Below are 55,595 nucleotides of genomic sequence, written 5' to 3'. Positions count from 1 at the left end.
GTTTCTAGAACAGCCCCCATTGCCGAACGCCGAAACCTGCCTCCCCATGAATTCATCGGGAGAGTAGCCGATGATTTTTTGCGTCAGTGTCAAAAATCATAATCGTCGGGAGAAAAACGCCATGGAAAAGGGAATCATTACGCGTCAATAAACACAACGAGGGGGTTACTAATGACTCGGCGTTTTAAACCTGCCCTGCTGGCGGGTATTTCCGCGCTATCTGTTACTTTGGGATACTCTGCACAAGCGTTCGCCGCCGCACCGGATACGGCGCCGGATCAGAACGAAATCGACGTCGTCATCGTCACCGGCACGCGCCAGACTGGCCTGCGCGTCATCGACAGCCCCGCCCCCGTCCAAGTCGTCGACACCAGCACGCTGGAACGCACCGGCACGGTCGACCTGCGTCTCGGCCTGGCCAATCTGGTCCCGTCGTTCAACGCTCAGGCCTTCGGCGGCGACACCGCCAACCTGACCCTTTCGGCCCGCCTGCGCGGCCTCTCGCCCAACCAGGCCCTGGTGCTGGTCAACGGCAAGCGCCGCCACACCACCGGCAACCTCGCCGTGCTGTCGGGCGTCTATCAAGGCGCCGCCGCGGCCGACCTGGGCTTCATTCCGATGGCCGGCATCGGCCGCATCGAAGTGCTGACCGACGGCGCCGCCGCCCAGTACGGCACCGACGCCATCGCCGGCGTCGTCAACATCATCCTGAAGAAGAACGTCTCGGGCGGCTCGATCTCGGCCACCGGCGGCGAATATTTCGACGGCGGCGGCAAGACGGCCGGCGGCTCGGTCAACATCGGCATGGCGCCGACCGAGAACAGCTATCTGAACCTGACCGTCGAGAGCAAATACCACGGCTTCAGCAACCGTGGCCTGCCCGACCAGCGCGTCGTCAACCCGGCCAGCTCGGGCTATTCGGCCGCCAACAACGCCGTCGAAAGCCTGATCCCCGGCTATCCGAACCTGAACCTGATCTCGGGCGACGCCGAATACCGGATCAACAATTTCGCCTTCAACGCCGGCGTCGAGCTGCCGGCCGACTTCGAGGCCTATTCGTTCGGCACCCTGGGCCACAAGGACGCCTCGGCCTACGAAAACTACCGCCGCTATAACCGCATCCAAGGCAAGATGGGCGCGGCCGACCGGCCCTTCCCGCTGGGCTTCTCGCCCCGCGAGCGCATCATCGAGGACGACTACGCCCTGACCCTGGGCCTGTCGGGCAAGGTGGCCGGCTGGGACATGGACCTGTCGTCGACCTACGGCAAGGACGACATCGAGGTGCGCGTCGAGGACTCGGCCAACGCCAGCCTCTACACCGACACCTCGACCACGACGACCAAGGGCTTCACCCCGACCTCGTTCCACGCTGGCAGCTGGCGCACCACCCAGTGGACCAACAACCTGGACCTGCGCCGCGGCTTCGACGTCGGTCTGGCCACCCCGCTGGACGTCGCCCTGGGCTACGAGCAGCGTCGTGACACCTACCGCATCGGCCAAGGCGACGCGGCGTCGACCTACAAGGAAGGCTCGCAGTCGTATCCGGGCTTCCAGAAGACCGACGCCGGCGGCCACAGCCGCACCAGCTGGGCCCTGTACGGCGACTTCGCCGCCAGCCCGATCGAGGCCTGGAAGATCGACGCGGCCATCCGCTACGAGAAGTTCAGCGACTTTGGCGACACCACCGTCGCCAAGCTGACCAGCCGCTATGACTTCAACGAGATGTTCGCCGTTCGCGGCACGGTCTCGACCGGCTTCCGCGCTCCGACCCTGGCGGAATCGTTCTACTCGGCCACCAACGTCTCGCCGACCAGCGCCTTCGTGCAGCTGGCCCCGAACTCCAGCGCCGCGCGCCTCCTGGGCATCGACACGCTGAAGCCGGAAAAGTCGAAGAACTACAGCCTGGGCGTCGTGGCCCACCCGATCCCGAAGATGACGGCCACGATCGACGTCTATCAGATCAATCTGAAGGACCGGATCTTCGGCTCCAGCTCGGTCTACGGCATCCGCAACGGCGTCGTGGTCAACAGCAACGTCAACGCCGCGATCGCCGCCAACGGCAACGTGCTGGACAGCACGGTGGCCAGCACCGGCATCAACATCTTCTCGAACGGCCTGGACACCCGCACGCGCGGCCTGGACTTCGTGGTCTCGTACCCGACCGACCTGGGCGACGCGGGCCGCATCGACTGGACGCTGTCGGGCAATTTCAACAAGACCAAGATCACCAAGGTCAAGGCCGCTCCGACGGCGCTCGCCACCCCCAGCGCCGCCTTCCCGACCGGTCAGGTCCTGTTCGCCGGCAACGCCGCCTCGCTGCTCGAGAAGGCCGCGCCGAAGTACAAGATCGGCCTGAACGGTCTCTACAGCTTCCGCAAGGTGACGCTGTCGGTGACCGAGACCTTCTACGGCAAGGCCGAGGCCCTGTCGGATCCGGGCACCGGTCCGCTGCTGAACACCGTGGCCAGCGCCACGGCGATCACCGATGTCGAGCTGTCCTACAAGTTCCTGAAGGGCGTCACCGCCGCGATCGGGGCCAACAACGCGTTCAACAAGTATCCGGACAAGTTCTCGGCCGCGTTCCAGACCGCCTGTATCGCTTCGGGCGGCGGCTGCGTCACCCAGTATCCCTCGTTCTCGCCCTACGGCATCAACGGCGGCTACTACTACGGTCGCCTGACCTACGCCTTCTAAGGCCTAGGCACGGACTGAAAAGCGAAGGGGCGGGCCGCGGGGTCCGCCCCTTTTGCTTTGGGCTACGCGGTCCAGCCCCCGTCGATGGTCAGGCTGGCGCCGGTCATGTAGCCCGCGCCCGGACCGGCCAGCCAGGCGACCAGGTCGGCGATCTCGTCGGCCTTGCCGATGCGGCCCAGGGGCAGTTTGGGGGTGATGTACTCCATCAGGTCCGCCGTCATGTCGGTCTCGATCGGGCCAGGCTGGACGTTGTTGACCGTGATGGCGCGCGGCGCGAAGTCCAGAGAGGCGCCTCGCACCAGCTGGGCCACGGCGGCCTTGGTCATGGCGTAGACGCTGGAGCCCGGGCTGCCGATCCGCTCGGCGGTGTTGCTGCCGATGGTGACGATGCGGCCCCCGTCCAGCAGGTGCGGCGCGGCGTAGTGGATGGCGGTGAACACACCCCGCACATTGACCGCCAGCATGCGGTCGAAGTCCTCGACGGCGAACTGGTCGATGGTCCCGGCGAGCAGCACGCCGGCATTGGCCACCAGCACGCCCAGCTTGCCGAAGCGTCCGACGGCGGTCTCGACCGCGGCGCGCACAGCCTGGGCGTCGGCGCTATCGGCCTGGATCGGCAGAGCGGTCCCGCCGGCGGCTTCGATCTCGGCGGCCAGGGCGGCCGCCTTGTCGGGCGAGCTGACATAGGTGAAGGCGACGGGGCGCCCCTCGGCGGCGAGCCGGCGGACGATGGCGGCGCCCATGCCGCGCGAGCCGCCGAACACCAGGGCAGGGGCGGTAGAGGAGAAGGTCGTGGACATCGGAATTTCCATTCTTGACTGATTGGTCCGGAACCAATGCGCCATTCCGGATCGATCGGTCAAGAACATTCTGGACTCATCGGTCCGGAATGGTAGGATGCGACCATGGCCAGACCTTCCGAGTTCGATCGAGACGAGGCGATCGCCAGCGCGATCAAGGTGTTCGCGCGCCACGGCTACGAGGCCGCCTCGACCAGCGACCTGCTGGACGGCATGGGCATCGCCCGCCAGAGCCTGTACGGCGCGTTCGGCGACAAGCGCCGGCTGTTCCTGGAAGCCTTGCGTCGCTACGCGGCCGACTCGCTGACCCAGATGCGCGACGCCCTGGCCGGCGGGACGGCGGCGGAAGGGATCGAGGCGGCGCTGCTGGTCGGACTGGGCTCCAGCGCCGATGTCGAGACCGGCTGCCTAGGCGTGGGCTCCATCGTCGAGTTCAGCCGCACCGATCCCGACATCAACGCTCAGAACGACGCCGCTGGCTTGGCGGTGATCGCGGCCTTCGCCGAGCGCGTGCGCGACGGCATGGCGGCTGGAGAATTCGACCCCGGCCTAGACCCGGAGGCGGCGGCCGGGATGTTGCTAGCTCTGCGCTCGGGCCTGAAGGTCTCGGCGCGCGGCGGGGCCGGCGAAGCCGAACTGCGCGAGGCCGCCCGCCTGGCCCTGCGCGGCCTGCGCGCCTAGAGCCCCTTGCCCATCCGCACCAGCGGCACGCGGTAGCCGGTCGAGGTCACCGCCTCGAACGGCTCGATGTCGTGGTAGCCGCAGGCGCGGTACAGCGGCACGCCGCCCATGGTGGCCGCCATCTCGACACGGGCGAAGCCTTCAGCGCGGGCGGCGGCCTCGCAAGCGTCCAGGACCATCCGGCCGACGCCTTTCCGCGTGTGGTCGGGGTGGGTGTACATCGCCCGCACGCGCGCCGCGTCGACCTTGGGGTCCAACAAGGCCGCGTCGCGTCCGGCCGAGTGGTCGCCGCCGAACAAGGTAGCGCGCCGACTCCAGCCGCCGCAGCCGGCGATCTCGCCCGCGTCCTCGACCACGAAATAGGTGCCGTCGGCGATCAGTTGGGTGTCCAGACCCATGATCTCGAACGAAGCCTTTACGCCCTCGGGCGGCAGGAAGTCCTGCAGCAGCTCGCCGATCGCGCGGTCCATCAGGGCCGACAGCACGGGCATGTCGTCGGCGTGGGCCAGGCGCAGGGTCAGGGCGGGTTCGGACGAATTCATAAGGGCTCCATGACGGCGTGCCGGGCGATGAGCAAAATAAGGATTCGGTGAGTCGACGGCTATATTTCAGCCCCGCCCACCGATCGCTCAAAGCCGCCCCCAGGCGCCCAATGGTCAGGCGTCCGTCGGGTCATGCTGCGTCTTCACTGAAAACGGATTGCGCGCGCAAGGCCCAGATTTCGAGATACCGCCCAACCGGCGCGACGTGATCCGCTGGCAATAACGGGCGGGGATGTAATGAGCGGATTGGACGCGTCTTCGGCGGGTGGCGTACTCACACGCCGTCGGTTCTTCGAGAGTTTGGCCGCGGTCGGCGGCATGTCGTTGGTTCTGTCGGGCATGGAGGCCCTGGGCTTTTCGCAGGCCTCAGCCACCGAGCTGCCGCCCGAGCTGACCGGCGGCGCCAAGAACACCAAGGTGGTGATCCTGGGCGCGGGCCTGGCGGGCATGACCGCCGCCTACGAACTGTCCAAGGCCGGCTACCAGGTGCAGGTGCTGGAGGCCCGCTCGTACGCCGGCGGCCGCTGCCAGACCGCCCGCAAGGGCTTCAAGCACACCGACCTGATCGGCCACGAGCAGACCTGCGAGTTCGACGACGGCCACTACATCAACCACGGCCCGTGGCGGATCCCGTACCACCACCGCTCGACCCTGCATTACACCAAGCTGTTCGGCGTGCCGCTGGAGAGCTTCGTCAACGACAACGACGCCGCCTACATCTATTTCGAGAAGGGCAAGGGCCCGCTGAACGGCAAGCCGGTCCGCAAGGGCGAGATCGCCGCCGACATCCGAGGCTACACCGCCGAGCTGGTCGCCAAGGCCGCCAGCCAGGGCCAGCTCGACGCCCCGCTGTCGGGCCTGGATAAGGAACGTTTCGTCGCCTACGTCGTCAACGAAGGCCGCCTGTCCAAGGACCTGGCCTACAAGGGCACCGAGGGGCGCGGCTTCTCGATCCACCCCGGCGCGGGCGTCGATCCCGGCCCCGGCAAGGAACTGGCGCCCTACGCCTTCAAGGACGTGCTGGACAGCAACGCCTGGCGGGTCCTGAGCTCGGTCACCGGCTACGAGCAGCAGCGCACCATGCTGCAGCCGATCGGCGGCATGGACCAGATCGCCAAGGCCTTCGAAAAGCAGGTCGGGCCGATGATCCGCTACGGCGCGGTGGTCGAGAAGATCAAGCAGTCGCCCACCGGCGTGACGGTCGCCTACAAGGGCGCCGACGGCAAACCGGCCGAGGTCACGGCCGACTACTGCCTGTGCACCATCCCGCTCAGCGTGCTGAAGCAGATCGATGTCGACGCCTCGGCCCCGTTCAAGGCGGCGATGGAGGGCGTGGCCTACGCGCCGGTCAACAAGATCGGCCTGCAGATGAAGAACCGCTTCTGGGAAGAGAAGCACCACATCTATGGCGGCCACATCTATACCGACCTGGCCGGCATCAACTCGATCACCCTGCCCTCGTATGGCTGGCAGGGTCAGAAGGGCGTGCTGCTGGGCTATTACGCGTTCGGCGGCGAGGCGGCCCGGATCAGCGCCAAAAGCCCGGCCGAACGCGCTGCCTTCGCCGTGGCGGCGGGTCAGAAGATCTTCCCCGAATACGCCGACGCCTACGAGAACGCCTTCTCGTTCAGCTGGCACCTGGCTGAGTACAATCTGGGCGGCTGGGCCGAGTGGGGCGAGACCGGCCGCAAGGACAGCTATCCCGTCCTGTGCCAGCCCGACGGCCGTCTCTATCTGGCCGGCGAACACTTGAGCTACCTAGGCGGGTGGCAGGCCGGCGCCATCGAGTCGGCCTGGCAGCAGATCGCCAGAATCCACGCCCGCGTGCAGCAGGCCTAAGAGCAGACTTCGGGGATACAGAATGACCTTCGCCTATCGTCTCGCCGCCCTGTCACTCGTCGCCGGCCTCGCCGCTCCGGCGATCGCCTCCGCCGACGGCAAGTCGCTGTTCAACGACAACTGCTCGGCCTGCCACCAGGTGACCGGCAAGGGCGTCAAGGGCGCCTTCCCGGCCCTGGCCGGCTCGCCCTTCGTGCAAGGCCCGCCGCAGGTGCTGACCACCACCGTGCTGAACGGCCGCGCCGGCATGCCCGCCTTCAAGGACGACCTGAACGACGCCGACCTGTCGGCCATCCTGACCTATGTCCGCACGTCGTGGGGCAACAAGGGCGCGGCCGTCCAGCCCGCCGATGTCGCCAAGGCCCGCGTCGCCGCCAAGGCCGCCGCCAAGGCGCGCGGCCTGCAGGCTCACTGATCTTTCGCACCGCTCAAAGGGAGAAGACCATGAAACGCCTCATCGCTCTGGCCGCTGGCGTCGCCGCCCTCGCCGGCTTCGACGCCGCCGCCCACGCCCAGGACATCGTCCGCGGCGGCGACCCCAAGTCGCCGATCGCCAGCGTCGTCACCGTGCCGGCCGGCTACGACACCATCTACGTCTCGGGCATGACCCCGCCGGTCATCGACGAGAAGGCCACGGGCGTCGCCAAGTTCGGCGACACCAAGACCCAGACCCTGGGCGTCATCGGCCGCATCGAGGCCGCGCTGAAGAGCCAGGGCGCCACCCTCGCCGACGTCGTCATGATGCGCGTGCTGCTGGTCGGCGACCCGGCCAAGGGCGGCAAGATGGACTTCGCCGGCATGATGGAAGGCTACAAGACCTTCTTCGGCACCGAAGCCCAGCCCAACAAGCCGGCTCGCATCACCAGCCAGATCACCGCCCTGGTCCAGGACGGCATGCTGGTCGAGATCGAGGCCCAGGCGGCGCGGAAGAAGTAAGACCCCTCTCCTCGTCATCCCGGGCGGCGTAGCCGACCCGGGACCCAGGGGCCGGCGCAGTGCCGTGGCCCCTGGGTCCCGGCTCTCCGCTTCGCTGCGGCCGGGATGACGCGCTTGGGTTAGCCCCAAACTCAGCCTCAAAATCGATTTCACCGTTACACGAAATTATTTCCGTGACAACGTTGTCAGATCGATTTCAAACGTCTATATGGAACTCAGCCCTTTCGGGCGTTTCCTCCCAATGACTCGGCCGCCTTCTTCTCCTGGAAGGCGGCCGTTCTTTTGTCTGGGACGGAGAAAACCCTCTCTCATGGAGAGAGGGAGGGGCCCGCGCCGCAGGCGTGGGAGGGTGAGAGGGTTCACCGCTGGCCGGTCGGTCCGCTACCCCAATGTCGACGCATCGGCTGCACGTCGATGACAACTTTCGACCCATACTTGCCCCCCCCGCGCTGACGCGCTCCTCCCCCTTAGGGGGAAGAAGGAGCGCGATCACCTTCCGCCCCCTCTGGGGGCGGACGACCGCGTAGCGGTCAGGTGGGGGCCTGCGGCGGTGGCCGCTCTCCACCCATTGTCGACCTAAGCGGATGCCGCCTACGCAAACACCTTCGCCAGGATCGCCGCGAAGATCGCGCCTCCCAACACGAGCCCGACGATAGGCGCGCGGGGGTGCGACACGTTAATCGTCCACCCCATCACGGGAATACGTTTGGGAACGAGAAGCCGAGGGTCGTCAGGCCCATGGTAAAAGCCGAAACCGTCGTACCAACCGTTCATCTCGACATCTCCGAACCGCCGGATTTTGCCAGACCTAGCGTCAGCTTCCCATCCCGAGCTGACAGTTAATCGCGGCGCTCGGCGCCAGCCGCATAGCGATTCATATCGCTCAGGGCGGCTTCGAAAGCTCGCGCCCCGCCCCCTATCATCACCAGATGGTCCGGCGGCGTTTAATCCCGAAAGATCGTAACCTCTCACCCTCCCACCGCTTCGCGGCGGGCCCCTCCCTCTCTCTATGAGAGAGGGTTTTCAGGCTTCTGACGACGGCGGATTTTCCGGATCCGCCTTCTTCTTCCCGCCGAACTTGATCAGGCCGAAGCCGACGGCGAAGCCCAGGATCAGGCCGATGGCCATGTTGTCGATCAGCGCGCCGAAGATGATGCCGCCGCTGACGCCCAGGACGAAGCCCACGCCACCCTTCTTGTCCATCGGACGCCTCCCTCACGGCTTGGTTGACGGCACAGCTTCTGGGTGGGTCGGGGTGGCGGTGTCAAGCGGCGCACACCACCTCCCAGACACGGGAACGCAGCAAACACGACCAAAACCAAGACATACTTCGATACGAACTAGCAATTCTTTGAAATCATTCAATTTTCTGATGTATAAATGTTCAACCAATGAGCTTCCAAGCGCTCATTATTTAATCTGAGACCAGCATATAGGCGCACCACGGCGCCGCTATGCTTCGCTGAAGGCAGTTCACGTCTCAGCCTTTGGACATTCGACACGTCCTTCCGCTCGACCGGAAGACCACGGTGTCGTCGTCTAAAGGGGATAGCCTGATGAACTACGCCAAGACCGCCGCCCTCGCCGGCGCCGCCATGATGCTCGCCCTGGCCGCGGCCGGGTCGGCTTCCGCCCAAGCCATGACCACGCCCTCGATGAGCTGGCCGCTGGCCGCCAATCCCAAGCCCAGCTCGATCGACGCCGGGCCGTTCGAGAATGTCTATGTCACCGGCGCCATCAGCGGCATCGGCTATACGCAGGACCGCGCGGCCGGCAGCGACAAGAAGTCTCGCGTCGACTTCTCGAACGCTCAGGTGATGGTCCAGACCACCGAGGGTCCGATCCAGTTCTTCGCCCAGTTCGGCGCCTATTCGTTCCCGACCGTGGGCGTGCCCTATGGCAAGGCCATCGACAACACTAAGAACACCTTCGGCGTCATGCCGCAGGCGTTCGTGAAGTTCGTCCCCAATGAGAACGTCTCGATCATGGTCGGCAAGCTGCCCACCCTGATCGGCGCCGAGTACAGCTTCACCTTCCAGAACGCCAACATCACTCGCGGCCAGCTGTGGAACCAGGAGAACCTGATCAACCGCGGCGTCCAGGTGAACTACGCCTCGGGTCCGCTCAGCATCTCGGCCTCGCTGAACGACGGCTTCTATTCCGACAAGTACAGCTGGGGGTCGGCCCTGGTGTCCTACGCCGTCAACGACAAGAACGTGATCGCCTTCGCCGGCGGCGGCAATTTCGACAAGGCGACGGACAAGGCGACCTCGGCCACGCCGCTGCTGCAGAACAATTCCGAGATCTACAACCTGATCTGGACCCACACCAACGGCCCGCTGACCATCATGCCGTACGTCCAGTACACCAAGGTCCCCAAGATGCCGGCGCTGGGCGTCACCGAAAAGGCCTCGACCACGGGCGTGGCGGTGCTGGGCAAGTACAGCTTCAACGAAAACGTCTCGCTGGCCGCCCGCGCCGAACACATCTCGACCGATGGAAACGGCGTGACCAACCTGCTGTACGGTCCCGACAGCAAGGCCACGACCCTGACCCTGACGCCCACCTACCAGAAGGGCGCCTTCTTCATCCGGGGTGAGGTCGCCTACATCAAGCTGAACGACTACGACGTCGGCTCGGGCCTGGGCGCCAATGGCGACAAGAAGTCCCAGACCCGCGCGCTGATCGAAACCGGGATCCTGTTCTAAGGATCCAAGGCTTGCCCCGTCTCTCGCTAGGGAGGCGGGGCGGCCGTCACGACCCGCCCGTCCAGCGCCTCCACCGGCCACGGCGACAGCCGCGCGCCGACGCAGGGGCCGCCGACGCAGGTCCCCTCCTCCACCGTGAACACCGCGCCGTGCCAGGAGCACATGATCAAGTCGCCGTCCGGGGTCAGGTAGCGGTCAAGCTCCTGGGCCAGCGGCAGGCCGGCGTGCGGGCAGCGGTCGACATAGCCGAACACCGCCTCGCCCTTGCGCACCACGAAGCCGTGGAACCGCGCCTCGCCGATCTGCAGCACGTAGTTCCGCGCCTTGCCGTCGGGGATCAGGTCCAGCGGGCCGAGATTGATCCCGGCCCGGGTCGACCAGATGCGGGCAACGGCAGAGGCTTCTTCGCTCAAACCCGCTCGACCGTCTGTTCGATGGCGCCGAAGATCGAGTGGCCCTTGGCGTCCTTCATCTCGATGCGGATGGTGTCGTCGCCCAGCAGGAACGGCGTCTTGGCCGCGCCCGTCAGGATGGTCTCGACCGTGCGCAGCTCGGCCAGGCACGAATAGCCGACGCCGCCGTCGCTGATCGGCTTGCCGGGGCCGCCGTCCTCGCCACGGTTGCTCACCGTGCCCGAGCCGACGATGGTGCCGGCGCTCAAGGATCGGGTCTTGGCGGCGTGGGCCACCAGGGTCCCGAAGTCGAAGGTCATGTCGACCCCGGCGTCGGCGCGGCCGAAGTCCTTGCCGTCCAGCTCGACCAGCAGCGCGCCGTGCAGCTTGCCGTCCTTCCAGGCGTCGCCCAGCGTGTCGGGCGACACCGCCACCGGCGAGAAGGCGCTGTGCGGCTTGGACTGCACGAAACCGAAGCCCTTGCCCAGCTCGGCCGGGATCAGGTTGCGCAAGCTGACGTCATTGCACAGCATGACCAGGCGGATGGCCTCCAGGGCCTCCTCGCGCGTCGCGCCCTGCGGCACGTCGTCGACGATCACGGCGACCTCGCCCTCCAGGTCGCAGCCCCACGAGGCGTCGCCCAGCGGGATCGGATCGCGGGGGGCCAGGAAGCCGTCCGACGCGCCCTGGTACATCAGCGGATCGGTCCAGAAGCTCTCTGGCATCTCGGCGCCGCGCGCCTGGCGCACCAGCTGCACGTGATTGACGTAGGCCGAGCCATCGACCCACTGGAAGGCGCGCGGCAGCGGGCTTGCGGCGTCGTGCTCGTGGAAGCGCTCCTTGGGCACGCCGCCATGCTCGAGGCTCTCGGCCAGGCCCGCCAGCATCACCCCGCAGCGCTGCCAGTCGTCCAGCGCGGCCTGCAGGGTCGGCGCGATGGTCCCGGCGTCGGTGAACCAGGCCAGGTCGTTGGAGACCACCACCAGCCGGCCGTCACGACCGCCCTTGAGAGACGCGAGCTTCATCAGCGCTTCCTCTTACTTCTGTTCTGGTTACGGCAGGCGGGCTTTGGGAAAGCCCGTCCAGCACGCGTCATAGTCACCCTGAAGCGCGGAAGTCTCCAGCGCGAACTTGGTGGGCCGGATCACCCAGCGGCTTTCGAACATGAAGGCCATGGTCCCGTCGATCTTGTGCGGGGCCAGCTGGGCCTCGGTGGCCTTGTGGTGGCTGGCGACGTCGGGGCCGTGGTCGCTCATGCAGTTGTGCAAGCTGGCGCCGCCGGGGACGAAGCCGCCTTCCTTGGCGTCATAGGCGCCGTGGATCAGGCCCATGAACTCGCTCATCACGTTGCGGTGGAACCACGGCGGGCGGAACGTGTGCTCGGCCACCATCCAGCGCGGCGGGAAGATCACGAAGTCGCAATTGGCCGTGCCCGGGATCTCGCTGGGCGAGGTCAGGACCGTGAAGATCGACGGATCGGGATGGTCGAAGCTGACCGTGTTGATCGTGTTGAAGCGCGACAGGTCGTAGCGGTAGGGCGCGAGGTTGCCGTGCCAGGCCACCACGTCCAGCGGGCTGTGGTCCCACGCGGCGGCCCACAGCTGGCCCTGGAACTTCTGAATCACCAGGGTCGGCGTATCCACGTCCTCGAAGGCCGCCACAGGGGTCTCGAAGTCACGCGGATTGGCCAGGCCGTTGGAGCCGATGGGCCCCAGGTCCGGCAGCTTGAACGCCGCGCCGTAGTTCTCGCAGACATAGCCGCGCGACGGGCCGTCCAGCTCGACGCGGAAGCGCACGCCGCGCGGGATCACCGCGATGTGACCGGGACCGGCCTTCAGCACGCCCAGCTCGGTGACCAGGGTCAGCACGCCCTGCTGCGGCACGATCAGCAACTCGCCGTCGGCGTCGTAGAACACCCGGTTCACCATCGAGGCGTTGGCGACATAGACGTGCACGCCCAGGCCGTTCTGGGTCGCCACGTCGCCGTTGCCGGCCAGAGTGACCAGGCCGTCGACGAAGTCGGTCGGCTCGGCGGGAATGGCGATCGGGTCCCAGCGCAGGCGGTTGGGGGTCACGGGCCCTTCGAACGGACCACTGGCCAGCTTGGCTTGCGCGTAGGGCTGGTAGGCCCCGTGCCCGGCGCTGGGCCGCAGGCGGTAGAGCCAGCTGCGCTTGTTTTCATGGCGCGGGGCGGTGAAGGCCGTGCCGGACAGTTGCTCGGCATACAGCCCGAACGGAACCCGCTGCGGCGAGTTCTGGCCGATCGGCAAAGCGCCGGCCACGGCCTCGGTGGCGAAGTGGGCGCCGAAGCCGGTTTGGTATTTGAGCGCGTCGGTCATGCGGTTCGGAATCTCTCGTTTCCTCCCCACGCCGTTTCCCCGGCGAAAGCCGGGGCCCAGATCCATCCTGGGCGGTTCGTGGGTTTCACCTGGGTCCCGGGTGGAGTTTACGCTCGGGCGCGTGAAACGCGACCCGTGGCGCCGGGAAGACGGGAGAGAGGTAAGCATCCTCCCTCCCCGATCGAAAGGCCTACGCCTCGACCGTGATCACCCCACGGCGGATCTGGTCCAGCTCGATGCTCTCGAACAGGGCCTGGAAGTTGCCGTTGCCGAAGCCCTGATTGCCCTTGCGCTGGATGATCTCGAAGAAGATCGGACCGAACAGGTTCTCGGTGAAGATCTGCAGCAGCAGGCCTTCCTCGCCGACATTGCCGTCCAGCAGGATGCGGTTCTTCTTCAGGCGCTCCAGGTCCTCGCCGTGGCCCGGGACGCGCTTGTCGACCAGCTCGTAATAGGTCTCGATGGTGTCCTGCAGCTTCACGCCGCGAGCGCGCAGCTTCTCGACCGTGCCGTAGATGTCGTCCGTGGTCAGGGCCAGGTGCTGGATGCCCTCGCCGTTGTACTGGCGGATGAACTCCTCGATCTGGCTCTTGTCGTCCTGGCTCTCGTTCAGCGGGATGCGGATGGCCTTGTCGGGCGCGATCATCGCCTGGCTGAACAGGCCCGTGGCCTGGCCCTTGATGTCGAAGTACTTCTGCTCCTCGAAGCCGAAGACCTGGTTGTAGAAGGTCGACCAGGTGCGCATCTGGCCGCGCTTGACGTTGTGGGTCAGGTGGTCGAGCAGGTCCAGACCGACATTGTTCTTGGCCTCGTCCAGGGCCGCGCCCGGAACCTGTTCCCAGCTGTCATAGATGGTGCCGCCGTCGCCATAGCGGTCGACGAGGTACAGCAAGCTGCCGCCGATGCCTTCCAGCACCTTGGCGTCCGAACCCAGCAGCGAGCGCGAGGCGTCGGCGGCCTTGGCGCCGCGCGCCAGGGCGTCGGCATAGGCCTGCTCGACGTTCTCGACGCGGAAGGCCATGCCGTTGGCCGACGGACCGTGGGCCTCGCGGAAGTCGGCGACCTGGCCGGCCGTCTCCTGATTGACGATCAGGTTGATGCGGCCCTGCTTGTAGCGGGTCGCGGCCTTGGTCGGGTGCTTGCTGGCGGCGACGAAGCCCAGCTGCTCGATCAGGCCGATCATGGCCGCCGGATCGGGGCTGGTGAACTCGACGAACTCGAAGCCGTCGAGGCCCAGCGGGTTCTGTTCAGTCACGAGAGTCATGCGGGTTCTCCCTGCAGGCAGGCGTTCAACGCCCGCGCGAATGTGTCGATGTTCTGGGCGGTCAGACCGGCCAGGTTGATGCGGCCGGAACCCGCCATGTAGATGCCGTGGTCCTCGCGCAGCTGGATCACCTGGGCCGGCGACAGCGGCAGCAGGGCGAACAGGCCGTGCTGGCCGGCCAGCGGGGCCAGCAGCGGGACCGCCGTCGCCAGGCGCTGGCGCAGGTCGGCCACGCGCGTGCGCATGGCGTCCAGCTCGGACTTCCAGAGCGTCGTGAGGGCTTCGCTTTCCAGGATAACACGAACCGTGGCGGCGCCGTGATCCGGCGGCATCGACCAGTTGGTGCGGGCCAGGGCGCGGATGTTGCTGGCGGCCAGGTCCAGGGTCGCCGCATCGCGGGTCAGGGTGTACAGCGCGCCGACCCGCTCGCGGTACAGGCCAAAGTTCTTGTCGCAGGAATAGGCCAGCAGGCCGTCCTCGGCGGCGGCCAGAACCAGGCGCATGCCGGCGGCGTCTTCCTCGAGACCCAGGCCCAGGCCCTGATAGGCCAGGTCGATCAGCGGCGTGATCCCCTTGCGGCCAACCACCTCGGCGATCGCGGCCCATTGCTCCAGGCTGTAGTCGGCGCCCGACGGGTTGTGGCAGCAGGCGTGCAGCAGCACCGCATCGCCGGCCCGCGCCGTCTCCAGCGTGGCCATCATGTCGTCGAAACCCAGCTTCTGGGCGCGCTGGTCGTAGTGGCGGAACGTGACCGTCTCGATGCCCAGCTGGTCCAGGATCTGGGTGTGGTTCGGCCAGGTCGGGGCGCCGATGAACATGCGGATGTCGGGCTTGGCCGCTTGCAACAGCTCGCAGGCCAGACGCACCGCGCCGGTGCCGCCCGGGGTCTGAACGCCGAACACCTCGTGGCTGACGTCGTCGCCGAAGATGATCGGCTTGAGCAGGTCCAGATAGCCGATGTCGCCTTCCGGACCGAGGTACGACTTGGTCGTCTGGGTGTTCAGCAGGATCTGCTCGGCGGCCTTCACGCATTCGAGCACCGGCGTCGCGCCGGCGTCGTCGCGGAACACGCCCACGCCCAGGTCGATCTTCTCCGCGCGCGGATCGCGGCGATACATGCCGATCAGCGACAGCAAGGAGTCCGGCGCCTGCGGCGTCAGGCCAGTGAACACGGAGGAGGTCATGCGGCGCTTCCCGTCGATCTAGGGGAAGCAGCTTATCGCGAGCTCGAAGTCAGAACGTGGCGATCATGACCGTTATACACACAGACTTGGTCACATTATACCAACGTCACGCGCCAACCTATCTCAAAATTGTCATCCCGGCCGCAGCGAAGCGGAGAGCCGGGACCCAGGGGCGACCGCACTGCGCCGGCCCCTGGGTCCCGGATAGCCTCTACGAGGCTTCCGGGATGACAAGCGTTGGAGCTAGTCGAGATAATCCAGCGGCAAGGCCGTGGAATCCTTGATCGTGTCCATCACGAACGCCGACCGCACGTCCTTGACCGCCGGCATCTTCAAGAGGCGCTTCATCATCAGCTCGCCATAGGCGTCGAGATCCGGCGCCACCACGCGCAGCAGGTAGTCGAAGTTGCCGGTCATCACGTAGCAGCCCACCACCTCGGGCTCGCGCAGCACCGCCGCCCGGAAGGCCTCGGCCGCGCCCTCGGTGTGGTCGACCTGCACCTCGACATAGGCCAGCACGCCCAGCTGCGCCTTGCGTCGGTCCACCAGCGCCACATAGCCGCTGATCAGGCCCGAGGCCTCCAGCTGCTTGACCCGGCGCAGGCACGGACTGGGCGACAGCCCCACCCGCTCGGCCAGGTCGACATTCGAGATCTTGCCGTCCTCCTGCAGGATCTGGAGGATCTTCCGATCGGCGCGGGTGAGCTTCATCGTGACCGGTTTTGGCTAGGGACTGGCAGATCATGACCGTCTAGCGCATTTCGTGGTCCGGGTGGAGACGAGCCTTGCGCATGGCGCCGCTTGAGGCTCTACCATCGGGCGAGACGAGCCACGCCAGGATCCCGCATGACCGACGGCCCCTTCGCCTCCAGCGCGCCCAAGACGCTGAAGTCTCCGTTCCAGAAGCAGGGCCAGAAGGTCCTGGCGGGCACGGCGCTCGTTCTGGTGCTGATGCTGGGTTCGTGCAGCGTGCTGAGCCACAGCACCACGGTCGAGCCGGGCAATGTCGGCGTGAAGATCCGCACCCTGGGCGCCTCGGCCGGCGTCGCGCCCGAGCCCTTGCCCGCCCGCTGGTACTTCCGGGGGATCGGCGAGCGGATCATCCAGTATCCGGTGATCCAGCGCACCTACAGCTACACCCGCGAGAAGGACGAGCGCGGCAACGAGAACGAGGAGATCACCTTCTCGGACAACACCGGCCTGCCGATGACGGCCGACATCTCGGTGACCCTGCAGGTCAATCCGGCCTCGGCCCCGAACCTCTACCAGACCTATCGCCTGTCGTTCGACCAGCTGCTGGACGGCCCGATCCGCAACGACGTCCGCTCGGCCGTCGCCGCCGAGGCCGAGAAGGTCGGGGTCGAGACCCTGTACAGCGGCGGCCGCCAGCAGGTGATCCAGCGCGCCTATGCCCGCGTGGCCAACAAGTGGGCGCGGCACGGGGTGACGGTCTCGCAGCTCGACTGGATCGGCTCGATCCGCTACCCGGCCGCGATCATCCAGCAGATGCAGGCCAAGACCCAGCTGGAGCAGGAAGCCCTGGCCGCCAAGGCCCTGGAAGCCAAGGAAACCGCCCTCGCCAACGCCGCCATCGCCAAGGCGCGCGGCGAAGCCGAGTCCATCCGCATCAAGGGCGAGGCCCTGCGCGCCAACCCGCAGGTCCTGCAACAGCTGGCCATCGAGAAGTGGAACGGCGAGCTGCCCAAGGTGACGGGCGGGTCTACGCCGTTCGTGAAGATCGACTAGGGGATGCTCCCGCCCGGAGACACGGGCCCCGGCCGTGTCTGCTGAGGGTGGAGAGCGGCCACCGCCGCAGGCCCCCACCTGACCGCTACGCGGTCGTCCACCCCCAGAGGGGGCGGAAGGTGATCGCGCTCCTTCTTCCCCCTAAGGGGGAGGAGCGCGTCAGCGCGGAGGGGGCAAGTATGGGTCGGATCGAGCCATTGGGACCCGGTCGCAGAGTTGCCGTTCAATCCAATTGCCCGACCGCTCTAAGGCGCCGTCGGCAGCACCAGCGTCGCCGCCTCCAGGCCCGGCGCGGTCGCCTTCACCGTCAACTTCCCCGCCCCCGCCCCACGCACCAGGACCGTCGCCGTGCCGCGATAGGCCGCGTGGACCGGCGAGGCGAACGGCGTGTGGTCGGCCGGCGCGGCGTTGTCGGCGGCGACGAACTTGCCGGCGCCCGACACCGCGAAGGTAATGGCCACCTCGGACGACGGCACGACCACGCCCTTGGCGTCGACCACCTTGGCGCGGACGAAGGCCAGGTCGTCGAAGCTCGCCCCGACCACCTTGTCGTCGCTGAACAGCACGATGCGCTTGGCCGCGCCGGCGGTGCGCAACACGTCCTTGGGACCGCCGCCGACGCAGCTGGCCACCACCTCGCCCGGTGCGAAGGTCACGCTCCACTGGCGGGGCGCGCCGTCGGCGGGCAGCGGCTTGGCGCCCAGGGCGCGGCCGTTCAGCGTCACGTCGACCGAGGGGCAGTTGCTGTAGACCTCGATGGTCTCGGGATGCGGCGACAGGTCCTCGGGCGTCCAGTCGTCGGAGATCCGAGGCTTGGCCGCCGGTGTGGCGACCGCGATCATGGTCGGCAGGGCCGGCGCGGGTCCGGCCCCGTCATTGGAAGGCGGCGGCGCGGCCGGGGCGGCGTTGCGCACCACGTGGATCACCGGCGTCTCGGACCACCAGCCCGCGCGCTGCATGCCCGTGACCTTCACCTGGCCGGTGCGGTCCAAGAGGCCCGCCGGATTGCCGATATTGGGCCAGCCGCTGCGGTCGGACTCGCCCAGATAGTCGACGCCGGTCCACAGGAACATGCCGGCATAGGGGGCGAAGTCGCGGACAGCGGTCCATGAGCCGCGCGCATGGCTGTTCTCGGTCCCGACGATCTTGCGCGTGGGCTTGTCGCTATGGGCCTTGGTCAGCTCGCCTTCGCGATAGTTCTGGCCGACGACGTCCAGCATGTCGGCCAGGCCGTTGCTGTAGTCGCCCGTCACGTTGGGCCGGAACAGGCCCATGGTCACCGGCCGGGTCGGATCGGCAGCGTGCATGACGGTCAGCAGGCTGCCCAGCGCCGCCTTGGCCTGGACCGGATAAGCCGTGTCGTGGATCTCGTTGCCGGCGCTCCAGATGACCACGCTGGGGTGGTTGCGGTCGCGGCGCAGCATGTCGCGGGCGTCGCGCTTGTGCCAGTCGCTGAAGAACAGGTGGTAGTCGCCGGGCGTCTTGGCGACGTTCCACTGGTCGAACAGCTCGTCCATGACGACGAAGCCCATGCGGTCGGCCAGGTCCAGGAACGCCGGCGACGGCGGATTGTGGGCGGTGCGGATGGCGTTGACGCCCAGGGCCTTCAGCACCGTGAAGCGCTGGCGCCAGACCGCCAGAGGGACGGCCGCTCCGACCGCGCCGCCGTCGGCGTGCAGGGCCACGCCCTTGAGCTTGAAATTCTTGCCGTTCAGCCAGAAGCCGCTCTCGGCCTTGAACTCGGCGGTGCGGATGCCGAAGGGCACGACTTCCGTATCACTCGCCTGGCCGTCCGCGCCGATCACCCGGATCGTGGCCTGGTAGAGGTTGGGCGTCTCCAGGTCCCATAGCTTGGGCGTCGCGATCGAAAGCTCGGCGGTCAGGGTCTCGGTGCGGCTCGCGTCGATGGCCACGGGCGCGACGGACTGGCGGGCGACGACCTTGCCGTCGGGGCCGGTGACGACGATCTCCAGCCCCGCCTTGGCCGTCTTCGCGCTGCCGTTGGTGACATCGACCTGGACCTTGGCGGTCGCCTGGTCAGCGGTGATCACCGGCGTGCTGACGAAGGCCCCGCCCTGCTCGACATGCAGGTCGCCGGTCTCGATCAGCCGGACCTTGCCGTAGATCCCCGAGCCCGCGTACCAGCGCGACGAGGGCGCAAACGCGGTGTCGGCGCGCACGGCCAGCACGTTGCGGCCGTCGGCCCGCAGGAAGTCGGTGACGTCGTAGCGTAGCCCGACATAGCCGCTGGGCCGGTGGCCCAGATGGTGGCCGTTGATCCAGACGCCGCTGCGCTCCATCACCCCGTCCAGTTCGACGAAGACCCGGCGACCCGGGGTCGGCTTGGCGTCCAGCCCCCGGCGGTACCAGGCGATCCCCGTCGGCAGGAAGCCCCCGGCACCGCCGGCCCGCGCCTTGACGTCGAACGGTCCGGCGATGGCCCAGTCGTGGGGGACGGAGACCTTGGTCCAGCCGCTGTCGTCGAGGGCGACGGTCTCGGCCCCTTCGGGATCACCGACAAAGACCTTCCAGTCCTCGGCCAGCGGCGTGACCTGGCGATCGGCCGCGCTCGCAGACGAAGTCAGCAGCAGCGCCAGCGCCGCGCCGGCGAACAACAGGCCCGTTTTTGACAAGCCGTCCTCCCTGATGTCGCCGAACGCGGCAACTCTCATTATTCGGGACGATATCCCATTAAATGAAAGGCTAACGTCAAAGCGGGAGGATGGTCAATCGCCGGTAGCGCCCAAAGCAAAACGCCCCGGGTTTCCCCGGGGCGCTCTGTCATGTCTTAGATCCAGGCCCCTTGTCGGGGTCGCCCTTTCAGTTCGCCAGGCGGCGCAGGAAGGACGGGATTTCCAGGTCTTCGCCGTCGTCGGTCTGCGGCGTCTCGATCGGCTGCAGCTGCGGGCGCACGCTCTGGGTCGTGCGGGCCTGCTGTTGCGGAGCCTGGGCGGTTTGTTGTTCGTAGCGCTGGCGACCGCCGCCGAACATCGAGAAGAAACCACCGCCCTGCTTCTGGGGACGACGCTCTTCGTAATAGTTCTGCTCGGGGAACAGCGGCTCTTCGGCGACCGGGGCGTCATCGACCATCGGGTCGACGATGCGGGTCACCTGGCGAGCGGCCGGCTGGGTGATGCGCGGCTCTTCAGCGACGGGTTGGTCGTAGTAGATTTCCGCTTCCGGTTCCGGCTGCGGCGCGGCCATGACGATTTCGGGCTCGGGCGCCATCGGCTCCGGCGCGAAGGCCGACGACGGACGCTCGGCCGGGCGAGCGGCTTCGTAGCGCGCGGTCGGACGGGCCGGTTCCGGCTGCGGAGCCGGACGGGTCGTCTCGGCGATCAGCGGCGCGGCCGAGGTGTTGCGGGTGGTCGGCTTGGGCTCGATCTGCTGGATCGAGGCGCCGTCCATGCCGGTGGCGACCACCGACACGCGGATCACGCCTTCCAGCGACGGATCGAAGGCCGCGCCGAAGATGATGTTGGCTTCCGGGTCGACCTGGTCCGAGATCGCGTTGGCGGCCTCGTCGACTTCCAGCAGGGTCATGTCCATGCCGCCGGTCACGTTGACCAGCACGGCCTTGGCGCCCTTCAGCGAGACTTCGTCCAGCAGCGGGTTGGCGATGGCGTTCTGAGCGGCCATCAGGGCGCGGTCTTCGCCGGTGCCCTCGCCGGTGCCCATCATCGCCTTGCCCATCTCGGTCATGACCGTGCGGACGTCGGCGAAGTCGAGGTTGATCAGGCCCGGCAGGACCATCAGGTCGGTGATCGAGCGAACGCCCGAGTGCAGCACCTGGTCGGCCATGCCGAAGGCTTCGGCGAAGGTCGTGCGTTCGTTGGCGACGCGGAACAGGTTCTGGTTCGGAATGACGATCAGGGTGTCGACGTAGCGCTGCAGCTCCTGGATGCCGCTATCGGCCAGGCGCATGCGGTGACGACCTTCGAAGTGGAAGGGCTTGGTCACGACGCCGACGGTCAGGATGCCACGCTCGCGAGCGCACTTGGCGATGATCGGGGCCGCGCCGGTGCCGGTGCCGCCGCCCATGCCGGCGGTGATGAAGACCATGTGCGCGCCGTCGAGGTGCTCGCCGATCTCGGGGAAGGATTCTTCAGCCGCGCTCATGCCCACCTCGGGATGCGCGCCGGCGCCCAGGCCCTGCGTGATCTGCACGCCAAGCTGGATGCGACGGTCCGTTTTCGCGAACTGCAGCTGCTGCGCGTCGGTGTTGGCCACCACGAACTCAACACCTTCGAGACCCGCCTCGATCATGTTGTTCACGGCGTTGCCGCCAGCGCCACCGACGCCGAACACCACGATACGCGGCTTCAGCTCAGTCGTACGCGGCGCGGAAAGAGAAATTGCCATGGGACCCTCGCGTCCTTACGCCGAAATCGTCAAACTAGACCTCGGCGACACCCAATCGCCGGGGATGCCTCGACGATCGTGTTAACAGAACAACCACCATCGTTAATCGGCAGTTAACTGCATAATCTGAGTCGTGGTCGGGTCGAGCGCGACCGTGGGATAAATTGTGGTCTATCAACAGAAAACCCAAGCGAGCTAAGGGTTCAGCAAGGATCCACAGCTGCGTGCGACCGAACGACGCTGAGTCGCTTTTCTGGCCAATACAGGCGGTTTGGAGCAGCAAAAAGGCCCGGCGAGAAGCTCGGCCGGGCCTTCAAGGTTAAACAGTAGAGTTAATCACGCTTAAAACTTTGAGCGCCTTAGAACCTGCGCTTTAGAGATTATCGCGAAGCCAGGCCGCAGCCTTGGCCATCGGCGAAGCATTGGGATCCAGCGGACGCTTGCGCGACACGTTGCCCGCCAGCGCCTTCGACGAGACGGCCTCGCGGGGCCCGAAGGCGGTGCGGTGCAGGGTGCCGGCGGCGGCGCAGAAGGCCGGACCGGAAGCGGCGTCGGCCAGGTGCGGCACCCGGCGAGGACGGCCCAGGCGGACCGGACGATCGAACACACGAACGGCCACTTCACGCACGCCGGCCAGCTGGCTGGCGCCGCCCGTCAGGACGATGCCCGCGCCCGGCTCGACCGGCGCGCCCGAGGCCTTTAGGCGCTCGCGCAGCAGTTCCAGCGTCTCTTCGACGCGCGGCTGGATGATGCCCTTGAGCAAGGACCGAGGCGCGATCACCGGACCCGCGCCCGGATCGTCGCCGCGCGGCGGGGCCTCGATCATCTCGCGGTCCTCGTTGGCCGAGGCGATGGCGCTGCCGTGCAGGGTCTTGATGCGCTCGGCGCCGACCACCGAGGTCTGCAGGCCGCGGGCGATGTCTTGCGTGACGTGCCCGCCGCCGACGGCCAGGCTGTCGACGTGGCACAGGGCGCCGTTGTTGAACACGGCCACCGAGGTCGAGCCGCCGCCCATGTCGATGCAGACCGCGCCCAGGTCCATCTCGTCCTCTTCCAGCGCGGCGAGCGCGGAAGCGAACGGCGCGGCGACCACGCCCTCGAAGGACAGGTGGGCGCGTTCGACGCAGTGGGCCAGGGTGTGGAAGATGTTCTCGTTGACCGAGACCACGAGGAGCTCAAGACCCAGCGAGCGGCCGAACATGGCGCGCGGGTCGCGGATGCCGCGCTGGCCGTCGACCGACCAGGCGATGGGCAGCAGGTGGATCGGCTTGCGGCCGGGAATACGAACCTGCGCCAAAGCCGAGGCGATGGCGCGCGACAGGTCGCCGTCGCCGATCGGGCGGGCGCCCAGCGAAACTTGCGTGTGGACGCGGTTGGAGGCCAGCTGGCCACCGGCGGTGCAGACCGACACGCCCTGCACGTTGACGCCGGCCACGGTCTCGGCGCGCTCCACGGCCTGGGCGATCGCTTGCGCGGCCTCGTCCAGGTTGACGATCGCGCCGCCACGGACGCCGCGAGACTGGACGTAGCCGACACCGGCCGTCGTCAGGGTGCGGTTCTCGCGGTGGACGCCGTCGGCCTTCATAATGAAGCACGTGACCTTGGACGCGCCCAGGTCGACGGCCGCGATGGCGGGCTGGCGCACGAGCGTGGCCTTCAGGCCCTCGCGAGCTTGCTTCCGTTCCTCCAGTCGCGACATCGCTATCGTCACCTCAGCACACTACGTCTACGCGCCGCCAGCGGCGGGCTGCCCAGGCAGCGCCGCGTCGCGGGGTCGAACAGCCACCATTTCGGGGTCGCGCAGATCGATCCGCGCGAAACCCATGTCCAGGATTCGCTGCCGTTGGTCGAGCTGATCCAATTGAATCAGCGCGGATTCTTCGTCAATGGCCGGCAGCTGGATCAGCGAGCCGTCCTTCAGTCGAAGATCCCAACGACGGTCATCCACCCGCACCAGCGCTTCCAGTCGGTCGCGCAGACGCGGTCGAGACGCGACGGCCGGCAGGATCAGCCCCGCGGCCTGGTCCGCCCCCTGCCCCACCACCAGCGGCAGCTGGGGGAAGCGGGCCGGATCGGCCTCGGTGATCACGCGGCCTTCGCCGTCGATTACCTTCATGCGGCCCTGGTTTTGCCAGACCGCCAGCGCCGGCCGCTCTTCCACCGCGATCAGCACGGTGTCGGGCAGCATGCGCACGACTTTCGCGTCCTTGACCCAGCCCACGCCCTGCACCTTGGTGCGGACGTCGTTCAGGTCCATCCCCAGCGTCGGCTGGTTCAGATAGAGGCCCGAGGCCGCCAGGATGTCGGCCTGGGCGGTCGAGGACGCGCCCCGGATATGCACCGTCTTCAGCTTGAAGCCGGCCGAGGCGAAACTGTTGTCGACACCGTGGACCATGGACATGCCGATGCGCTCGGCCCGATGGCCGGTCGCCAGCATCACCACAAGACCGAGACCCAAGGCCGCGCCTGCAACCGTCAGGGCGACCGTGGGCGACAGACCCACGCCCTTGGCGGCGTGCAACTTGGCGGCCGGCTGCGCCCCCCGGGGCGCCGGCTTACCTTTGCTCGGACTTACGGGCGCTTCGGCCCGGGGTCGCCTAGGCTTAGGCGGTCCCCCCCGCACTACAGCGGGCATAAGCGTCCTCCACGATCCACAAAACTAACTGGTCAAACGGGATCCCGACGTGTGCGGCCTGCTCCGGAGCGAGCGAGGTCGGTGTCATGCCGGGCTGCGTGTTGACCTCTAGAAGGACCAGAAGGTCGTTAATGTCGTCATAACGGAAGTCCGACCGGGTCACTCCTTGGCAACCAAGAGCCGAGTGCGCCAGTTCGGCCATCCGCATCGCCCGATCCCTTACGCCATCAGGGATTGGGGCCGGTAGGACGTGGATCGATCCGCCCTCGGAGTACTTGGCTTCGTAGTCGTAGAAACCTGTGGATGCACGGATATCCGTTACCGCCAGCGCCCTGGGACCATTTGACTCACCCAGCACCGCCACGGCCAATTCCAACCCTTGGACGTAGGGCTCAACCATAACTTCTTCACCGAAAGTCCAGTCGGGCGAGGCAATTTCAACCGGAGGACGGTTCGCGCCTTCCTTGATGATGAACACCCCGACGGACGAACCCTCAGCGTTAGGTTTAACGACATAGGGGGGCTGCAACACATGGTCGCGCGCGACATCGTGTCGGTTGTAGAGACCGCCGCCCGGAACGATCACCCCGGCAGCCGCCAGAACGGCCTTGGCCTTGGCCTTGTCCATGGCCAGCGCCGACGGCAGGACGCCCGAGTGGGTGTAGGGCAGCTTGAGGGTTTCCAGCACGCCCTGGACGCAGCCGTCCTCGCCCCATTCGCCATGCAGGGCGTTGAACACCAGGTCCGGCTTGGTCGCCGTCAGGACCTGGGCGATGTCCTTGCCCGGGTCGATGCGCGAGACCTTGGCCCCCAGCCGCTCCAGCGCATCGGCGCATTCGGCGCCCGACACCAGGCTGACCTTGCGTTCCGACGAAGGGCCGCCGAGCAGGACGGCGATGTGGCGGCCAGCCAACGGGGCGCTTTGGGGTTGGGTGGTCATAAGGGCTGAACTCTTGGGAGCTGCGACGTTGAGCCACTCCTAGTCAGCCTCGGCGCGCCTGCCAACAGCTAGACGCGGTATTGCGCCCCCTCCGTCTCGTCGCCTATCGGCACCGATCCACCTCCCCCGCTTACGCGAGGGAGGAGAAGATCCTCCTCACCCGTGCAACGGGGGAGGTGGCCCGAAGGGCCGGAGGGGGCGCTGTAGCGCTTAGTGCGAAGCCGGACCGCCCGCCGCCTTGATCACGCGGAAGTCGATGCCCGTCTCGGCCACCAGGTAGATCAGGCTGGCCCAGGCGGCGACGTTCTGCGCCAGCTCGTCGGGGCGCACCTTGTTCAGGGTGTCGTCGGCGGTGTGGTGGTAGTCGAAGTAGCGGGTGGCGTCCTGCTCCAGCTCGATCGACGGCACGCCGGCCTCTTCCAGGCCCTCGATGTCGGCGCCGCCGTGGCTGGCGGGCGCGCGGTTCACGTAGATCTTCAGCGGGGCCAGGACATTGGCGGCCGTCGTCGCGAACGGATGGGCCGCCGCGCCGGCCGGCAGCTTCAGCGAGTAGATGCGATCGGCGCCGGTGTCGCTTTCACCGGCCAGGACGATCTTGGCGACCTCGTCCTTGTGGGCGGCGATATAGGCTTCCGACGAACCGCCGCTCTCCTCCGAGCCGAACATCACGACGCGGATGGTGCGCTTGGGGTGCTTGGGCAGGTCGCCGATCAGCTTGGCGGCGGCCGTGGTGATGGCCACGCCGGTGGCGTCGTCCAGGGCGCCGGTGCCGACGTCCCAGCTGTCCAGGTGGCCGCCGATGACGATGACTTCGTCCGGCTTCTCCGAACCCTTGATCTCGCCCGATATGTTCCAGGCCACGTCGTTGGCGTCCGTGGTCGAGGCCAGCTTCAGCTTGATGCGCAGCGGCTTGCCTTCCTTGGCCAGGCGCTCCAGTTGCTCGGCTTCCGGCACGCCCATGGCGGCCGACGGGATCGAGGCGACGCCGTCGCCAAAGGCGGTGACGCCAGTGTGCGGCACGGTCGAGTCCGAGGTCGAGATCGAGCGGATCAGCAGCGCCACGGCGCCGCGCTTGGCGGCTTCCACCGGACCCGAGCGACGCGAGATGCCGGCGATGCCATAGCCGGAGCCGTCTTGGGCCTTGACCATCGGCTGGGTGATGACGGCGATCTTGCCCTTCAGCGCGCCCTCGGGGGCCGCCATCATCTCGGCATAGGTGCGGAACAGGGCGACGTCGGCCTCGATGCCCTCGGCCGGGGTCGGCACGGTGCGGCCCAGGCCGACGATGCCCAGCTTCATCGGATAGGGACCGACCAGTTCGGCGCTCTCTTCACCGCGCGTCCACGACGGCTTGGCGAACTGCTCGACCTTCACGTCGGTGAAGCCCAGGGCCTTGAACTTGGCCACGCCCCAGTCCTTGGCGCGCTCCATGGCCGGCGAGCCGACCAGGCGCGGGCCGATATTGGTGGTCAGGTCCTCGGTGATGTCCCAAGCCAGACGGTCCAGCAGGGCCTTGTCGCGCAGGGCTTCGGCGGTGGCGACGGGGTTGGCCGGAGCCTCGGCGGCCGGCTGCGCCTTAGCGCCCTTCTTGGCGGCGGTTTGAGCATGGGCGACGCCCGAAACGAGGGTCAGCGCCGCGGTGGCGACCAGAAGACGACGGTACATGAGCAAGGATTCTCCCCAATGGCGGGGGAGTCATAGCACCGGTTCCTGACATGGGGAGTCAGCATAACGCTGAACTGTCACGACGAGCGGTCGCTGCCTAAAGATCCTCCCCCGCGATGCGGGGGAGGTGGCCCAGAGGGCCGGAGGGGGCTCATGCTGACTAGGCCGAGCTAGCCCCCTCAGTCGCTCCGCGACAGCTCCCCCGCATCGCGGGGGAGCATCTTGACGCCTAGACCGACCGCCCGATCCGCTTGATCTCCCAGTCCAGCTGCACGCCAGTCTTTTCAAGCACGTCGGCGCGCACGGCCTCGCCCAGGCCTTCCAGGTCGGCGGCGGTCGCCTCGCCGGTATTGATCAGGAAGTTGCTGTGCAGGGGTGAGAACATCGCCCCGCCGAACGGCTTGCCGCGCCAGCCGGCCTCGTCGACCAGCTTCCACGACGAGTGGCCCGGCGGGTTCTTGAAGGTCGAGCCGCCGGTCTTTTCGCGGATCGGCTGGGTGGTTTCGCGACGCGACGTGATCTCGGCCATGCGGGCCTTGATCGCCTCGGGTTCGTCGGCGGTCCCTTCGAAGATGGCGTCCAGCACGAACACGGTGTCGCCATCCTGCAGCGCGCTGTGGCGATAGGTGTAGTGCAGGTCTTCGACCGACAGCTCACGCACCTGGCCGGCGCGGTCCATCACCCGGACGGACTTCACGACATTGACGGTCTCGGAGCCGTAGCAACCGGCGTTCATGATCACCGCGCCGCCGATCGTGCCGGGGATGCCGGCATAGAATTCCAGCCCGGCGATGCCGGCCTCGGCCGCCTTGCGGGCCAGGATGGCGTCGGGCACGGCGCTGCCGGCCTTGATGCGATTGTCGCCCAGGGCCTCGACGGTGTTGAAGCCCTTGCCCAGGCGAATGATCACGCCCTCGACGCCACCGTCGCGGACCAGGAGGTTGGAACCCACGCCGATAGCCAGCACCGGCACGGCCGGATCCAGGGCCTTCAAGAAGTCGGACAGGTCCTGCTCGTCGGCCGGCAGGAACACCACGTCGGCCGGACCGCCGACGCGGAACCAGGTGAACGGGGCCAGGGCCTCGTCGATCAGCAGCTTGCCCCGGACGGCGGGGAGCGAGGTCTTCCAGCTCATTTCGCCAGCGCTTCCAGCTGACCCGGCAGAGCATACGACCACGACGTGATGTCGCCCGCGCCCAGCAGCACGACCAGGTCGCCGCTGGCAGCCTCGGCCGCGATCAGGGCCGGCAGGGCCGCGGGGCTCTCCAGCGGGAGGGCGCGGCGGTGGCCGAACTTCTTGAGGCCCTCGACCAGGTGGTCGCGGTCGACGCCTTCGATCGGCTGCTCGCCGGCCGTGTAGACGTCGGCGACGATCACCGTGTCGGCGTCGTTGAAGCAGCTCGAGAACTCGGTCATCAGGTCGCGCAGGCGCGTGTAGCGGTGCGGCTGGACCACGGCGATGACCTTGCCTTGCGTCACCGCGCGGGCGGCCTTCAGAACGGCGGCGATCTCGACCGGGTGGTGGCCGTAGTCGTCGACCACGCGGATGCCGTTGGCCACGCCCGTGGTGGTGAAGCGGCGCTTGACCCCGCCAAAGCCGGCCAGGCCCTTGACGATGGCGGCGGCGTCGATGCCCAGCTCGCGGGCCACGGCCACGGCGGCGGTGGCGTTCAGCACGTTGTGGTGGCCGGCCATCGGCATCTTCAGGCCGTCGTAGCGCACAACCTCGCCGTCACGCGGCGACACCACGATGTCGAACTTGGCGCCTTCCGGGCCCATCTCGATGTTCGATACCCGAACCTCGGCCTGCGGATTGGTCCCGTAGGTCACCAGGCGGCGGTTCTCGATCCGCGAGGTCAGGGCCTGCACTTCCGGATGGTCGGTGCAGACGGCGGCGAAGCCGTAGAACGGGATGTTCTGGATGAAGTCCTGAAAGCCCTTCTTCACCGCGTCGAAGTCGCCCCAGTGATCCAGGTGCTCGGCGTCGATATTGGTGACGATGGCCACGGTGGACTTCAGCTTCAGGAACGAGCCGTCGCTCTCGTCGGCCTCGACGACGATCCAGTCGCCCTCGCCGACCTTGGCGTTGGTGCCATAGGCGTTGATGATGCCGCCATTGACCACGGTCGGGTCCAGGTCGCCGGCGTCCAGCAGGGCCGCGACCATCGAGGTCGTGGTGGTCTTGCCGTGCGTGCCGCCCACGGCGACCGAGAACTGCAGGCGCATGAGCTCGGCCAGCATCTCGGCGCGGCGCACCAGCGGCAGGCGCTTGTCGCGGCCGGCGGCCATCTCGACATTGTCGGCCTTGATGGCGGTCGAATAGACGATCGCCGACGCGCCTTCGACATTAGCCGCGTCCTGGCCGATGAAGATGCGCGCGCCCAGCTTCTCCAGCCGCTCGGTATTGGCGCTGGCCTTGGCGTCGCTACCCTGAACGGTGTAGCCGATACGCAGCATGATCTCGGCGATGCCGGACATGCCTATGCCGCCGATGCCGATGAAGTGCACGGGGCCGAGTTCGAAGGGGACGGGGCGTCGACGCTGGATCATGAAAAGCCGATTAGACCAATTCCGCGCGGCGGGAAACGCCCTCCTGGCTGTCTTGCTGTGCGCGACGCCGGCAGCGGCTCAGGCCCAGCTTGAACTGCGCCTGGCCGACGTCGGCCGCTTCGCCGTGTTCGTGGACATGGGCAGCGTCCGGTGGCAGGGCCGCACCACTCGCCTGCGCGTGCTCCAGGTGACCGAAGGCGGCTTCAAGGCCGGCGCCGAGGAGTTCTGGGGCGGCTGGCGTCACGAAGTCATCGACTGCAACGCCCGCACCATCGCCCACGCCGGCTTCGGCAGCATCCGCGCCGGTGGGCGTGAGGGGCCGGTGACCGGCGACCTGCGCCCGGCCGCGCCCCTGCCGGCGGGCAGCGCCGACGAGGGGGTGGCCAAGGTGGTCTGCGACGGCTGGCGGCCGTTCGCCAAGGTTCCGGTAGCGGCCAGCGTCGAGGACGCCGTCAGGATCGGCCGCCCGCTGATCGAGACGGGCGCGGAGCCGTGACGGTCTAGCCTTTCAGGAACGCCGCGACCTCGGCGGGCAATGGCTCGCCGCGGAGCCAGGCCGCGCCGTCATAGGTATGGGCGATCAACAATTTGCCATCCGCCAGCTCGACGCCGTGATAGTGGTCGGGGATCAAAACCCGCACGTCCGGGCCGGTGAAGTCCCTCAGGTTCTGGGTCACCAACATGTCGGCGTCGCCGGCCTTGGCCGTCTCGAGCACGTGACGATCCTCTTCGTCCTTGAGCGGCAAAACACCCACGCCACCGAGAGTCAGGGACGGCCCGTCGCGCGCGATGGTCGCCAGGACCTCAATCAGCCGATCCGCCTCGGCCCGTCCAAACCCGAACCGATCCAGGACGTCGCGGAGCCGGTTCAGCATCCCCCAGGAGATGACGAGCGCGACTGGCCCACGCGGGCTGACGCCGGACCGAACCGCCTCGACGAGCATCTGCGCCGAGGTCGAGGCGCCAGTGCGTTCCGACAGGATCGCGCCCAGCCAGACATTGAGGTCGAGGCAGAGCCTAACCGGCACGCGCCGGCCGCCGGGTCATCCGCACCGCTTCCGCCATGATGTCATCCTCGGTGGCTTCGGCGGTCAGGTCCGTTTTCAAGGATCCCGCGCCCTGACGCACCAGGGTCTCGTATTCCCGCTCGAGTAGAGCCCGGCTCAAGGCCCAACTGGCCTCTTCGACCGCCGCTCCGCCAGTGGCCTCGATCCGGCGCATGGCGTCTCGCGCGCCGGGCGTCAGGTGCAGATACCATCGCACCGCCGCCGCCATGATCTGAGACGGGTTGCGGTCCTCCAGCTTCGCGGTTTTCGCGATCAGCGTGTCGGTCGTTTCGTCAAGGTGCGTGGAACGGCTGGGCATGTCGGCCTCCAGTTCTACAGAATATATAGTTTCTGTAGATGGCAGGCAAATCACCCTACCCCGCCGTCCGCTCCACCAAATCCGCCAGCTTCTCGGCCGCGTCCGGCGTCGCCACCGACCTTGCGCCTGCTGCCATCTTCGCCAGGCGTTCGGGGTTCTTGAGCAGGGCGTTCAGGGCCCCCGCCATGGCGTCGACGGTCAGCTCATCCTCCAGGCACACGGCCGCGCCGCCCGCCTCTTCCAGGAGCTTGGCGTTGAAGCGCTGGTGGTCGTCGGCGGCGATCTTCAGCGGCACCAAGATGGACGGTCGGCCGGCCACGGCCAGCTCGGTGCAGGTCGAGGCGCCCGAGCGGCCGACCACCAGGTGGGCCTGGCGCAGATAGCCGGCCATGTCGCGGAAGAACGGCGCGACCTCGCAGTCGACCATGGCGTTGCGATAGGTCTTGCGGGCGCCTTCCATGCTCTCGGCGCGGGCCTGCTGGAACACCTTCAGACGCGAACGGACGTCCTCGGGCAGCTTGGCCACCGCCTCGGGGATCAGCTCCGACAGCAGACGAGCGCCCTGGCTGCCGCCGGTGACCAGAACGCGCAGCTGCACTTCCGGGGCGATGTAGGGCACGTCGTAGAGCTCGCGCACCGGCGGGCGCACGGGGTTGCCGACGACATGGGCGCGGGCCTTCACGCCCGGCTTGGCCATCTGCAGCGTCGGGAAGGCGCAGGCCACCTCGTTGACGCGCGGCGCCAGGAAGCGGTTCACACGGCCCAGGACTGCGTTCTGCTCGTGGATCACGGTCGGGCGCTTCTGGCTGAGCGCGCCCAGCAGGGCCGGCAGGGCGGGATAGCCGCCGAAGCCCACGACCACCGCCGGATCCAGGCGCTTGAAGGCCGCGCGGGCCTCCATGACGCCCTGCATGACCGTGAAGCCAGCCTTGATCATGCCCAGCGGGTCGTTGGACTTGGCCGTGGCGGCGGACAGGGCCAGGCGTTCTTCGGCCGGGAACTTGTCGGCGTACAGCGCGCCGCGATCATCCGTGGCCAGCACGACGCGCCAGCCGCGCGCGCTCAGCGCTTCAGCCAGCGCCTGGGCGGGGAACATATGGCCGCCGGTTCCCCCGGCGGCGACGACAGCCAGCTTGCTCATGTCAGGCGAACGCGCCGCCCAGGCTGAACTCGCCCGTCGCCCCGTAGGCGCCGGGGCGCTTTCGCACCAAGGCCAGGGCCATGCCCAGCGTCAAACCCATCGCGAGCATCGAAGAGCCCCCGTAACTGATGAACGGAAGCGTCATGCCCTTGGTCGGGATCATGTTCAAGTTCACGGCGATGTTAATGATGGCCTGCTGGCCCACCAGGACGAAAAGACCGGCCGCCGCGACCTGCTCGAACGGGTCGTTCAGCTTCATGGCCTTGTACAGCCCGCGCACCACCACGAAGGCGAACAGCGCGATCAGGCACCACGAGAAGATCAGGCCGTATTCCTCGGCCGCCACCGAATAGATGAAGTCGGTGTGCAGGTCGGGCACGTGGCGCTTCATCACCCCCTCACCCGGACCGCGCCCGAACAGGCCGCCGGCGCGAATGGCCTCGGCGGCGCGGGTGATCTGGTGAGTGTCGGCCTGGTCGGGGCTGAGGAACTTCTGCACCCGGGCGTGCACGTGGTCGAACAGGAAATAGGTCGAGCCCAGCCCCGCCAGCGCCACCGCGCCCAGGCCCATGATCCACGAGATCGGCACCCCGGCCATCCAGAAGGCGGCCCCGAAGGCGATGGTGATCAGCACGGTCTGGCCCACGTCCGGCTGCACCAGCAGCAAAGCGACGGCGATGAAATACAGCAGGAAGGCGATCGAGACGCCGGGCACCCCCTCGCCCTTCTGGCCCTCCGAGAACATCCACGAGACCAGCACGATCAGGGCCGGCTTCATGAACTCGGACGGTTGCAGGGTGAAGCCGCCGAACTGCAGCCAGCGCGTGGCGCCCTTGGCGTTGTGGCCGATGAACGGCAGGGCGATCATGATCGCGATCGCCACGATGTAGATGAAGAACGCCGCCCTTCGGATGCCCTTGGGCGACAGCATCGACACCATCAGCATCACCACCGACGAGGCGGTGGCGAAGAAGCACATGCGGATGGCGAAGTGGAACTGGTCGTCGATGCCGATCCGCTGGGCGGCGGCCGGACTCGAAGCGAACGACAGCAGCATGCCCAGGGTCACCAACAGTGCGGTGGCGCCCAGCAACCAGCGATCGGTCGTCCACCACCAGATGCCGAGCGCGGTGCGGTCGGTGCGGGCGAAGGCATGTGTCGCGTTGGAGGCCATGGCCGGAGAGTCGGACCGCAGGGTTAATCAAAGCTTGCTGCGCTGTTGTACGCCGGTGGACATGCGGCGAAAAGCGCGTGGAAGACGATCCGATCCGAGGTAGGAGAGGCTCATGCCCGCCTCCGACGACCTCCGCACGCTCGAAACGACCGCCGACGCGGCCGAACGCAACACCCTGGCCCTGCGTCTGGCCGAGGAGAAGACGCCCGGCCTGGACGCCGTGCTGGTGCGCCTGATCCAGCGCCCCGACCTGGCCGACAAGCGCGGCACGCTGGTCCACGCCCTGGGCTATCTGGACTGCTCGGACCATGTCGGCCTGCTGGTCGAGTTCGTTTTGACCGCCGACTTCGAGGTCGCCCACGAAGCGCTCCAAGCCCTGGAGACGGTCGAGGAAGCCGACGGCGAGGATATTGAAAAGGCCTTCGACCGCTTCCAGGCGGTTCACGCCCAGCCCGACCTCCCGGCCTGGCGCAAGGAACTGCTGGAAGACCTCGCCGAGATGTTCGACTAACCCAGCGCCTGCTTGGTCCAGGCGACGATCTGAGCCGTGCTCATCGCCCCGGCCTGACGGGCCACGGGCGCGCCATCCTTGAACAGGATCAAGGTGGGGATGCTGCTGACGTTCAGGGCCCCGGCGGCGGCGCCTTCGGCCTCGGAGTCCAGCTTCAGCAGGCGCACGGCCGGTTCCAGCTGGCGGGCGGCGGCCTCGAAGTTCGGGGCCATGGTCCGGCAGGGTCCGCACCACGGGGCCCAGACGTCCAGCAGCAGAGCCGTTCCCTTGGTCAGCCGGCGATGGCGGGCGAGATCGGCGCCGGTCACGGCGATGGGCTTGCCGGTGAACAGCGCCTCCTTGCATTGCCCGCACTTGGCCGATAGCGGATCGCGGTCCTGCGGCAGACGATTGCCAGCGCCGCACGCGACGCAAACGACCTGTGACATAAGCTCGGGCCTCCTTCGCCCCTTCCAACAACTCCATTGGAAGGCTGTTCCCCTGAAACACGAATGGCTCAGCTTGAATTCGCGGGCCAGCCGGTGATCATGGTCAGGGTTGCAGGGGCGTATGTGTGGCTGACGAGGGATCCGACAAGACCGTGCTCGAGGGCGCAGGGGTCTATTTCCTCAGCGTGGTCGAGGCCAGCCAGGACTGCATTCGGGTGATCAGTCCCGAGGGCGCGGTCGAATATATGAACGCCCAGGGCAAGAGCCTGTTCGAGATCGACGACTTCGACGGCCGCAACCGCCAGCGCTACTGGCCCGACATGTGGCCGCCCGAAAGCCGCGACGCCGTCGAGCAGGCCCTGCGCGCCGCCCAGGCCGGCCACGCCGTGGCCTTCCGCGCCTTCTGCCCCACGGCCAAGGGCGCGCCGCGCTGGTGGGACACCACCGTCTCGCCGATCCTGGAGAACGGCCGCGTCACCCGCGTGCTGGCCACTTCGCGCGACGTCACCGGCGAGCGCACGGCCGAGGCCCACCGCCAGTTGCTGGTCAACGAGCTGAATCATAGGGTGAAGAACACCCTGGCCACCGTCCAGTCGATCGCCAAGCAGTCGCTGCGCAACGCCGGCGTCGGCTCGGACGTCCGCGACGCCCTGGAAGGCCGGCTGATGGCCATCGCCGCCACCCACAACGTCCTGACCGACCAGAACTGGTCCGCCGCCAGCCTGCGCCAGATCGTCGACGGCTCTGTCGCCCCCTACAGCGCCCACCCCGCCCAGCTGACCATCACCGGCGCCGACCTGCAGGTCTCGCCCAAGCCGGCGGTGGTCATGGCCCTGGCTTTCCACGAACTGGCCATCAACGCCCTGAAATACGGCGCCCTTTCGGCTCCCGACGGCCATGTCGATATCCGCTGGTCGATCCAGCCGGGCAACCAGCTCTACATCGAATGGGCCGAACGCGGCGGCCCGGCGGTGCGCCCGCCGGAGAAGCGAGGGTTCGGGTCGCGGATCGTGGAGACGGCCTTGCCCAACGAGCTGGGCGGCGCGGTGGAGGTCGACTACCGGACCGAGGGCCTGCGGTGCTCGATCCGGTCACCGCTGGCGGCGCTGGATAAGGTGGATGCGTTCATGCCGCTGGGGTGAAGCGGCCCTATAAAACCCCTCTCTCATAGAGAGAGGGAGGGGCCCGCCGCCGAAGGCGGTGGGAGGGTGAGAGGTTTCACCACCAGCCGGAAAATCCAGATTCCTTCTGTTGAGTGTCCGGCATGCTCACGCCCCTTCCGTATGGACAAAATCGAAAACGCCCGCCGCCTGCGTCGAGATCAGACTCCGGCCGAGAAAGTTGTCTGGAACCTCGTCCGTGGTCGACGCCTCAGTGGCTTTCGTTTTCTACGACAACACCCCATCGACCGGTATTTTGCGGACTTCGTCTGCGAGTCAGCGAAGCTGATCATCGAGCTCGACGGCGCTGCCCACGAAGGGCGAGAGGACTACGACGCTCGGCGCACGAAACTCTGGAGCTGTTCGGATATACGGTTCTGAGGTTCCGCAACGAGCGTGTCCTAACCGATCCCGGCGGGGGGCGGATGACATCCTAGCGGTGCTTCGCTCGGAGAGGGTGTAACCTCTCACCCTCCCACCGCTTCGCGGCGGGCCCCTCCCTCTCTCTATGAGAGAGGGCGTTAGTCAGGCCACCGCCGCCTTACCGCCGCCCGACACCAGCCCGTTCACCGCCGCTCGAAACGCCTCGCCCCGGGCCTCGAAATCCGAGAACTGGTCGAACGACGCACAGGCCGGCGAGAGCAGAACGATCGCCTCCTCGCCGCTGGCGGCCGCATCGGCATAGGCCTGTTGCACGGCCTTCTCCAGCGTGCCGCTCATCTTGACCTCGGCCTTGCCGGCCAGGGTCGTGGCGAAGACGTTCGCGGCCTCGCCGATCAGATAGGCGGTGGCGATGCGGGGGAAGAGGTCCTTCAGGTCGTCGATGCCGCCGGCTTTGGCGACGCCGCCGGCGATCCAGTAGAACTTGGGGTAGGACGACATCGCCTGGCGGGCGGCGTCGGCGTTGGTGGCCTTGCTGTCGTTGACGAAGCGGACCTTGCCGATCTTGCCGACCGTCTCCATCCGGTGGGCCAGGCCCGGGAAAGTCATCAGGCCGTCGACCGCGTCCGACACCGAGATGCCGATGGCGCGGGCGGCGGCGTAGGCGGCGGCGGCGTTCTGCCAGTTGTGGCGGCCCGGCAGGCTGCGGGCGCGCAGAAGATCGGCGACCTCGACCACACGCTCGCCCGTGGCGTCGTACAGCACGCCTTGCAGGGCGTAGACGCCCCGGCCCATGGCCTTACCGGCGCTGATCGGCCAGATGGTGCGGCGGTTGGCGGCGGTGATCTCGGTGCAGATCTGCTGGCACCAGGCGTCGTCGACGCCGATGATCGCCGTGTCGCCCTTGCCCTGGTTCAGGAAGATCCGGCGCTTGGCGGCGATGTAGCCGTCCATGCCGCCGTGACGGTCCAGGTGATCGGGCGAGATGTTCAGCAGCACAACCGCGTCGGGGTGCAGGCTGGAGGTCAGGTCCAGCTGGTAGGACGACAGCTCCAGCACGTAGACCGCGCCGCCGTGCATGTCTTCCAGGCCCAGGATCCCCTGGCCGATGTTGCCGCCGACGCGGGTGTCGCGGCCGGCCGAGGCGCACAGGTGGCCGATCAGGGCGGTCGTGGTCGACTTGCCGTTGGTGCCGGTGATGGCGATGATCTTCGGGCGCTTGTGGGCCGGCGCGGCGTTGACCGTGCGGGCGAAGAGCTCGACATCGCCCAGGATCTCGACGCCGGCGGCCTTGGCCTTCTCGACGGTCCAGTGCGGTTTCGGATGGGTCAGCGGCACGCCCGGCGACAGCATCAGGGCGGCGAACTGGCTCCAGTCGGCGGCTTGCAGGTCGACGACCGGGAAGCCCTCGGCGGCGGCGGCCTCGCGGCTCTCCGCCTTTTCGTCCCACAGGGCGACCTTCGCCCCGCCCGCGATCAAGGCGCGCGCCGCCGTCAGGCCGGTGCGGCCCAGGCCGAACACCGCGACGGTCTTGTCCTCGAAACCACGGACCGGGATCATGCTCCTCGCCTCTCCTAGCGCAGCTTGAGGGTGGCGAGGCCGACGAAGGACAGCATCATCGCCACGATCCAGAAGCGGATCACGACGGTGGATTCAGCCCAGCCCAGCTTCTCGAAATGGTGGTGGATCGGCGCCATCAGGAAGACCCGCTTGCCGGTCTTCTTGAAGTAGGCGACCTGGATCATGACGCTGAGCGCCTCGGCCACGAACAGGCCGCCGACGATGCCCAGGACCAGCTCGTGCTTGGCGCAGACGGCGATCGCGCCCAGCGCGCCGCCCAGGGCCAGGGAGCCGGTGTCGCCCATGAAGATCTTGGCCGGCGGGGCGTTGTACCAGAGGAAGCCCATGCCGCCGCCGATGATGGCGGCGCAAACGACCGCCAGCTCGCCCACGCCCGGCGCGAAGTGCAGGTTCAGATAGTCCGCGAACTTGTAGTTGCCGACCAGGTAGGCGATCAGGCCGAAGGTCGAGGCGGCGAACATCACCGGCACGATGGCCAGGCCGTCCAGGCCGTCGGTCAGGTTCACGGCGTTGGAGAAGCCGGCGATCGTGACCGCCGCGAACACCACGTAGAACCAGCCCAGATTGATCACCAGCGCCTTGAAGATCGGGAAGACCACGCTGGTCTCCATCCCCGGCGTCATCGGTGACTTGGGCGCGAACAGGATCAGGATCACCGTGGCGATGATCGCCACCGCGAACTGGGCCACCAGCTTCTGCACGCTGGAGAGGCCGGCCGTGGTCTGCTTGGTGACCTTGGCGTAGTCGTCCATGAAGCCCAGGATCCCGTAGCTGCCGGTGATCAGCAGCACGACCCAGACGTGGATGTTGCGCAGGTCGGCCCACAGCAGGGCGCCGACGAACAGGCCCGCCAGGATCATGAAGCCGCCCATGGTGGGCGTGCCGGCCTTCTCGGTGACGTGACGGGCGATGCCGTCGGTGCGGATCGGCTGGCCCTTGCCCTGCTTGGCCTTCATCCAGCGGATGAAGCGCGAGCCCATCGCCACGGCGACGATATAGGCGGTCAGCATCGCCATGCCCGACCGGAAGGTCAGGTACTTCAAGAGGTTCAGCGCCGGGACATGCTCTTGCGAGCGCGCCAGCCATTCATACAGGAAGTACAGCATCAGCCCTGTTCCCCAAGGTCGAGCGCGGCCAGGGCCTGGGCGAGAACCCCGGCCTTGGAGCCGTTCGACCCCTTCACCATCACCACGTCATCTGGACGGATCGCCCCCGCCAGCTGCGCCGTTAACTTTTCAGTAACTTCCGCGTAGCCGCCTCGCCGAGTCGGCGGAAGCTGCTCCCACAGCGATTTCATGTGGACGCCTGCGAGAAAAACCACGTCAACGTTTGCACGGTCGATCGGGCCTGCAAGCTCGGCGTGAAAGGCGGCGCTGCCCTCGCCCAGTTCGAGCATGTCGGTCAGCACGACGACCCGGCGGCCGGCGACCTTGCGCGCGCCCAGGGTCTTCAAGGCCGCCTGCATCGAAACCGGATTGGCGTTGTAGCTCTCGTCCACCAGGGTGAAGGCGCCGCCGTCGATACGAACGGTCTTCTCGGCCCCGCGGCCCTCGATCGGGGCGAAGGCGGCCAGGGCGGCCAGGGCGGTCTCGCGCGGCACATCCAGGGCTTCCAGCATCAGAAGGACGCACAGGCTGTTGGGGCCCCAATGCACGCCGGTCTGCAACAGGGAGAACTCGACCGGTTCGCCACGGAGAACAGCTTTTATAACCGATTTCCCCGGCGAAGGCCGGGGCCCAGATGACAAAGCGTCGGGCTCTCCGGATGAATCTGGGCCCCGGCTTTCGCCGGGGAGATCGGATGAAAAGGAAATGAGCTGGGCAGTGCAATCGGGAGAAGAGCCGAAACTCCAGACCAGGGCGCCGGCCTTCTCGGCCTCGGCCTTCAGCAGGTCGAACCACTTGTTGTCGGCGTTGAGGACGGCGATCCCGCCGGGCTCCAGCCCCGCGAAGATCTCGGCCTTGGCCAGCGCCACGCCCTCTTCGTTCTCGAAGTTCTCCAGGTGCACCGGGCCGACCGTGGTGATCGCCACCGCGTGCGGCTGGACGAAGCCCGACAGCGGGGTGATCTCGTCGGCGTGGTTCATGCCGATCTCGAACACGGCGCGTTCCGTGTCGCGCGGCATCCGGGCCAGGGTTAGCGGCACGCCGATGTGGTTGTTGTAGCTCTTGACCGAAGCGTGGGCCTTGCCCGCCAGGCGCAGGCCGGCCTCGACGGCGCGGGTGACGCTGGTCTTGCCGACCGAGCCCGTGACCGCCCCGCGCTTGCACTGCGGCGCGCGCTCGCGAGCGGCGACGCCCAGGGCTTCCAGGGCCTTGAAGGTGTCCTCGACCATGACGGCCGGAGCGTCGACCGCCTTGGCGGCCAGCACGCCAGTCGCCCCGGCGGCCACGGCCTGCGGGACGAAGTCGTGACCGTCGCGCGCGCCGACCAGCGGCACGAACAGGTCGTCCTTCTCCACAGAGCGGGTATCGATCGAGACGCCGGTCACGGCGAAGTCGCCGGCGACCTTGCCGCCCGTGGCCTGCGCGATCTCGTCAGCTGTCCAGAGGGCTTCAGGCATCGACGCCCTCCAGCGCTTCCAGCGTCTCGGTCACGTCGTCGAAGGGATGGACGACGCCGGCGACGATCTGGCCCTGCTCGTGGCCCTTGCCGGCGATGACCAGCACGTCGCCGTCGGTCATCAGCTGCACGGCGGCGCGGATGGCGGCGCGGCGGTCGCCGATCTCGCAGGCGCCCGGCGCGGCTTCCATAATGGCGGCGCGGATCGAGGCCGGCTCTTCCGAGCGGGGGTTATCGTCGGTGACGATGGCGATGTCGGCCAGCTTGGCGGCGATGGCGCCCATCAGCGGGCGCTTGCCGCGGTCACGGTCGCCGCCGGCGCCGAACACGGCGATCAGACGGCCGCGCGCGTGTGGACGCAGCGCCTCCAGCACGGTCTGCAGGCCGTCCGGGGTGTGGGCGTAGTCGACATAGGCCTCGCCGCCCTTGGGGCCGCGACCGACGCGTTGCAGGCGACCGGCGGCGCCTTCCAGCGTTTCCAGGGCCTTGAGCACCCGCACCGGATCCTCGCCGGCGGCGATGCACAGGCCCGCCGCGACCAGCACGTTCGAGGCCTGGAAGGCGCCGGCCAGCGGCAGCGCGATGTGGTGGATGTCGCCGTCGATCTCGACCGCCATGTCCTGGCCGGCCGGGGTCGGGGTGCGCGTGATCAGGCGCAGGCCCTGGCCGTCCTCGCCCACCGAGAACACGCTCTGGCCCGAGGTCACCGCGGCGGCGGCGAAGTTGGGGAAGGCGTCGCTGTCGGCGTTCAGCACGGCCGTCGCGCCACCGGGCGTCAGGGTGTCGAACAGGCGCAGCTTGGCGGCCCGGTACTCTTCCATCGAGCCGTGATAGTCGAGGTGGTCCTGGGTGAAGTTGGTGAAGCCGGCGGCATGCAACTTCACGCCATCGACGCGGCGCTGGTCAACGCCGTGCGAGCTGGCCTCCAGGGCCAGGTGGGTGACGCCCATCTCGGCCAGGCGCGCGACCATCTCGGCCACGTCGCCGGCATCCGGCGTGGTCAGGCCTGGCGGAGTCAGCTGCTGGTCGGGCTTGCCCGCTTCCGAGACCACGACGCCCAGGGTGCCCATGCTGGCGGCCTTGTGACCCAGGCGGGCGAAGATCTGGCGGCAGAAGCCGGCGACCGAGGTCTTGCCGTTGGTGCCGGTCACCGCCACGCACATGGCCGGCTGCTTGCCCCAGAAGGCGGCCGAGGCCAGGGCGTAGGCGCGGCGAGCATCTTCCGAACGCACCACCGGCACGCCCAGCCCCTCCAGCCCGCCCTCGGGGGCCAGCACGGCGGCGGCGCCCTTGGCCACCGCGCCCTCGGCGAAGTCGCGGCCGTCGACCTTGGTGCCTGGCAGGGCGGCGAACAGCCAGCCGGCCGTGACCTTGCGGCTGTCGGCGGTGACGCCGGCGATCACCGGGTCATTGGCGAAGGGACGGTTGAACAGTTCCGACAGATGTCTGGTCATAGCCCCGCCTCCGGTACCGCGTTCTTCGAGGGGCTGGCGATGGTCACCAGCTGCGTCTTGCGTTGCACGCCCAGGAACGGCGCGATGCGTTCGATCACCTTGCCGGCCGGCGGCGCGCCGACCCAGCCGCCGGTCGAGAAGCCCGCCGACTTGGCCGTGCCGTGCGGCTCGTCCATCAGGATCAGCACGAAGTAGCGGTCGGCCTCCAGCGGCCCATCGGTCGGGAACACCGCCGCGAACGACGAGACCTGGCGCTGGTGATTATAACCCCGGATCGACGGATCGTACTTCTCGCCCGTGCCGGTCTTGCCGCCGACCGACAGGCCGGGGACATCAGCCTTGCCGCCGCTGCCGCCCTCGCCCGGGATGACGTTGGCCCGCATGATCTTCAGCATCTCGGCCGAGGTGTTCTCGGAGATCACCCGCTTGCCTTCCGGACGCACGCCCGGCGGCAGCTTGCGGATGGTCAGAGGGATCGACTCGCCGCCGTTCAGCAGCGCGCCCATCGCTTGAGCCAGGGCCAGCGGGCTGACGTTCATACCGTGGCCGAACGAGGTGGAGGCCACCGCATCCATGTCCCACTTCCGCGGGGTCAGCGGGCGGGCCGACTCCATCAGCTCGACCTTGGCCGGCTTGGTCAGGCCCAGGGCGGTGAAGTACTTGGACAGACGCTCGCCGCCGATCTTCTCGGCCAGCATGGCCGTGCCGATGTTCGACGAGTGCTTGAACACCTCGACCAGGGTTAGGATGGCCTTGGCGGCGTGGTAGTCGTGGATGGTGCGATAGCCCAGCTTGAAGGGCTCGCGCGCGTCGAAGGTCGACTGCGGCGTGGCGACGCCCGTGTCCAGGCCGATCGCCACGGTGAAGGCCTTGAAGGTCGAGCCCATCTCATAGACCGAGGCGGCGGCGCGGTTCAGGCGCTGGTCGTCGGTGGCCTCGCCGGCCTTGTTGGCGTCGTAGTCGGGATAGCTGGCCAGGCCCAGGATCTCGCCGGTGTGGACGTTGGTGACCAGGCCGACCGCGCCCTTGGGCGTGAAGTCGGCGACAGCCTTGTTCAGCTCGTCCTCCAACGCGGCCTGCACGCGCACGTCGATCGACAGCTGGGTCGGACCGCCGTCGCCGCCCGCCGCCTTGCGGATCGGATCGTCCAGGGCGCGCTCGGCGCCAGCTAGGCCCTTGCCGCCGCTGTCGACGAAGCCGATCAGGTGCGCGGCCGTCGGGCCCAGCGGATACATCCGCCGCTCCTGCTCCTCGAACGAGATGCCGGGCAGGCCCAGATTGAAGATGTCGTCCTTCTCGTCGGGCGTCAGGCCGCCCAGCACGAAGGCGCGGTGGTCGCCGAACACGGCCTTGTCCAGGCGCTTGGCCGGCACCTGCGGCAGCGCCTTACCCAGCGCGCGGCGCACTTCCTTGGCGTCCCACACCTCGCGCGGGTCGACGTAAAGGGCGTAGTGGGCCAGATCGACGGCCAGCAGCTTGCCGTTGCGGTCGACGATGTCGCCGCGCGCGCCTTCAGCGCCCTGGGCGTAGCCACTACCGCGCCCGGCGTTCGAGAACAGCGCCGCCCAACCGGCGCCCAGGCCCACGCCGACGAAGCACAGCGAGAAAAAGCCCATCACCAGGAAGATGCGGATGCGGGTGTCGTCTTCGGGCTTGGCCGCGGCGCGCGAACGCTCGAAGGCGTGCTCCAGGCGCCAGACGCGCTCGATCAGCCACCGCCACAGCGGCGACTGGAAACCGCCGGGCCCGAGGTTGGAGAGGCTCATCGCGGCGCCCCCGGAGCCTGGGGTGGCGGCGGAGGCGGCGGTGGCGGCGGCAACGAGGCGTCGTCCGGCAGCGCCTCGGGGCCATCGGCGGCCAGATCCTCGGGACCGACCGGCGAGGCCGAGATCGGGGCGCGCGGCAGTTCGCGGCGGCGGGCCACGTCGATCAGGGCGTCCTCGGTGATCTCGTGATCCGGCGCGATCGGCTTCAGCTGCATCATCATCGCCAGCTGCTCGATGCGGCGGGGCTGCTCCAGGTGAGCGACCTCGGCCTCCAGCAGGCGCTTGCGCACGGCCTCGTCGTCGATCTGCTGCTCGATCTTGCTGATCTCCTGCAGCTCGCGACCGGCGAAGGTCTTGGCCAGGTAGACGCTGGTGAACAGGGTCAGCAGGATGCCCACGCCCGCGACTTCCACGACGCGGAAGCCCCGGACCCGGCGATTGAAGAGGCCCGAGACGCTCATGCCGCGCTCTCCCAGACGGGAGCTTCGGTACGGACAGCGGCGCGCAGCTTCGACGAGCGCGCGCGCGGATTGACGGCCAGCTCGGCCTCGCCCGGCGCGATGGCCTTGTTGGCGATCAGCTGGAAGCTGGCCGGCGCGCCGGTGGGCGCCTGCGGCAGGTGGCGCGAGCCGCCCGGCGTGCGCCCCGCCCGCTCGGCCAGGTAATTCTTGACGATGCGGTCTTCCAGCGAATGGAAGGTCACCACCGCCAGGCGGCCGCCCGGCTTCAGGATCCGCTCGGCGGCGTCCAGGCCGGCTTCCAGCTCGCCCAGTTCGTCATTGACCGCGATGCGCAGGCCCTGGAACGAGCGCGTGGCCGGATGGACCTTGGCGCCCTTGCGGCCACCCAGTGCGCGCTCGATCACCTCGGCCAGGTCCAGGGTGCGTTCGAACAGGCGCTCTTCCCGACGACGGATGATGAAGCTGGCGATGCGACGCGAGGCATGCTCCTCGCCATAGACATAGAGAATGCGGGCCAGCTCGGTGTGGTCCAGCGTATTGACCAGGTCGGCGGCGGTCGGACCCGTGTCGCTCATCCGCATGTCCAGCGGACCGTCGCGCATGAACGAAAAGCCGCGCTCGGCCTCGTCCAGCTGCATGGACGACACGCCGATATCGAGCACCACGCCGTCGACCGACCGCGGCGCGAAATGCTCGGCCATCTGCGAGAAGCGGTCCTGGATCAGGCGGAAGCGGTCGGCCGGCAGGCCTTCGGTGAAGCGCAGCACGGTCGGGTCGCGATCGAAGCCGACGACGCTGGCGCCGGTGGCCAGGATCGCGCGCGTATACCCCCCGGCTCCGAAGGTGCCGTCGATGATGGTCTCGCCCGGCTTGGCGCCCAGGGCCTCGACGACCTCATCCAGCAGGACCGAGATGTGCGGGGCGTCGCTCACGAGGCGCTCCCCAGCTTTGCGGTCCGTTGCTGGGCGCGCATGGCGGCCAGGCCTTCCCGGGCCAGATCACGCTGGGCCGCGCGATGGGCCTGGAAGGCCTCGCGGGACCAGATCTGAAAACGCTCACCCATACCGACGACGGTCACCCAATCCGTGAGACCGCACATTTCGCACAGCTGGTCGGGAAGCGTAATGCGACCAGCTGTATCAAACGACAGCTTGGCCATGCCGCCCAGGACACTGGTTTCCAGGGCCGAGCGCAGCGGATCACCGAACGGCATCTCCTCGATCACGCCCATGTAGCGGTCGAACAAGGCCTTTCCGCCCGCTTCCAGGCAGTCGGCCTCGATGGAGGGGAAGCAGAAGATCCCGTCGAACATGCCCGAGACGGCCGCGCGGAATTCCTGCGGCACAACGATGCGCCGCTTGCTGTCGAGCTGTTTCTCGAACGTCGAGAGAAACACTGAAGCTTTAACCCCGCCAAACCCATGCCGGTCGGCGAGCACCACCAACTCGCCCCGACGCGAATTGGGTTAACATGGGATGAACTGGGAAACAATGACACCAAGCCCGTTTCATCGAGATTTCAAAGGTGTCGCACCCCTTGTTCACTGGGTGAGATTGTTAATCCACAGAACATACACAGAACTGATTGGGCGGACGTCTTGGGCGGTGTCATTGGAGCCCAGTTGAAGGTCACATTTGAGGACGGTGCGCGCAGGCGCGTCCTCCCCCGCCAGGGGGAGGACCTGAATGGACCAGATGATCTGTAAGCCGGGTTCTGTTCCGCTCCCGCCAATCCTAAGGAAGGGGGAACGGCGACGATCATTCCTCTAGGCCGGCCATTGCTGGACGGCTCTCGCGACCTACCCGGACCCTCTCGGCCAGTGACGGCCTATCCGACGCGAGGCCGGCGCGGGGTCCCTATTCGGTCTTGCTCCAGGCGGGGCTTGCCATGCCGTCCCTGTCGCCAGGTCCGCGGTGGGCTCTTACCCCACCCTTTCACCCTTCCCGCCCCGTAGGGAGGAGGTTTGCTTTCTGTGGCGCTATCCCTGGGATCGCTCCCGGTGGGCGTTACCCACCGCCTTGTCACCGTGGAGCCCGGACTTTCCTCGGCGTCCGAAGACGACGCGACCGCCCGACCATCTGGTCCGGGAGGGTGTTTGACGGGATGGCGTTGACACGTCAACAACCCAACTTGTTGACATCAACTTTATCCGACCTCCCCGGCGAAAGCCGGGGCCCAGATCGAACCCACAATCACCTGGGATTAAAGCACCGGACGATGGCGCGAACACCCAAACCGCTCCGGATGGATCTGGGCCCCGGCTTTCGCCGGGGAGATCGGATTTAGGGAACGTCGCGCATGCGCTCCGCGATCGGATGGTCGCCCAGCCCCTGGGCCGCGCCCAGGCGGTCGGCGTCGGCCTTGTTCTGCGAGAGTTTGAACGTGCCCTCCAGCCGCTCGACGAACAGCCGGCCGCCCTGGATGCCGCGCAGCATGCTCTCGAACTTGCCGGCCTTCATCTTGTCGCGGGTCCACGGCTTCTTGGGCAGCAGCCGCGCTTCTTCCTGAGCCGACAGGTCGTCGAGCAGGGCGATCAGCTCGGCGTCGTCCAGCGGCGCGACCGAGCCCTCGGCCTCGACGGACTGGTAGTTCCAGGTGGGCACCTGGTCGGCGCTCTCGTACCAGTCGGGGCTGATATAGGCGTCCAGGCCCGTGGCCAAGGCCACGGCGCGGAAGCCCTGGGTCAGGTGCGGCGTCAGGACGTTGCCGCGCGACAGGTGGAAGTCCAGCCCGATCTCGCCGTCCAGGTCGCGGATCACGACCGGGCTCTGAGCCACGAACGGCCGGCCGCCGACCGAGGCCGCGAAGGTCACGAACGGATGGGCGGCGATGAAATCGAGCAGGACCGCCCGATCCTCGACGCGAAAGCGACTATCCGGATGCATCAGATTTCAGCCCCACAACCCGAGCAATGCGAGCCCGGTCGCCCCCTCATCGAGTATCGAAAACCAAGCGCGGCGTCGGGACCGTTGTCTTTCAGCAAGACGTAGAGGCCGCACGAACGACAGCGCGCACGCCAGAAAACGAGGGCGACGCATCCCACCAACAGGAATGCGACCAAGGGTGCAAATCGCCAGCCCCAACCTCCCAGCGCGGAGAACAGGAGCGTGAAAACGACGATCCCGCCCATGCCTAGACGATAGACAGTCGACGGCCTCACTACTCGGCCGCCGCGCGCAGCAGGCCCACAAGCCGCGCCCGGGTCTCGCCGTCGGCGATGCCGTCGAAGCGGCTCTGCAGCCAGTGACGCTGGAAGGCGCCGACCACGGTCGCGGTCCATTCGTCGTACTTGCCGGTTGGGGCGCAGTCGAAGCCCAGGCGGGTCAGGCCGGCCTGCAACGCGAACACGCCGGTCCCCTCCTCACCCTGCCCCAGCGGCGCGCCGGGCGACGGAGCGGGCTCGATCCACAGGCCATGGCCGCTCTCGGCCAGGCGCTTCCACGGGAAGAGCTCGCCCGGATCGATCTTGCGGGCCGGGGCGATGTCGGAGTGGCCCAGGATGCGGCTGTCGGGGATCATCCAGCGCGAGCGCACGTCGGCCAGCAGGTTGATCACCGACGCGATCTGCGCCTCCGGGAAGGGGCGATAGCCGAACTCGTGGCCGGGATTGACGATCTCGATGCCGATCGAGGCGGAGTTGATGTCCTTGACGCCCTTCCAGAAGGCGGCGCCGGCGTGCCAGGCGCGGCGCTCTTCAGGGACCAGGCGGAAGATGCGGCCGTCCTCTTCAACGCAATAGTGGGCCGAGACCTTGGCCTCGGGGTCGCGCAGGCGCTCGATCGCCGCCTCGCCGGTTTCCATGCCGGTGTAGTGCAGGATCACCGTGTCGGGCACGGCCTTGCGGGCGTCGAAATTGGGCGACGGGGCCTCGACGAAGGACAGGCTCATTGGGCGCGGTTCCGGATCGACATCAGCAAGGGCATGACCTGATTCCGCCGAAGCGCGATGATCAGAACACCCAGCAAGGCGAGCGCCGCGCCGATCCCCATGCGCAGATCGAAGTGATCGTGCGTGACCACAACGCCCAGCCCGATGGTGAAGAGCGGCGTCAGCAGGGTGAGCGGAGCGATCAGGTTGGCCTCGTAGCGCTGGATCAGCCCGTAATAGGCCGTATGGGCCACGACCGAAACCACCAGGGCCGAGAACGCCACCGCGCCGATGAACGGCCAGCCCGCCTGGACGCCGGCGGCGACCTGGCCCGGCTCCATGAAAGCGCTCATCGCCGCCAGCGGCCAGAAGGACGAGAACCCCACCCAAGCCTGGAACTGCAGGGGTTTCACGCCCTCGACCTGCTTCATCAGCACCGCGCCCAGCGAGCCGGTGAAGGCCGCCGCGACGATCAGCCAGAGGCCGGCCGACAGCTCCAGACCCTTGGGGCTCCACATCACGACCACCGCGCCCAGTAACGTCAGGGCTATCCCTAAGCCGCGCCGCCAGCGGATCTTCTCGCCCAGGATCAGCACCGACAGCAGGGTCGTGAACGGCACGCCAACCTGGATCACCACCGAGGCCGCCGACGGCGAGGCGGTCTGGAAGCCCATGAACAGCAGGGCGAAATTGCCGCCGCCCATCAAGAGGCCCACCAGCACCATCCGCCACGTCGGCCGCGGCGCGGGCAACAGCCACGGCAGGGTGATCAGCGCCACGACCGCGAAGCGTACGGCGGCGTAGTACAGCGGCGGCACGCCCCATTGGGCGACGACCAGCTTGGAGATGATGTTGCTGCTGGCCCAGACCAGGCAGACGAGAACCAGAATGCCGAAGTCGCGCAGGGACATGGAGTGATCCGATAGGCCGCAGTTGACGTTCGGTCAAAACGGTCGTTTGTTGGTGAACACTGTTCACATACAGCCACGCGGGGTCAACCGGCGGGCAAGCCGAGCCTGCCTTAGCAGGCTCGGATCTCAGAAAAAGAATCGAGCGCGAAACGCGCTCGTGGAAGGGCGGAACTCGGGATGGAACATGTCGACGTACTGATCGTGGGCGCGGGCTTGTCGGGGATCGGCGCGGCCTATCACCTGAAGCAGCACTGCCCGGGCAAGACCTACGCGATCCTAGAAGGACGCGAGGCGATCGGCGGCACCTGGGACCTGTTCCGCTATCCCGGCATCCGCTCCGACAGCGACATGTACACCCTGGGTTACAGCTTCAAGCCGTGGAAGGCCGCCAAGGCCATCGCCGACGGCCCGTCGATCCTGGGCTATGTGCGCGAGACCGCCCGCGAGCACGACGTCGACCGCCACATCCGCTTCAAGCATCTGGTCAAGCGCGCCAGCTGGTCGACCGAAACGGCGACCTGGACGGTCGAGGCCGAGCATGACGGGCAGATCGTCCAGTACAGCTGCGGCTTCCTCTATATGTGCGCCGGCTACTATCGCTACTCGGCCGGCTACACGCCCGACTTCCCGGGAACCGACCGCTTCAAGGGCCGCATCGTCCACCCGCAGCATTGGCCGGAAAACCTGGACTACGCCGGCAAGAAGGTCGTGGTGATCGGCAGCGGGGCCACTGCCGTGACCCTGGTGCCGGAAATGGCCCGCACCGCCAGCCACGTGACCATGCTGCAGCGCTCGCCGACCTATGTGGTCTCGCGCCCGGCCGAGGACGGGGTGGCCAACTGGCTGCGGTCCAAGCTGCCAGCCATGACCGCCTATGGCATCACCCGCTGGAAGAACGTCCTCTTCCAGATGCTGTTCTTCAACATGGCCCGCAAGAAGCCCGATAAGGTCAAGGAGCGCCTGCTGGGCATGGTGCGCGAGCACCTGGGACCAGACTACGACATCGGCACCCACTTCACGCCGCGCTACAATCCGTGGGACCAGCGCCTGTGCCTGGTGCCGGACGCCGATCTCTTCGCTTCGATCAAGGCGGGGACCAGCTCGGTGGTCACCGACCACATCGAAACCTTCACCGAGGACGGCATCCTGCTGAAGTCGGGCAAAACCCTGGAGGCCGACGTCATCGTCACCGCCACCGGGCTTCAGCTCCAACTGATCGGCGGCATGGAGGTCGTAGTCGACGGCAAGAAGGCCCAGCTGTCGGAGTCGATGAGCTACAAGGGCATGATGTTCAGCGACGTGCCGAACCTCGCTTCCGCGTTCGGCTACACCAACGCCAGCTGGACGCTGAAAGCCGACCTGACCAGCGAATATGTCTGCCGCCTGATCAACAGCCTGGATCGCGCCGGCGCCGACTACTGCGTGCCGCGCGTCGACGGGGCGATGGAGGTCGCGCCGTGGCTGGACTTCTCGTCCGGCTACGTCACCCGCTCGATGGACCAGTTCCCCAAGCAGGGCCTGCGCAAGCCGTGGAAGGTCCACCAGAACTACGCCCTGGACCTTGTGGCGCTGCGCTTCGGCAAGGTCGAGGACGGGGTGATGGAATTTGGCCGGAAGACGGGGGTTAAGAGCCAACCCGTCACCGCCAAGGCCGCGTAACCCTATTCGTCCCCCAATTTGCCTCCCTAGGCCCTATGCCTAGGGCCCAGCGTTCCACTCGCTCCGCGCATGACGACGAGCGCCGAGCCTGGCGGCGCCATGGGTCCTCGCCACAAGGGCGAGGAAAGCAAATCTGGTTGGGCTGATGCTCATGAAGCTTCCCTATCGAATTTGATAGGTTGTGAACTCCGGCCCCGCCCCCGACCTTTCTAGGGGAAGGAGATCGCGTATGGCGCAACCGTCCTCGTACCTGGGCTGGAAGATCGACTACGCCAATCCGCCCGGCGAGCCCGCCTATCTGGATCCGGGCTCGATGCACTGGCGGGTCTACAAGAACCCGATCGCCCTGGCGGTCGGGGGCGTGGCCGCTGTGCTGCTGGAATTCGCCGACGCACGGATCCGCTCGGGCGTCTGGGATCACTCGACCTACAAGGTCGACCCGATCGGGCGTTCCAAGCGCACCGGCATCGCGGCCATGGTCGGGGTCTATGGCCCGCAGGCCGCCGCCCGGCGGGTGATCCAGGGCGTCACCAACATGCACACGCGCGTGGTGGGCCAGACGCCCAGCGGCGAGGCCTACAAGGCGCTGGATGTCGAGCTGCTGGACTGGGTCAGCGCCACGGCCGGCTACGGCTTCCTCAACGCCTATGACCAGTTCGTCGAGCCGCTCACCGAAGCCGAGAAGACCCGCTTCTACGAGGAGGCGCACCCGATCGCGCGGCTATACGGGGTGAAGTACTCGCCCAGCAGCCAAGCCGACTTCATGGCGATGATGGACAAGCTGGCGCCGCGCTTCGAGCCGCACCCGATCGTCGGCGAGTTCCTGGACATCATCCAGTCGGGCAAGGCCGCGCCCGCCGCGCCGAAGTTCCTGCACAAGGCCCTGGCGCGGGCCTCGGTATCGCTGCTGCCGCCGGTGGTGCGCGAGAAGCTGGTCCTGGGCCACGAATACGACCCGACGACGGTCGATCGCTTAGCGCTGAAGGCGGCGGGCCGGCTGGCGGAGAAGGTCGCGGTGCGGAACTCGCCGCCGTCCCAGGCCAGCGTGCGGCTGGGGCTGCCGTACGACTTTTTGTACCGGAGCCGGGCGGAGCAGAAGCGGTTGCTGGAGACCCTCCACAATCCGCTCATCCCCGCGAAAGCGGGGACCCAAGCCGAGGTTTAGGAACTCCACGCCGCCTTCGTATCAAGCGCCGCTTGGGTCCCCGCTTTCGCGGGGATGAGCGGTGTTTCGGGTTGGTGGTTAGTCTTCGTCGTCGAACGCCTCGTCCTCATCGACGACCGGTTTGGCCGCCACCTTCGGCGCCTTGCGCTTCACGAACCGCAACGCGGTATGACTCTGCGAGAACGCGCAGACCTTGGTGTCGACGAAGCCCAGGCCGCGCACGGCCTCCAGGATCTCGACGTCCTTCAGCGGCGCGCCCTTGCCTTTCTGAGCCACGATCCAGATCGCGCCCTTGGGCCCAAGCGCGCCTTCCCAGTCTTCCAGCCGATCGAAGTCCGCCAGGTCCTCGACGCCCAGGAACAGGATGTCGATCCCCTCCTCGGCCTCGCCCAGTTCGACGCGGGTCTCCAGCTCGGCGATGAAGGCCTCGTCCTCGACGCCGTCGACGACCACGGTCATGCCGGGCTTCACGCCCAGCTTGTCCAGGCGCGAGGGCGGGTTCTGGATGGCATGCAGCCACTTCTCGGCCTGGCCGGCGTCCAGCGTGAAGCGGGTGCCATCGCTCAGCACCAGGTCATCGCCCTCGACACGGATGTTGCGCAGCGCATGGCCCTGATAGATGCCGCGCACCGCCCCGCGGAAGATCAGCTTGGGCGGCTCCCACAGCAGCTTGCCCTCGCTCTCGCCGTCGGACAGCTGGCCCCAGACGCCGCTCGCTTCCTTGCCCATGCTTATTTGCCTTCGAATTTCGGCTGACGCTTCTCGAGGATCGCGTCGACGCCTTCCATGTGGTCTTCGGTGTGGTGAGCGATGGCCTGGGCGGCCGCGCTCATTTCCATCAGGGTGTCGTAGCTGGCGGTCTGGCCGTGCTTGAGCAGGCTCTTGGCCATGCGCAGGGCGTGCGGTGGTTGCTGGGCGATCCGGGTCGCCAGCGCCATGGCCTCGCCCATCAGCGTGTCGGCCGGCACGGCGCGGCTGATCAGGCCCCAGTCGGCCGCCTTGGCCGCGTCGATGACGTCGCCGGTGAACAGGAGCTCGGCAGCGCGGCTCATGCCCACCGTGCGCGGCATCAGCCAGGCGCCGCCATCGCCGGGGATCAAACCCAGCTTCAGGAAGGTGACGCCGAACTTGGCGGTGTCGGCGGCGATACGGATGTCGGTCATGCAGGCCACGTCGCAGCCCAGGCCGATCGCCGCTCCGTTCACCGCCGCGATCGACGGAACCTCCAGGCCGTAGATGGCCCGGACGATGCGGTGGATATTCTTGCGGTAGCCGTCGCGCACGGCCACGCCGTTGCCGCCGAACGCGCCCTCGCGGGCCTTCATCGCCTTGACGTCGCCGCCGGCCGAGAAGGCCTTGCCCGCGCCGGTCAGGATCACGCAGCGGATGTCCTGGTCGTCGTTGATCGCCTCGCAGGCCGCCGCCACCTGATCGCCATCCCCCGGCGCGCCCAGGGCGTTCATCGCCTCGGGGCGGTTCAGGGTCAGGATGGCGACGTGACCGCGCTTTTCGGTGAGGATCAGAGACAAGGTGGGCGCTCCTGCTGTGCTTTTCTGATTTTCCCCTTCCATAGACGCGTTTGCCCCGCCGTGCAGCCTGACGCGACGATACAACCTGGCGGATCACGACGATCACGAAAACGCGATTGGCGCGGCGGCTCGACCCGACATTGAAATGGCTTCTGGGACGATGACGAGGCTGCGGCGAATGACCGAGCACGCGAAGGCCCGACACGTGTTGATTATCGAGGATGAAATCCTCGTCGCGTTCGAGGTCGAAGCTCTTCTGGCGGAGATGGGCTTCACGAGTTTCGATATAGCCGACAGCGCGGCTGACGCGCTGACCCTGGCGATCGCCAATCCCCCCGACCTGATCACCGCCGACTATCGCATCGTGGGCGGCACCGGGCTCGAGGCTGTCGAGGCCATTGAGAGCCGGCTGGGCCGCATCCCGGTGGTCTATGTCACCGGCAATGCTGACCAGCTGCGCGGGCGCGTCCAGCCGATCGTCGACAAGCCGATCTCGGCGCGGGTGCTGGCTGAGGCCTGCGCCAGAGCGTCGAACGCCTAAAGGTTGTTCCCTCCCCGCCTTGGGCCTAGAAGCTCAAGCACGGGAGGACGCGATGCACGAGATCACCACCGTCGAAGCGCTTGAAGCGCTGTACCAGCCCCTCCCCGTGCCCGCCTCGACCGTCAAGGTCACCGACCACATCACGCCACACTACGCCGCCCTGATCGAGGCCTCGCCGTTCGTGGCCCTGGCCACGGTGGGCCCCGAGGGCCTGGATTGCAGCCCGCGCGGCGACCTGCCCGGCTTCGTGCGCATCGCCGATCCCAAGACGCTGATGCTGCCCGACCGGCGCGGCAACAACCGCATCGACAGAAGGTTGTTCCCTCCCCGCCTTGGGCCTAGAAGCTCAAGCACGGGAGGACGCGATGCACGAGATCACCACCGTCGAAGCGCTTGAAGCGCTGTACCAGCCCCTCCCCGTGCCCGCCTCGACCGTCAAGGTCACCGACCACATCACGCCACACTACGCCGCCCTGATCGAGGCCTCGCCGTTCGTGGCCCTGGCCACGGTGGGCCCCGAGGGCCTGGATTGCAGCCCGCGCGGCGACCTGCCAGGCTTCGTGCGCATCGCCGATCCCAAGACGCTGATACTGCCCGACCGGCGCGGCAACAACCGCATCGACAGCCTGCGCAACATCGTCCGCGACCCGCGCGTAGCGCTGCTGTTCCTGATCCCGGGCTCGGGCACCACCTTCCGCGTCAACGGCCGCGCGGTGCTGAGCACCGACCCGGCCCTGCTGGACAGCTTCGCCGTCGACGGCAAGCCGCCCCGTACGGTGATGGTCGTGACGGTGGACGAAGCCTACTTCCAGTGCGCCCGCGCCATCGTCCGCTCGGGCCTGTGGAAGGCCGAGAGCCAGGTCGACCCGGCCAGCCTGCCCACGCCCGGCGCCATGCTGGCCGCCGTCACGGCCGGCGAGGTCGGCGGCGAGACCTACGACCGCGAATGGCCCGGCCGCGCCGCGAAGACGATGTGGTGAGACGGGGCGTCCTGATCATCGCCGGTCTGGCGGTAGGCGCGATCGGCGTCGTGGCCTTCGCGCCGCGGGATCAGCCCGACACACCAAAGCGCATCGCCAAGGAGTGCCGCTTTATCGCCGACCTCGAGGCCCGGCGCATGGTCCGGCGGAAAGACTATGGCCCCGCGCGGTTCGAGGTCTGGCGCGCCACGGACAAGACCAGCGGCTCGCCGCGCCCTGAGACGAAGGACCTGCCCTGGGAAATGCGCCTGCTGGCCAGACCGCCGGCCAAGCCTCAGGCCGCCATCGACTGTGGCTCGGCGCTGGACGGCGCACGCGTGCCCAAGGTGCAGGTCTACAACGACGGTCCGCTGCGACAGGCCTATCGCTTCCAGTATTCGCGCATCGTCTTCTCACCCGGCGACCGCTACGCCGCGGCGCGGATCACGATCTGCGAGATGCGGGACGGCCTTTGGGACGAGAGTAGCGGCATCACGATCTGGCGCCGCCGGAACGGGACCTGGCAGCCCCTGGACGACGAGACCACACTGCTGCAACTGCCACCCACCCGCCGGCCGCCGATACGCTGCTTCGAGACGCCGGCGCCGTGACTACTTCGTCGCGAACCGCTTGAAGAAGCTGGTCGGCAGCCACTCGGGGCGCTTTTCGGTGTCGGCGATCTCGCGGATCATCGTGGCCATGTAGGCATTGAAGCGCACCGCCGTCGGCAGGTCGAAGGGCTGGGCGGTGTCGTCCTTAGGGCCGTGATACCGCTCGGCGCGCCATTGGCGGTCGGCATTGGCCTCTGCCGAGCCGACCGGATGGGCCAGGCGACCCGCGAGGGCGGGAACGCCGGTGCGGATGAAGCTGTACTGGTCGGAACGCACGAAGCTCAGCTGGTTCGGCGCCGGGTCGGGCATGACGGCGAAGCCCTGGCTGGCGGCGGCGCGGCGGGCCACGGCGCCCAGGGTCGACTCCTCCTCGCCCATCACGATGATGGCGTTGGCCGGCTGCGAGGGCATGAACATGTCCATGTTCACATTGGCCACGATCGCGCTCTTGGTCACGGTCGGCTTCTCGGCGAAGTACTGCGAACCCAATAAGCCCTGCTCCTCGGCGGTGACCGCCACGAACAGGATCGAGCGCTTGGGCGGCGCGCCGGCCTTCAGAGCCGCGGCCTGCTCCAACAGCGAGGCCACGCCGCTGGCGTTGTCCATGGCGCCGTTGTTGATCGCGTCGCCGTCGATCGGCGTGCCGACGCCCAGGCCGTCTAGGTGGGCGGTCAGGACGACATACTCCTTGGACAGCGCCGGGTCCGAGCCCGGCAGCACCGCCGCCACGTTGGGCGACACGGCCTTGGTGGTCTCGCGGCTGACGGCAGCCCGGACGCTCTGGTTCAGGGCGAACCCGGGCACGGCCTTGCCGGCGTCGGCCAGGACCAGCAGTTCCGCAAGCGTGTGACCCGAGGCCGCGAACAGCTTGCCGGCATGGGCCGGGTTCATGGCGGCGGTGAAGAGCTCGCCCTTCACCGGGTTCAGGGCGGGGTCGGCCAAACGCATCGCCGGCTCGACGGCGCGCAGCTTGGAACGCTCCCAGGGGATCTCGACCTGCTTGGGGTTCTGGATGGTGATCAGGCCGATCGCGCCGGCCTTCTGCAGCGGCTCCCAGCGCTCGCGGGCGGCGTGGGCGCGCAGCGAGCCGGG

53 protein-coding genes, 1 other RNA gene and 4 pseudogenes (1 of these 58 cut by a window edge) are annotated in these 55,595 nt (G+C 67.7%); 18 read left to right on the top strand and 40 right to left on the bottom strand.

Features of this window, described 5'->3' with window-relative positions; genetic code table 11:
• Positions 1-171: 171 nt before the first annotated feature.
• The gene (locus tag J7528_RS20045; protein WP_291878088.1) at positions 172-2,694 is read left to right on the top strand and encodes a TonB-dependent receptor; all 2,523 of its coding nucleotides are present in this window, start codon (positions 172-174) and stop codon (positions 2,692-2,694) included.
• Positions 2,695-2,756: 62 nt separating this feature from the next.
• Here the strand turns inward: J7528_RS20045 and J7528_RS20040 are convergent, their stop codons facing one another.
• Entirely contained in the window at positions 2,757-3,494 is a 738-nt protein-coding gene (locus tag J7528_RS20040; protein WP_291878086.1) for an SDR family oxidoreductase, read from the bottom strand.
• Between the two features lie 105 nt (positions 3,495-3,599).
• On the opposite strand from J7528_RS20040, the gene J7528_RS20035 reads away from it, so the two are divergent.
• Complete coding sequence (locus J7528_RS20035) at positions 3,600-4,175, top strand: TetR/AcrR family transcriptional regulator (RefSeq protein WP_291878084.1); 576 nt, start codon at positions 3,600-3,602, stop codon at positions 4,173-4,175.
• Here J7528_RS20035 and J7528_RS20030 read toward each other — a convergent pair.
• Entirely contained in the window at positions 4,172-4,717 is a 546-nt protein-coding gene (locus tag J7528_RS20030; protein ID WP_291878082.1) for a GNAT family N-acetyltransferase, read from the bottom strand. The genes J7528_RS20035 and J7528_RS20030 overlap by 4 nt on opposite strands.
• A 237-nt stretch (positions 4,718-4,954) precedes the next feature.
• Between J7528_RS20030 and J7528_RS20025 the strand changes: the two genes are divergently transcribed.
• From J7528_RS20025 to J7528_RS20015, 3 genes are read left to right on the top strand one after another with little or no spacing between them, the layout of a single operon-like run.
• The gene (locus J7528_RS20025) at positions 4,955-6,556 is read left to right on the top strand and encodes a flavin monoamine oxidase family protein (protein WP_291878080.1); all 1,602 of its coding nucleotides are present in this window, start codon (positions 4,955-4,957) and stop codon (positions 6,554-6,556) included.
• A 22-nt stretch (positions 6,557-6,578) separates the two neighbouring features.
• The gene (locus tag J7528_RS20020; RefSeq protein WP_291878078.1) at positions 6,579-6,971 is read left to right on the top strand and encodes a cytochrome c; all 393 of its coding nucleotides are present in this window, start codon (positions 6,579-6,581) and stop codon (positions 6,969-6,971) included.
• Positions 6,972-7,000: 29 nt separating this feature from the next.
• Complete coding sequence (locus tag J7528_RS20015; RefSeq protein WP_291878076.1) at positions 7,001-7,492, top strand: RidA family protein; 492 nt, start codon at positions 7,001-7,003, stop codon at positions 7,490-7,492.
• A 30-nt stretch (positions 7,493-7,522) separates the two neighbouring features.
• On the opposite strand, the pseudogene J7528_RS20010 reads toward J7528_RS20015, so the two are convergent.
• The 3 genes and pseudogenes from J7528_RS20010 to J7528_RS20005 all read right to left on the bottom strand — a co-directional run.
• A pseudogene (locus tag J7528_RS20010) lies at positions 7,523-7,636 on the bottom strand (hypothetical protein); the annotation flags it as partial.
• 447 nt (positions 7,637-8,083) lie between these two features.
• Positions 8,084-8,266: a DUF5808 domain-containing protein gene (locus J7528_RS25605; RefSeq protein ID WP_363270247.1), complete on the bottom strand. Its 183-nt coding sequence runs from the start codon at positions 8,264-8,266 to the stop codon at positions 8,084-8,086.
• Between the two features lie 249 nt (positions 8,267-8,515).
• On the bottom strand, positions 8,516-8,695 hold the full coding sequence (locus tag J7528_RS20005) for a hypothetical protein (RefSeq protein ID WP_291878073.1): 180 nt from the start codon (positions 8,693-8,695) through the stop codon (positions 8,516-8,518).
• A gap of 353 nt (positions 8,696-9,048) precedes the next feature.
• On the opposite strand from J7528_RS20005, the gene J7528_RS20000 reads away from it, so the two are divergent.
• Entirely contained in the window at positions 9,049-10,200 is a 1,152-nt protein-coding gene (locus tag J7528_RS20000; protein ID WP_291878070.1) for an outer membrane beta-barrel protein, read from the top strand.
• 26 nt (positions 10,201-10,226) lie between these two features.
• Here the strand turns inward: J7528_RS20000 and J7528_RS19995 are convergent, their stop codons facing one another.
• The 5 genes from J7528_RS19995 to J7528_RS19975 form a co-directional block, all read right to left on the bottom strand.
• Positions 10,227-10,613 carry a Rieske (2Fe-2S) protein gene (locus J7528_RS19995; RefSeq protein WP_291878068.1) on the bottom strand — a complete coding sequence of 129 codons (387 nt, stop codon included), beginning with the start codon at positions 10,611-10,613 and terminating at the stop codon, positions 10,227-10,229.
• On the bottom strand, positions 10,610-11,617 hold the full coding sequence (locus J7528_RS19990; RefSeq protein WP_291878066.1) for a fumarylacetoacetate hydrolase family protein: 1,008 nt from the start codon (positions 11,615-11,617) through the stop codon (positions 10,610-10,612). Before J7528_RS19990 ends, J7528_RS19995 begins: the two co-directional genes overlap by 4 nt.
• Before the next feature lie 27 nt (positions 11,618-11,644).
• Entirely contained in the window at positions 11,645-12,931 is a 1,287-nt protein-coding gene (gene hmgA / locus J7528_RS19985) for a homogentisate 1,2-dioxygenase (protein ID WP_291878064.1), read from the bottom strand.
• A 190-nt stretch (positions 12,932-13,121) separates the two neighbouring features.
• Positions 13,122-14,195 (bottom strand): 4-hydroxyphenylpyruvate dioxygenase, encoded by a 1,074-nt coding sequence (gene hppD / locus J7528_RS19980; RefSeq protein WP_291878062.1) that lies wholly within the window; start codon positions 14,193-14,195, stop codon positions 13,122-13,124.
• Positions 14,192-15,379: an amino acid aminotransferase gene (locus tag J7528_RS19975; RefSeq protein WP_291878060.1), complete on the bottom strand. Its 1,188-nt coding sequence runs from the start codon at positions 15,377-15,379 to the stop codon at positions 14,192-14,194. Before J7528_RS19975 ends, hppD begins: the two co-directional genes overlap by 4 nt.
• Positions 15,380-15,473: 94 nt before the next feature.
• On the opposite strand from J7528_RS19975, the pseudogene J7528_RS19970 reads away from it, so the two are divergent.
• Positions 15,474-15,584, top strand: a pseudogene (locus J7528_RS19970) (hypothetical protein); the annotation flags it as partial.
• Between the two features lie 38 nt (positions 15,585-15,622).
• Here J7528_RS19970 and J7528_RS19965 read toward each other — a convergent pair.
• A complete protein-coding gene (locus J7528_RS19965) occupies positions 15,623-16,090 on the bottom strand; it encodes an Lrp/AsnC family transcriptional regulator (protein ID WP_291878058.1) in 468 nt (155 codons plus the stop codon).
• Positions 16,091-16,225: 135 nt separating this feature from the next.
• On the opposite strand from J7528_RS19965, the gene J7528_RS19960 reads away from it, so the two are divergent.
• Positions 16,226-17,125, top strand: a complete 900-nt coding sequence (locus J7528_RS19960; protein ID WP_291878056.1) for an SPFH domain-containing protein — start codon at positions 16,226-16,228, stop codon at positions 17,123-17,125.
• A gap of 245 nt (positions 17,126-17,370) precedes the next feature.
• Here the strand turns inward: J7528_RS19960 and J7528_RS19955 are convergent, their stop codons facing one another.
• From J7528_RS19955 to murC, 9 genes are all read right to left on the bottom strand, one after another.
• A complete protein-coding gene (locus J7528_RS19955) occupies positions 17,371-19,758 on the bottom strand; it encodes a glycoside hydrolase family 2 TIM barrel-domain containing protein (protein ID WP_291878054.1) in 2,388 nt (795 codons plus the stop codon).
• A gap of 187 nt (positions 19,759-19,945) precedes the next feature.
• Positions 19,946-21,487 (bottom strand): cell division protein FtsZ, encoded by a 1,542-nt coding sequence (ftsZ, locus tag J7528_RS19950; RefSeq protein WP_291878052.1) that lies wholly within the window; start codon positions 21,485-21,487, stop codon positions 19,946-19,948.
• A 34-nt stretch (positions 21,488-21,521) separates the two neighbouring features.
• Entirely contained in the window at positions 21,522-21,587 is a 66-nt protein-coding gene (locus J7528_RS19945; protein WP_024265820.1) for a hypothetical protein, read from the bottom strand.
• 273 nt (positions 21,588-21,860) lie between these two features.
• Positions 21,861-23,186 (bottom strand): cell division protein FtsA, encoded by a 1,326-nt coding sequence (gene ftsA / locus J7528_RS19940; protein ID WP_291878050.1) that lies wholly within the window; start codon positions 23,184-23,186, stop codon positions 21,861-21,863.
• 27 nt (positions 23,187-23,213) lie between these two features.
• Positions 23,214-24,122: a cell division protein FtsQ gene (gene ftsQ / locus J7528_RS19935; protein WP_291878047.1), complete on the bottom strand. Its 909-nt coding sequence runs from the start codon at positions 24,120-24,122 to the stop codon at positions 23,214-23,216.
• On the bottom strand, positions 24,091-25,062 hold the full coding sequence (locus tag J7528_RS19930; protein WP_291878044.1) for a D-alanine--D-alanine ligase: 972 nt from the start codon (positions 25,060-25,062) through the stop codon (positions 24,091-24,093). The genes ftsQ and J7528_RS19930 overlap by 32 nt, the downstream gene beginning before the upstream one ends.
• Positions 25,063-25,272: 210 nt before the next feature.
• Entirely contained in the window at positions 25,273-26,733 is a 1,461-nt protein-coding gene (locus J7528_RS19925) for a M20/M25/M40 family metallo-hydrolase (protein ID WP_291878042.1), read from the bottom strand.
• Positions 26,734-26,956: 223 nt separating this feature from the next.
• Complete coding sequence (gene murB / locus J7528_RS19920; RefSeq protein WP_291878041.1) at positions 26,957-27,862, bottom strand: UDP-N-acetylmuramate dehydrogenase; 906 nt, start codon at positions 27,860-27,862, stop codon at positions 26,957-26,959.
• Entirely contained in the window at positions 27,859-29,277 is a 1,419-nt protein-coding gene (gene murC / locus J7528_RS19915) for a UDP-N-acetylmuramate--L-alanine ligase (protein ID WP_291878039.1), read from the bottom strand. The genes murB and murC overlap by 4 nt, the downstream gene beginning before the upstream one ends.
• Between murC and J7528_RS19910 the strand changes: the two genes are divergently transcribed.
• Positions 29,276-29,773, top strand: coding sequence for a hypothetical protein (locus J7528_RS19910; protein WP_291878037.1), 498 nt, complete (start codon positions 29,276-29,278; stop codon positions 29,771-29,773). The two genes, murC and J7528_RS19910, sit on opposite strands and share 2 nt — an antisense overlap.
• Positions 29,774-29,777: 4 nt before the next feature.
• Here J7528_RS19910 and J7528_RS19905 read toward each other — a convergent pair whose 3' ends face one another.
• From J7528_RS19905 to ftsW, 4 genes are read right to left on the bottom strand one after another with little or no spacing between them, the layout of a single operon-like run.
• A complete protein-coding gene (locus J7528_RS19905; protein ID WP_291878035.1) occupies positions 29,778-30,305 on the bottom strand; it encodes a PIN domain-containing protein in 528 nt (175 codons plus the stop codon).
• Positions 30,295-30,642, bottom strand: coding sequence for a hypothetical protein (locus J7528_RS19900; RefSeq protein WP_291878033.1), 348 nt, complete (start codon positions 30,640-30,642; stop codon positions 30,295-30,297). Before J7528_RS19900 ends, J7528_RS19905 begins: the two co-directional genes overlap by 11 nt.
• Before the next feature lie 55 nt (positions 30,643-30,697).
• Positions 30,698-31,783 (bottom strand): undecaprenyldiphospho-muramoylpentapeptide beta-N-acetylglucosaminyltransferase, encoded by a 1,086-nt coding sequence (murG, locus tag J7528_RS19895; RefSeq protein ID WP_291878030.1) that lies wholly within the window; start codon positions 31,781-31,783, stop codon positions 30,698-30,700.
• A 1-nt stretch (position 31,784) separates the two neighbouring features.
• Positions 31,785-32,957 carry a putative lipid II flippase FtsW gene (gene ftsW, locus J7528_RS19890; RefSeq protein ID WP_291878028.1) on the bottom strand — a complete coding sequence of 391 codons (1,173 nt, stop codon included), beginning with the start codon at positions 32,955-32,957 and terminating at the stop codon, positions 31,785-31,787.
• Between the two features lie 112 nt (positions 32,958-33,069).
• Between ftsW and J7528_RS19885 the strand changes: the two genes are divergently transcribed.
• A complete protein-coding gene (locus J7528_RS19885; RefSeq protein ID WP_291878025.1) occupies positions 33,070-33,468 on the top strand; it encodes a hypothetical protein in 399 nt (132 codons plus the stop codon).
• Here the strand turns inward: J7528_RS19885 and trxC are convergent.
• Entirely contained in the window at positions 33,465-33,896 is a 432-nt protein-coding gene (gene trxC, locus J7528_RS19880; RefSeq protein ID WP_291878022.1) for a thioredoxin TrxC, read from the bottom strand. The two genes, J7528_RS19885 and trxC, sit on opposite strands and share 4 nt — an antisense overlap.
• A gap of 125 nt (positions 33,897-34,021) precedes the next feature.
• Here trxC and J7528_RS19875 point away from each other — a divergent pair, with 125 nt between their 5' ends.
• Positions 34,022-35,038, top strand: a complete 1,017-nt coding sequence (locus J7528_RS19875; protein ID WP_291878019.1) for an HWE histidine kinase domain-containing protein — start codon at positions 34,022-34,024, stop codon at positions 35,036-35,038.
• A 141-nt stretch (positions 35,039-35,179) separates the two neighbouring features.
• Positions 35,180-35,519, top strand: a pseudogene (locus tag J7528_RS19870) (endonuclease domain-containing protein).
• 62 nt (positions 35,520-35,581) lie between these two features.
• On the opposite strand, the gene murD reads toward J7528_RS19870, so the two are convergent.
• The 12 genes from murD to J7528_RS19810 all read right to left on the bottom strand — a co-directional run bounded on the left by murD (position 35,582) and on the right by J7528_RS19810 (position 48,039).
• On the bottom strand, positions 35,582-36,997 hold the full coding sequence (gene murD, locus J7528_RS19865; protein ID WP_291878016.1) for a UDP-N-acetylmuramoyl-L-alanine--D-glutamate ligase: 1,416 nt from the start codon (positions 36,995-36,997) through the stop codon (positions 35,582-35,584).
• A 14-nt stretch (positions 36,998-37,011) separates the two neighbouring features.
• Positions 37,012-38,124, bottom strand: a complete 1,113-nt coding sequence (gene mraY, locus J7528_RS19860; RefSeq protein ID WP_291878013.1) for a phospho-N-acetylmuramoyl-pentapeptide-transferase — start codon at positions 38,122-38,124, stop codon at positions 37,012-37,014.
• A complete protein-coding gene (gene murF, locus J7528_RS19855) occupies positions 38,124-39,581 on the bottom strand; it encodes a UDP-N-acetylmuramoyl-tripeptide--D-alanyl-D-alanine ligase (protein ID WP_291878011.1) in 1,458 nt (485 codons plus the stop codon). The genes mraY and murF overlap by 1 nt, the downstream gene beginning before the upstream one ends.
• Positions 39,574-41,034 (bottom strand): UDP-N-acetylmuramoyl-L-alanyl-D-glutamate--2,6-diaminopimelate ligase, encoded by a 1,461-nt coding sequence (locus tag J7528_RS19850; RefSeq protein ID WP_291878008.1) that lies wholly within the window; start codon positions 41,032-41,034, stop codon positions 39,574-39,576. Before J7528_RS19850 ends, murF begins: the two co-directional genes overlap by 8 nt.
• The gene (locus J7528_RS19845; protein ID WP_291878006.1) at positions 41,031-42,800 is read right to left on the bottom strand and encodes a penicillin-binding protein 2; all 1,770 of its coding nucleotides are present in this window, start codon (positions 42,798-42,800) and stop codon (positions 41,031-41,033) included. The genes J7528_RS19850 and J7528_RS19845 overlap by 4 nt, the downstream gene beginning before the upstream one ends.
• Positions 42,797-43,261, bottom strand: coding sequence for a cell division protein (locus J7528_RS19840; protein WP_291878004.1), 465 nt, complete (start codon positions 43,259-43,261; stop codon positions 42,797-42,799). Before J7528_RS19840 ends, J7528_RS19845 begins: the two co-directional genes overlap by 4 nt.
• On the bottom strand, positions 43,258-44,193 hold the full coding sequence (gene rsmH, locus J7528_RS19835) for a 16S rRNA (cytosine(1402)-N(4))-methyltransferase RsmH (RefSeq protein ID WP_291878001.1): 936 nt from the start codon (positions 44,191-44,193) through the stop codon (positions 43,258-43,260). Before rsmH ends, J7528_RS19840 begins: the two co-directional genes overlap by 4 nt.
• Positions 44,190-44,657, bottom strand: a complete 468-nt coding sequence (locus J7528_RS19830; protein ID WP_291878113.1) for a division/cell wall cluster transcriptional repressor MraZ — start codon at positions 44,655-44,657, stop codon at positions 44,190-44,192. The genes rsmH and J7528_RS19830 overlap by 4 nt, the downstream gene beginning before the upstream one ends.
• 290 nt (positions 44,658-44,947) lie before the next feature.
• Positions 44,948-45,343: RNase P RNA component class A (rnpB, locus tag J7528_RS19825), an RNA gene on the bottom strand.
• A gap of 200 nt (positions 45,344-45,543) precedes the next feature.
• The gene (locus tag J7528_RS19820; protein ID WP_291877999.1) at positions 45,544-46,146 is read right to left on the bottom strand and encodes an FMN-binding negative transcriptional regulator; all 603 of its coding nucleotides are present in this window, start codon (positions 46,144-46,146) and stop codon (positions 45,544-45,546) included.
• Positions 46,147-46,420: 274 nt separating this feature from the next.
• Positions 46,421-47,149: an N-acetylmuramoyl-L-alanine amidase gene (locus J7528_RS19815; protein ID WP_291877996.1), complete on the bottom strand. Its 729-nt coding sequence runs from the start codon at positions 47,147-47,149 to the stop codon at positions 46,421-46,423.
• Positions 47,146-48,039, bottom strand: a complete 894-nt coding sequence (locus J7528_RS19810; protein WP_291877993.1) for a DMT family transporter — start codon at positions 48,037-48,039, stop codon at positions 47,146-47,148. Before J7528_RS19810 ends, J7528_RS19815 begins: the two co-directional genes overlap by 4 nt.
• Before the next feature lie 177 nt (positions 48,040-48,216).
• Between J7528_RS19810 and J7528_RS19805 the strand changes: the two genes are divergently transcribed.
• Positions 48,217-49,698 (top strand): NAD(P)/FAD-dependent oxidoreductase, encoded by a 1,482-nt coding sequence (locus J7528_RS19805; RefSeq protein WP_291877991.1) that lies wholly within the window; start codon positions 48,217-48,219, stop codon positions 49,696-49,698.
• Positions 49,699-49,927: 229 nt separating this feature from the next.
• Entirely contained in the window at positions 49,928-50,863 is a 936-nt protein-coding gene (locus J7528_RS19800) for an oxygenase MpaB family protein (RefSeq protein WP_291877989.1), read from the top strand.
• A 78-nt stretch (positions 50,864-50,941) separates the two neighbouring features.
• Here the strand turns inward: J7528_RS19800 and J7528_RS19795 are convergent, their stop codons facing one another.
• Both J7528_RS19795 and J7528_RS19790 read right to left on the bottom strand, forming a co-directional pair.
• Positions 50,942-51,592, bottom strand: coding sequence for a DUF3052 domain-containing protein (locus tag J7528_RS19795; RefSeq protein ID WP_291877987.1), 651 nt, complete (start codon positions 51,590-51,592; stop codon positions 50,942-50,944).
• A 2-nt stretch (positions 51,593-51,594) separates the two neighbouring features.
• Entirely contained in the window at positions 51,595-52,392 is a 798-nt protein-coding gene (locus J7528_RS19790) for a crotonase/enoyl-CoA hydratase family protein (protein WP_291877985.1), read from the bottom strand.
• Between the two features lie 178 nt (positions 52,393-52,570).
• Here J7528_RS19790 and J7528_RS19785 point away from each other — a divergent pair, with 178 nt between their 5' ends.
• The 4 genes and pseudogenes from J7528_RS19785 to J7528_RS19770 all read left to right on the top strand — a co-directional run bounded on the left by J7528_RS19785 (position 52,571) and on the right by J7528_RS19770 (position 54,503).
• On the top strand, positions 52,571-52,933 hold the full coding sequence (locus J7528_RS19785; RefSeq protein WP_291877983.1) for a response regulator: 363 nt from the start codon (positions 52,571-52,573) through the stop codon (positions 52,931-52,933).
• Between the two features lie 52 nt (positions 52,934-52,985).
• A pseudogene (locus J7528_RS19780) lies at positions 52,986-53,243 on the top strand (pyridoxamine 5'-phosphate oxidase family protein); the annotation flags it as partial.
• Between the two features lie 55 nt (positions 53,244-53,298).
• Positions 53,299-53,913, top strand: coding sequence for a pyridoxamine 5'-phosphate oxidase family protein (locus J7528_RS19775; protein ID WP_291877981.1), 615 nt, complete (start codon positions 53,299-53,301; stop codon positions 53,911-53,913).
• The gene (locus J7528_RS19770) at positions 53,910-54,503 is read left to right on the top strand and encodes a hypothetical protein (RefSeq protein WP_291877979.1); all 594 of its coding nucleotides are present in this window, start codon (positions 53,910-53,912) and stop codon (positions 54,501-54,503) included. The genes J7528_RS19775 and J7528_RS19770 overlap by 4 nt, the downstream gene beginning before the upstream one ends.
• On the opposite strand, the gene J7528_RS19765 is transcribed toward J7528_RS19770, so the two are convergent.
• Positions 54,504-55,595: the 3' portion of a M28 family metallopeptidase gene (locus J7528_RS19765; RefSeq protein WP_291877978.1), read on the bottom strand. It continues 495 nt past the right edge of the window; 1,092 of the gene's 1,587 nt are visible here — the last part of the coding sequence; the start codon falls outside the window, past its right edge; its stop codon occupies positions 54,504-54,506.

Origin of the sequence: Caulobacter sp. (assembly GCF_017744445.1) — a bacterium.
Classification (GTDB): Bacteria; Pseudomonadota; Alphaproteobacteria; order Caulobacterales; family Caulobacteraceae; genus Caulobacter.
The sequence above is the reverse complement of the archived record's forward strand: the minus strand, read 5'-3'. Positions and strand labels throughout refer to the sequence as shown.

Bases quoted from the DNA above. Each gene is read 5' to 3' on its own strand.
- J7528_RS25605 (WP_363270247.1), bottom strand. From the start codon at position 8,266: ATGAACGGTTGGTACGACGGTTTCGGCTTTTACCATGGGCCTGACGAC.
- J7528_RS19900 (WP_291878033.1), bottom strand. From the start codon at position 30,642: ATGCCCAGCCGTTCCACGCACCTTGACGAAACGACCGACACGCTGATC.
- J7528_RS19930 (WP_291878044.1), bottom strand. From the start codon at position 25,062: ATGACCACCCAACCCCAAAGCGCCCCGTTGGCTGGCCGCCACATCGCC.
- ftsZ (WP_291878052.1), bottom strand. From the start codon at position 21,487: ATGGCAATTTCTCTTTCCGCGCCGCGTACGACTGAGCTGAAGCCGCGT.
- J7528_RS19820 (WP_291877999.1), bottom strand. From the start codon at position 46,146: ATGCATCCGGATAGTCGCTTTCGCGTCGAGGATCGGGCGGTCCTGCTC.
- hppD (WP_291878062.1), bottom strand. From the start codon at position 14,195: ATGACTCTCGTGACTGAACAGAACCCGCTGGGCCTCGACGGCTTCGAG.
- ftsW (WP_291878028.1), bottom strand. From the start codon at position 32,957: ATGGCCTCCAACGCGACACATGCCTTCGCCCGCACCGACCGCACCGCG.
- J7528_RS19975 (WP_291878060.1), bottom strand. From the start codon at position 15,379: ATGACCTCCTCCGTGTTCACTGGCCTGACGCCGCAGGCGCCGGACTCC.
- J7528_RS19785 (WP_291877983.1), top strand. From the start codon at position 52,571: ATGACCGAGCACGCGAAGGCCCGACACGTGTTGATTATCGAGGATGAA.
- J7528_RS20005 (WP_291878073.1), bottom strand. From the start codon at position 8,695: ATGGACAAGAAGGGTGGCGTGGGCTTCGTCCTGGGCGTCAGCGGCGGC.
- J7528_RS20035 (WP_291878084.1), top strand. From the start codon at position 3,600: ATGGCCAGACCTTCCGAGTTCGATCGAGACGAGGCGATCGCCAGCGCG.
- J7528_RS20040 (WP_291878086.1), bottom strand. From the start codon at position 3,494: ATGTCCACGACCTTCTCCTCTACCGCCCCTGCCCTGGTGTTCGGCGGC.
- J7528_RS20000 (WP_291878070.1), top strand. From the start codon at position 9,049: ATGAACTACGCCAAGACCGCCGCCCTCGCCGGCGCCGCCATGATGCTC.
- murB (WP_291878041.1), bottom strand. From the start codon at position 27,862: ATGAGCTGGAAGACCTCGCTCCCCGCCGTCCGGGGCAAGCTGCTGATC.
- J7528_RS19840 (WP_291878004.1), bottom strand. From the start codon at position 43,261: ATGAGCGTCTCGGGCCTCTTCAATCGCCGGGTCCGGGGCTTCCGCGTC.
- murF (WP_291878011.1), bottom strand. From the start codon at position 39,581: ATGCCTGAAGCCCTCTGGACAGCTGACGAGATCGCGCAGGCCACGGGC.
- J7528_RS20045 (WP_291878088.1), top strand. From the start codon at position 172: ATGACTCGGCGTTTTAAACCTGCCCTGCTGGCGGGTATTTCCGCGCTA.
- J7528_RS20030 (WP_291878082.1), bottom strand. From the start codon at position 4,717: ATGAATTCGTCCGAACCCGCCCTGACCCTGCGCCTGGCCCACGCCGAC.
- murG (WP_291878030.1), bottom strand. From the start codon at position 31,783: ATGAGCAAGCTGGCTGTCGTCGCCGCCGGGGGAACCGGCGGCCATATG.
- J7528_RS20025 (WP_291878080.1), top strand. From the start codon at position 4,955: ATGAGCGGATTGGACGCGTCTTCGGCGGGTGGCGTACTCACACGCCGT.
- J7528_RS19960 (WP_291878056.1), top strand. From the start codon at position 16,226: ATGACCGACGGCCCCTTCGCCTCCAGCGCGCCCAAGACGCTGAAGTCT.
- J7528_RS19910 (WP_291878037.1), top strand. From the start codon at position 29,276: ATGAAAAGCCGATTAGACCAATTCCGCGCGGCGGGAAACGCCCTCCTG.
- J7528_RS19775 (WP_291877981.1), top strand. From the start codon at position 53,299: ATGCACGAGATCACCACCGTCGAAGCGCTTGAAGCGCTGTACCAGCCC.
- J7528_RS19885 (WP_291878025.1), top strand. From the start codon at position 33,070: ATGCCCGCCTCCGACGACCTCCGCACGCTCGAAACGACCGCCGACGCG.
- J7528_RS19805 (WP_291877991.1), top strand. From the start codon at position 48,217: ATGGAACATGTCGACGTACTGATCGTGGGCGCGGGCTTGTCGGGGATC.
- J7528_RS19810 (WP_291877993.1), bottom strand. From the start codon at position 48,039: ATGTCCCTGCGCGACTTCGGCATTCTGGTTCTCGTCTGCCTGGTCTGG.
- J7528_RS20015 (WP_291878076.1), top strand. From the start codon at position 7,001: ATGAAACGCCTCATCGCTCTGGCCGCTGGCGTCGCCGCCCTCGCCGGC.
- J7528_RS19795 (WP_291877987.1), bottom strand. From the start codon at position 51,592: ATGGGCAAGGAAGCGAGCGGCGTCTGGGGCCAGCTGTCCGACGGCGAG.
- J7528_RS20020 (WP_291878078.1), top strand. From the start codon at position 6,579: ATGACCTTCGCCTATCGTCTCGCCGCCCTGTCACTCGTCGCCGGCCTC.
- ftsQ (WP_291878047.1), bottom strand. From the start codon at position 24,122: ATGCCCGCTGTAGTGCGGGGGGGACCGCCTAAGCCTAGGCGACCCCGG.
- hmgA (WP_291878064.1), bottom strand. From the start codon at position 12,931: ATGACCGACGCGCTCAAATACCAAACCGGCTTCGGCGCCCACTTCGCC.
- J7528_RS19965 (WP_291878058.1), bottom strand. From the start codon at position 16,090: ATGAAGCTCACCCGCGCCGATCGGAAGATCCTCCAGATCCTGCAGGAG.
- murC (WP_291878039.1), bottom strand. From the start codon at position 29,277: ATGATCCAGCGTCGACGCCCCGTCCCCTTCGAACTCGGCCCCGTGCAC.
- J7528_RS19845 (WP_291878006.1), bottom strand. From the start codon at position 42,800: ATGAGCCTCTCCAACCTCGGGCCCGGCGGTTTCCAGTCGCCGCTGTGG.
- J7528_RS19990 (WP_291878066.1), bottom strand. From the start codon at position 11,617: ATGAAGCTCGCGTCTCTCAAGGGCGGTCGTGACGGCCGGCTGGTGGTG.
- J7528_RS19850 (WP_291878008.1), bottom strand. From the start codon at position 41,034: ATGACCAGACATCTGTCGGAACTGTTCAACCGTCCCTTCGCCAATGAC.
- J7528_RS19800 (WP_291877989.1), top strand. From the start codon at position 49,928: ATGGCGCAACCGTCCTCGTACCTGGGCTGGAAGATCGACTACGCCAAT.
- mraY (WP_291878013.1), bottom strand. From the start codon at position 38,124: ATGCTGTACTTCCTGTATGAATGGCTGGCGCGCTCGCAAGAGCATGTC.
- trxC (WP_291878022.1), bottom strand. From the start codon at position 33,896: ATGTCACAGGTCGTTTGCGTCGCGTGCGGCGCTGGCAATCGTCTGCCG.
- J7528_RS19815 (WP_291877996.1), bottom strand. From the start codon at position 47,149: ATGAGCCTGTCCTTCGTCGAGGCCCCGTCGCCCAATTTCGACGCCCGC.
- murD (WP_291878016.1), bottom strand. From the start codon at position 36,997: ATGATCCCGGTCCGTGGTTTCGAGGACAAGACCGTCGCGGTGTTCGGC.
- ftsA (WP_291878050.1), bottom strand. From the start codon at position 23,186: ATGTCGCGACTGGAGGAACGGAAGCAAGCTCGCGAGGGCCTGAAGGCC.